Source organism: Microbacterium sp. CGR2, assembly GCF_003626735.1.
Taxonomy (GTDB): Bacteria; Actinomycetota; Actinomycetes; order Actinomycetales; family Microbacteriaceae; genus Microbacterium.
Map to the genome: position 1 here is coordinate 2717545 of NZ_RBHX01000001.1, position 54336 is coordinate 2771880.

The 54336-nt window shown below is 64.7% G+C and carries 68 protein-coding genes and 1 pseudogene (2 of these 69 cut by a window edge); 57 read left to right on the forward strand and 12 right to left on the reverse strand.

Going from position 1 to position 54336, the window contains the following annotated elements; translation table 11 throughout:
* The 9 genes from rpsB to D7252_RS13610 form a co-directional block, all read left to right on the forward strand.
* On the forward strand, nucleotides 1–49 hold the end of the coding sequence (gene rpsB, locus D7252_RS13570) for a 30S ribosomal protein S2 (RefSeq protein ID WP_120775869.1). 938 nt of this gene lie to the left of the window's left edge; 49 of the gene's 987 nt are visible here — the last part of the coding sequence; the start codon falls outside the window, past its left edge; it ends in the stop codon at nucleotides 47–49.
* A gap of 50 nt (nucleotides 50–99) precedes the next feature.
* Nucleotides 100–927: a translation elongation factor Ts gene (tsf, locus tag D7252_RS13575; protein ID WP_120775870.1), complete on the forward strand. Its 828-nt coding sequence runs from the start codon at nucleotides 100–102 to the stop codon at nucleotides 925–927.
* 90 nt (nucleotides 928–1017) lie between these two features.
* Nucleotides 1018–1734, forward strand: a complete 717-nt coding sequence (gene pyrH / locus D7252_RS13580) for a UMP kinase (protein WP_120775871.1) — start codon at nucleotides 1018–1020, stop codon at nucleotides 1732–1734.
* Nucleotides 1735–1802: 68 nt separating this feature from the next.
* A complete protein-coding gene (gene frr, locus D7252_RS13585; RefSeq protein ID WP_120775872.1) occupies nucleotides 1803–2357 on the forward strand; it encodes a ribosome recycling factor in 555 nt (184 codons plus the stop codon).
* 5 nt (nucleotides 2358–2362) lie between these two features.
* Nucleotides 2363–3505, forward strand: coding sequence for a phosphatidate cytidylyltransferase (locus tag D7252_RS13590; RefSeq protein ID WP_183055297.1), 1143 nt, complete (start codon nucleotides 2363–2365; stop codon nucleotides 3503–3505).
* Nucleotides 3505–4092 carry a DivIVA domain-containing protein gene (locus D7252_RS13595; protein WP_120775873.1) on the forward strand — a complete coding sequence of 196 codons (588 nt, stop codon included), beginning with the start codon at nucleotides 3505–3507 and terminating at the stop codon, nucleotides 4090–4092. The genes D7252_RS13590 and D7252_RS13595 overlap by 1 nt, the downstream gene beginning before the upstream one ends.
* Nucleotides 4093–4140: 48 nt before the next feature.
* On the forward strand, nucleotides 4141–4860 hold the full coding sequence (locus tag D7252_RS13600; protein ID WP_259461102.1) for a lytic transglycosylase domain-containing protein: 720 nt from the start codon (nucleotides 4141–4143) through the stop codon (nucleotides 4858–4860).
* A 9-nt stretch (nucleotides 4861–4869) separates the two neighbouring features.
* Nucleotides 4870–5157 carry a hypothetical protein gene (locus tag D7252_RS20420; RefSeq protein ID WP_120775874.1) on the forward strand — a complete coding sequence of 96 codons (288 nt, stop codon included), beginning with the start codon at nucleotides 4870–4872 and terminating at the stop codon, nucleotides 5155–5157.
* Nucleotides 5158–5159: 2 nt separating this feature from the next.
* Nucleotides 5160–5876, forward strand: coding sequence for an alpha/beta hydrolase (locus D7252_RS13610; RefSeq protein ID WP_120775875.1), 717 nt, complete (start codon nucleotides 5160–5162; stop codon nucleotides 5874–5876).
* 15 nt (nucleotides 5877–5891) lie between these two features.
* Here D7252_RS13610 and D7252_RS13615 read toward each other — a convergent pair whose 3' ends face one another.
* Nucleotides 5892–6953 (reverse strand): AI-2E family transporter, encoded by a 1062-nt coding sequence (locus D7252_RS13615; RefSeq protein WP_120775876.1) that lies wholly within the window; start codon nucleotides 6951–6953, stop codon nucleotides 5892–5894.
* Between the two features lie 177 nt (nucleotides 6954–7130).
* Between D7252_RS13615 and D7252_RS13620 the strand changes: the two genes are divergently transcribed.
* Both D7252_RS13620 and D7252_RS13625 read left to right on the forward strand, forming a co-directional pair.
* Nucleotides 7131–9059: a glycosyl transferase gene (locus tag D7252_RS13620; protein ID WP_120775877.1), complete on the forward strand. Its 1929-nt coding sequence runs from the start codon at nucleotides 7131–7133 to the stop codon at nucleotides 9057–9059.
* 5 nt (nucleotides 9060–9064) lie between these two features.
* The gene (locus tag D7252_RS13625) at nucleotides 9065–9979 is read left to right on the forward strand and encodes a tetratricopeptide repeat protein (protein WP_251051405.1); all 915 of its coding nucleotides are present in this window, start codon (nucleotides 9065–9067) and stop codon (nucleotides 9977–9979) included.
* A 46-nt stretch (nucleotides 9980–10025) separates the two neighbouring features.
* On the opposite strand, the gene glgB is transcribed toward D7252_RS13625, so the two are convergent.
* The 3 genes from glgB to glgX all read right to left on the reverse strand — a co-directional run bounded on the left by glgB (nucleotide 10026) and on the right by glgX (nucleotide 16440).
* Nucleotides 10026–12233: a 1,4-alpha-glucan branching protein GlgB gene (gene glgB, locus D7252_RS13630; RefSeq protein WP_183055298.1), complete on the reverse strand. Its 2208-nt coding sequence runs from the start codon at nucleotides 12231–12233 to the stop codon at nucleotides 10026–10028.
* Nucleotides 12230–14245 carry an alpha-1,4-glucan--maltose-1-phosphate maltosyltransferase gene (locus tag D7252_RS13635; RefSeq protein ID WP_120775879.1) on the reverse strand — a complete coding sequence of 672 codons (2016 nt, stop codon included), beginning with the start codon at nucleotides 14243–14245 and terminating at the stop codon, nucleotides 12230–12232. The genes glgB and D7252_RS13635 overlap by 4 nt, the downstream gene beginning before the upstream one ends.
* 122 nt (nucleotides 14246–14367) lie before the next feature.
* A complete protein-coding gene (gene glgX / locus D7252_RS13640; protein WP_120775880.1) occupies nucleotides 14368–16440 on the reverse strand; it encodes a glycogen debranching protein GlgX in 2073 nt (690 codons plus the stop codon).
* 100 nt (nucleotides 16441–16540) lie between these two features.
* Between glgX and D7252_RS13645 the strand changes: the two genes are divergently transcribed.
* From D7252_RS13645 to D7252_RS13660, 4 genes are read left to right on the forward strand one after another with little or no spacing between them, the layout of a single operon-like run.
* The gene (locus D7252_RS13645) at nucleotides 16541–17716 is read left to right on the forward strand and encodes a cysteine desulfurase family protein (RefSeq protein WP_120775881.1); all 1176 of its coding nucleotides are present in this window, start codon (nucleotides 16541–16543) and stop codon (nucleotides 17714–17716) included.
* A gap of 9 nt (nucleotides 17717–17725) precedes the next feature.
* Entirely contained in the window at nucleotides 17726–18823 is a 1098-nt protein-coding gene (gene mnmA, locus D7252_RS13650; RefSeq protein ID WP_120775882.1) for a tRNA 2-thiouridine(34) synthase MnmA, read from the forward strand.
* A gap of 39 nt (nucleotides 18824–18862) precedes the next feature.
* The gene (gene ligA, locus D7252_RS13655; RefSeq protein WP_120775883.1) at nucleotides 18863–21178 is read left to right on the forward strand and encodes an NAD-dependent DNA ligase LigA; all 2316 of its coding nucleotides are present in this window, start codon (nucleotides 18863–18865) and stop codon (nucleotides 21176–21178) included.
* A complete protein-coding gene (locus D7252_RS13660) occupies nucleotides 21175–21642 on the forward strand; it encodes a hypothetical protein (RefSeq protein WP_120775884.1) in 468 nt (155 codons plus the stop codon). Before ligA ends, D7252_RS13660 begins: the two co-directional genes overlap by 4 nt.
* 45 nt (nucleotides 21643–21687) lie before the next feature.
* On the opposite strand, the gene D7252_RS13665 is transcribed toward D7252_RS13660, so the two are convergent.
* Nucleotides 21688–23499, reverse strand: coding sequence for a DEAD/DEAH box helicase (locus tag D7252_RS13665; protein WP_120775885.1), 1812 nt, complete (start codon nucleotides 23497–23499; stop codon nucleotides 21688–21690).
* A 65-nt stretch (nucleotides 23500–23564) separates the two neighbouring features.
* Nucleotides 23565–25265, reverse strand: coding sequence for a long-chain-fatty-acid--CoA ligase (locus D7252_RS13670; RefSeq protein WP_120775886.1), 1701 nt, complete (start codon nucleotides 25263–25265; stop codon nucleotides 23565–23567).
* A 66-nt stretch (nucleotides 25266–25331) separates the two neighbouring features.
* Between D7252_RS13670 and gatC the strand changes: the two genes are divergently transcribed.
* Genes gatC through D7252_RS13700 form a run of 6 tightly spaced genes read left to right on the forward strand, consistent with a single transcriptional unit; the run spans nucleotide 25332 to nucleotide 30884 of the window.
* Nucleotides 25332–25631: an Asp-tRNA(Asn)/Glu-tRNA(Gln) amidotransferase subunit GatC gene (gatC, locus tag D7252_RS13675; protein WP_120775887.1), complete on the forward strand. Its 300-nt coding sequence runs from the start codon at nucleotides 25332–25334 to the stop codon at nucleotides 25629–25631.
* Nucleotides 25628–27145 carry an Asp-tRNA(Asn)/Glu-tRNA(Gln) amidotransferase subunit GatA gene (gatA, locus tag D7252_RS13680; protein WP_120775888.1) on the forward strand — a complete coding sequence of 506 codons (1518 nt, stop codon included), beginning with the start codon at nucleotides 25628–25630 and terminating at the stop codon, nucleotides 27143–27145. Before gatC ends, gatA begins: the two co-directional genes overlap by 4 nt.
* Nucleotides 27145–28659, forward strand: a complete 1515-nt coding sequence (gatB, locus tag D7252_RS13685; protein ID WP_120775889.1) for an Asp-tRNA(Asn)/Glu-tRNA(Gln) amidotransferase subunit GatB — start codon at nucleotides 27145–27147, stop codon at nucleotides 28657–28659. The genes gatA and gatB overlap by 1 nt, the downstream gene beginning before the upstream one ends.
* A gap of 47 nt (nucleotides 28660–28706) precedes the next feature.
* Complete coding sequence (gene dinB / locus D7252_RS13690) at nucleotides 28707–29963, forward strand: DNA polymerase IV (protein ID WP_120775890.1); 1257 nt, start codon at nucleotides 28707–28709, stop codon at nucleotides 29961–29963.
* Nucleotides 29964–30001: 38 nt separating this feature from the next.
* Nucleotides 30002–30319, forward strand: coding sequence for a hypothetical protein (locus D7252_RS13695; protein ID WP_120775891.1), 318 nt, complete (start codon nucleotides 30002–30004; stop codon nucleotides 30317–30319).
* The gene (locus D7252_RS13700) at nucleotides 30303–30884 is read left to right on the forward strand and encodes a hypothetical protein (protein ID WP_120775892.1); all 582 of its coding nucleotides are present in this window, start codon (nucleotides 30303–30305) and stop codon (nucleotides 30882–30884) included. The genes D7252_RS13695 and D7252_RS13700 overlap by 17 nt, the downstream gene beginning before the upstream one ends.
* 10 nt (nucleotides 30885–30894) lie before the next feature.
* Here D7252_RS13700 and D7252_RS13705 read toward each other — a convergent pair whose 3' ends face one another.
* From D7252_RS13705 to D7252_RS13730, 6 genes are all read right to left on the reverse strand, one after another.
* A complete protein-coding gene (locus D7252_RS13705; RefSeq protein WP_259461103.1) occupies nucleotides 30895–31392 on the reverse strand; it encodes a DUF2017 domain-containing protein in 498 nt (165 codons plus the stop codon).
* Nucleotides 31389–31682 (reverse strand): ATP-dependent Clp protease adapter ClpS, encoded by a 294-nt coding sequence (gene clpS, locus D7252_RS13710; protein WP_120775893.1) that lies wholly within the window; start codon nucleotides 31680–31682, stop codon nucleotides 31389–31391. Before clpS ends, D7252_RS13705 begins: the two co-directional genes overlap by 4 nt.
* The gene (locus tag D7252_RS13715) at nucleotides 31679–32026 is read right to left on the reverse strand and encodes a metallopeptidase family protein (protein WP_120775894.1); all 348 of its coding nucleotides are present in this window, start codon (nucleotides 32024–32026) and stop codon (nucleotides 31679–31681) included. Before D7252_RS13715 ends, clpS begins: the two co-directional genes overlap by 4 nt.
* A gap of 54 nt (nucleotides 32027–32080) precedes the next feature.
* Nucleotides 32081–32713, reverse strand: a complete 633-nt coding sequence (locus D7252_RS13720; protein ID WP_120775895.1) for a LysE family transporter — start codon at nucleotides 32711–32713, stop codon at nucleotides 32081–32083.
* A 236-nt stretch (nucleotides 32714–32949) separates the two neighbouring features.
* Nucleotides 32950–33366 (reverse strand): ImmA/IrrE family metallo-endopeptidase, encoded by a 417-nt coding sequence (locus tag D7252_RS13725; protein ID WP_120775896.1) that lies wholly within the window; start codon nucleotides 33364–33366, stop codon nucleotides 32950–32952.
* Nucleotides 33344–33838: a hypothetical protein gene (locus D7252_RS13730; protein WP_120775897.1), complete on the reverse strand. Its 495-nt coding sequence runs from the start codon at nucleotides 33836–33838 to the stop codon at nucleotides 33344–33346. The genes D7252_RS13725 and D7252_RS13730 overlap by 23 nt, the downstream gene beginning before the upstream one ends.
* Nucleotides 33839–33915: 77 nt before the next feature.
* Between D7252_RS13730 and D7252_RS13735 the strand changes: the two genes are divergently transcribed.
* From D7252_RS13735 to D7252_RS13910, 36 genes and pseudogenes are all read left to right on the forward strand, one after another.
* Complete coding sequence (locus tag D7252_RS13735) at nucleotides 33916–34257, forward strand: helix-turn-helix transcriptional regulator (RefSeq protein ID WP_120775898.1); 342 nt, start codon at nucleotides 33916–33918, stop codon at nucleotides 34255–34257.
* Nucleotides 34254–35048: a phage antirepressor KilAC domain-containing protein gene (locus D7252_RS13740; protein WP_215110951.1), complete on the forward strand. Its 795-nt coding sequence runs from the start codon at nucleotides 34254–34256 to the stop codon at nucleotides 35046–35048. Before D7252_RS13735 ends, D7252_RS13740 begins: the two co-directional genes overlap by 4 nt.
* Nucleotides 35049–35365: 317 nt before the next feature.
* Nucleotides 35366–35644, forward strand: coding sequence for a hypothetical protein (locus D7252_RS13750; protein WP_120775900.1), 279 nt, complete (start codon nucleotides 35366–35368; stop codon nucleotides 35642–35644).
* On the forward strand, nucleotides 35641–35856 hold the full coding sequence (locus tag D7252_RS13755) for a hypothetical protein (protein ID WP_120775901.1): 216 nt from the start codon (nucleotides 35641–35643) through the stop codon (nucleotides 35854–35856). The genes D7252_RS13750 and D7252_RS13755 overlap by 4 nt, the downstream gene beginning before the upstream one ends.
* 122 nt (nucleotides 35857–35978) lie before the next feature.
* Nucleotides 35979–36218 (forward strand): hypothetical protein, encoded by a 240-nt coding sequence (locus D7252_RS13760; RefSeq protein ID WP_120775902.1) that lies wholly within the window; start codon nucleotides 35979–35981, stop codon nucleotides 36216–36218.
* Nucleotides 36219–36703: 485 nt separating this feature from the next.
* Nucleotides 36704–36901 carry an HNH endonuclease gene (locus D7252_RS20585; protein ID WP_120776979.1) on the forward strand — a complete coding sequence of 66 codons (198 nt, stop codon included), beginning with the start codon at nucleotides 36704–36706 and terminating at the stop codon, nucleotides 36899–36901.
* A gap of 135 nt (nucleotides 36902–37036) precedes the next feature.
* Entirely contained in the window at nucleotides 37037–37339 is a 303-nt protein-coding gene (locus D7252_RS13770) for a hypothetical protein (RefSeq protein ID WP_120775903.1), read from the forward strand.
* On the forward strand, nucleotides 37336–37614 hold the full coding sequence (locus D7252_RS20425) for a hypothetical protein (protein WP_251050731.1): 279 nt from the start codon (nucleotides 37336–37338) through the stop codon (nucleotides 37612–37614). The genes D7252_RS13770 and D7252_RS20425 overlap by 4 nt, the downstream gene beginning before the upstream one ends.
* Before the next feature lie 134 nt (nucleotides 37615–37748).
* Nucleotides 37749–38234 carry a hypothetical protein gene (locus D7252_RS13780; protein ID WP_120775904.1) on the forward strand — a complete coding sequence of 162 codons (486 nt, stop codon included), beginning with the start codon at nucleotides 37749–37751 and terminating at the stop codon, nucleotides 38232–38234.
* 185 nt (nucleotides 38235–38419) lie between these two features.
* On the forward strand, nucleotides 38420–38569 hold the full coding sequence (locus tag D7252_RS20105; RefSeq protein ID WP_183055301.1) for a hypothetical protein: 150 nt from the start codon (nucleotides 38420–38422) through the stop codon (nucleotides 38567–38569).
* Entirely contained in the window at nucleotides 38569–38889 is a 321-nt protein-coding gene (locus D7252_RS20590) for an NUMOD4 domain-containing protein (protein WP_120775905.1), read from the forward strand. Before D7252_RS20105 ends, D7252_RS20590 begins: the two co-directional genes overlap by 1 nt.
* Nucleotides 38886–39806, forward strand: a complete 921-nt coding sequence (locus D7252_RS13790; protein WP_120775906.1) for a PD-(D/E)XK nuclease-like domain-containing protein — start codon at nucleotides 38886–38888, stop codon at nucleotides 39804–39806. Before D7252_RS20590 ends, D7252_RS13790 begins: the two co-directional genes overlap by 4 nt.
* A gap of 28 nt (nucleotides 39807–39834) precedes the next feature.
* A pseudogene (locus tag D7252_RS20595) lies at nucleotides 39835–40023 on the forward strand (hypothetical protein); the annotation flags it as partial.
* 54 nt (nucleotides 40024–40077) lie between these two features.
* Nucleotides 40078–40329, forward strand: a complete 252-nt coding sequence (locus tag D7252_RS20110) for a hypothetical protein (protein WP_183055302.1) — start codon at nucleotides 40078–40080, stop codon at nucleotides 40327–40329.
* The gene (locus tag D7252_RS13800; RefSeq protein WP_120775908.1) at nucleotides 40326–40931 is read left to right on the forward strand and encodes a hypothetical protein; all 606 of its coding nucleotides are present in this window, start codon (nucleotides 40326–40328) and stop codon (nucleotides 40929–40931) included. The genes D7252_RS20110 and D7252_RS13800 overlap by 4 nt, the downstream gene beginning before the upstream one ends.
* 402 nt (nucleotides 40932–41333) lie before the next feature.
* The gene (locus D7252_RS13805; protein ID WP_147406740.1) at nucleotides 41334–42068 is read left to right on the forward strand and encodes a hypothetical protein; all 735 of its coding nucleotides are present in this window, start codon (nucleotides 41334–41336) and stop codon (nucleotides 42066–42068) included.
* Complete coding sequence (locus D7252_RS13810) at nucleotides 42065–42385, forward strand: hypothetical protein (RefSeq protein ID WP_120775910.1); 321 nt, start codon at nucleotides 42065–42067, stop codon at nucleotides 42383–42385. The genes D7252_RS13805 and D7252_RS13810 overlap by 4 nt, the downstream gene beginning before the upstream one ends.
* A gap of 213 nt (nucleotides 42386–42598) precedes the next feature.
* The gene (locus D7252_RS13815; protein ID WP_147406741.1) at nucleotides 42599–42799 is read left to right on the forward strand and encodes a hypothetical protein; all 201 of its coding nucleotides are present in this window, start codon (nucleotides 42599–42601) and stop codon (nucleotides 42797–42799) included.
* Nucleotides 42796–43152, forward strand: a complete 357-nt coding sequence (locus tag D7252_RS13820; RefSeq protein ID WP_120775912.1) for a hypothetical protein — start codon at nucleotides 42796–42798, stop codon at nucleotides 43150–43152. The genes D7252_RS13815 and D7252_RS13820 overlap by 4 nt, the downstream gene beginning before the upstream one ends.
* Nucleotides 43149–43331: a hypothetical protein gene (locus D7252_RS13825; RefSeq protein WP_120775913.1), complete on the forward strand. Its 183-nt coding sequence runs from the start codon at nucleotides 43149–43151 to the stop codon at nucleotides 43329–43331. Before D7252_RS13820 ends, D7252_RS13825 begins: the two co-directional genes overlap by 4 nt.
* A complete protein-coding gene (locus D7252_RS13830; protein WP_120775914.1) occupies nucleotides 43328–44425 on the forward strand; it encodes a hypothetical protein in 1098 nt (365 codons plus the stop codon). The genes D7252_RS13825 and D7252_RS13830 overlap by 4 nt, the downstream gene beginning before the upstream one ends.
* A complete protein-coding gene (locus tag D7252_RS13835; protein WP_120775915.1) occupies nucleotides 44422–45192 on the forward strand; it encodes a DNA N-6-adenine-methyltransferase in 771 nt (256 codons plus the stop codon). The genes D7252_RS13830 and D7252_RS13835 overlap by 4 nt, the downstream gene beginning before the upstream one ends.
* Nucleotides 45189–45512: a hypothetical protein gene (locus tag D7252_RS13840; RefSeq protein WP_120775916.1), complete on the forward strand. Its 324-nt coding sequence runs from the start codon at nucleotides 45189–45191 to the stop codon at nucleotides 45510–45512. The genes D7252_RS13835 and D7252_RS13840 overlap by 4 nt, the downstream gene beginning before the upstream one ends.
* Nucleotides 45509–45868: a hypothetical protein gene (locus D7252_RS13845; protein WP_120775917.1), complete on the forward strand. Its 360-nt coding sequence runs from the start codon at nucleotides 45509–45511 to the stop codon at nucleotides 45866–45868. Before D7252_RS13840 ends, D7252_RS13845 begins: the two co-directional genes overlap by 4 nt.
* Nucleotides 45861–46250, forward strand: coding sequence for an NUMOD4 motif-containing HNH endonuclease (locus D7252_RS13850; RefSeq protein WP_120775918.1), 390 nt, complete (start codon nucleotides 45861–45863; stop codon nucleotides 46248–46250). Before D7252_RS13845 ends, D7252_RS13850 begins: the two co-directional genes overlap by 8 nt.
* Nucleotides 46247–46615 carry a hypothetical protein gene (locus D7252_RS13855; protein ID WP_120775919.1) on the forward strand — a complete coding sequence of 123 codons (369 nt, stop codon included), beginning with the start codon at nucleotides 46247–46249 and terminating at the stop codon, nucleotides 46613–46615. The genes D7252_RS13850 and D7252_RS13855 overlap by 4 nt, the downstream gene beginning before the upstream one ends.
* The gene (locus D7252_RS13860) at nucleotides 46608–47240 is read left to right on the forward strand and encodes a hypothetical protein (protein ID WP_120775920.1); all 633 of its coding nucleotides are present in this window, start codon (nucleotides 46608–46610) and stop codon (nucleotides 47238–47240) included. Before D7252_RS13855 ends, D7252_RS13860 begins: the two co-directional genes overlap by 8 nt.
* Before the next feature lie 482 nt (nucleotides 47241–47722).
* The gene (locus tag D7252_RS13865; RefSeq protein ID WP_147406742.1) at nucleotides 47723–47929 is read left to right on the forward strand and encodes a hypothetical protein; all 207 of its coding nucleotides are present in this window, start codon (nucleotides 47723–47725) and stop codon (nucleotides 47927–47929) included.
* 40 nt (nucleotides 47930–47969) lie between these two features.
* The gene (locus D7252_RS13870) at nucleotides 47970–48173 is read left to right on the forward strand and encodes a hypothetical protein (protein WP_120775922.1); all 204 of its coding nucleotides are present in this window, start codon (nucleotides 47970–47972) and stop codon (nucleotides 48171–48173) included.
* A gap of 150 nt (nucleotides 48174–48323) precedes the next feature.
* Nucleotides 48324–48506, forward strand: a complete 183-nt coding sequence (locus tag D7252_RS13875) for a hypothetical protein (RefSeq protein WP_147406743.1) — start codon at nucleotides 48324–48326, stop codon at nucleotides 48504–48506.
* Nucleotides 48507–49124: 618 nt separating this feature from the next.
* Nucleotides 49125–49436, forward strand: a complete 312-nt coding sequence (locus D7252_RS13885; RefSeq protein WP_147406744.1) for a hypothetical protein — start codon at nucleotides 49125–49127, stop codon at nucleotides 49434–49436.
* Nucleotides 49436–51079 (forward strand): hypothetical protein, encoded by a 1644-nt coding sequence (locus tag D7252_RS13890; protein ID WP_120775925.1) that lies wholly within the window; start codon nucleotides 49436–49438, stop codon nucleotides 51077–51079. The genes D7252_RS13885 and D7252_RS13890 overlap by 1 nt, the downstream gene beginning before the upstream one ends.
* 15 nt (nucleotides 51080–51094) lie before the next feature.
* Nucleotides 51095–52606, forward strand: a complete 1512-nt coding sequence (locus D7252_RS13895; protein WP_120775926.1) for a phage portal protein — start codon at nucleotides 51095–51097, stop codon at nucleotides 52604–52606.
* Between the two features lie 67 nt (nucleotides 52607–52673).
* Nucleotides 52674–53459, forward strand: a complete 786-nt coding sequence (locus tag D7252_RS13900) for a hypothetical protein (protein WP_120775927.1) — start codon at nucleotides 52674–52676, stop codon at nucleotides 53457–53459.
* Between the two features lie 68 nt (nucleotides 53460–53527).
* Entirely contained in the window at nucleotides 53528–54127 is a 600-nt protein-coding gene (locus D7252_RS13905; RefSeq protein WP_120775928.1) for a hypothetical protein, read from the forward strand.
* Between the two features lie 48 nt (nucleotides 54128–54175).
* Nucleotides 54176–54336: the start of a major capsid protein gene (locus tag D7252_RS13910; protein ID WP_120775929.1), read on the forward strand. It continues 796 nt past the right edge of the window; 161 of the gene's 957 nt are visible here — the first part of the coding sequence; it begins with the start codon at nucleotides 54176–54178; its stop codon lies beyond the right edge, outside the window.

The window sequence follows — 54336 nt, forward strand, 5'->3', positions numbered from 1 at the left end:
CGCCGCTGAGTCGGCTGAGGCTCCGGCCGCCGACGCCGCCGCCAAGTAATCCCGCGAAGACAACGCCCACCCACATCACGAAGCAAGGAGCCACCACACATGGCCAACTTCACCATCGCCGACCTCAAGGCCCTGCGTGAGCAGCTCGGCACGGGAATGGTCGACACCAAGAAGGCGCTCGAGGAGGCTGACGGCGACGTCCAGAAGGCCACCGAGATCCTGCGCCTCAAGGGTGCGAAGGGTAACGCCAAGCGTGCCGATCGCTCCACCAGCGAGGGACTGATCGTCGCTCGCGAGAGCGAAGGCGCGGTGACGCTCATCGAACTCGCATGCGAGACCGACTTCGTCGCCAAGAACGACCGCTTCATCACGCTGGCCGAAAAGGTCGCCGATGCTGTCGCCGCCGTGAAGGCCGATTCGGTTGAGGCTGCTCTCGCGGCCCAGGCCGGTGAGCAGACCGTCGAACAGCTCGTCTCGGAAGAGGCCGCCATCATCGGCGAGAAGGTCGAACTTCGTCGCGTTCGCACCATCACCGGTGACAAGGTCGAGGTGTACCTGCACCGCACGAGCAAGGACCTGCCCCCGCAGATCGGCGTCGTGGTCGCCTACTCGGGCGACGATGCCGAGACCGCTCGCAGCATCGCGCAGCACATCTCGTTCGCCAACCCGTCGTACTTGTCTCGGGAAGACGTCCCGGCCGACGCCGTCGAGAAGGAGCGCGAGATCGTCACCGAGATCTCACGCAACGAAGGCAAGCCGGAGGCGGCTCTGCCCAAGATCGTCGAGGGGCGTGTGTCCGCGTTCATCAAGCAGGTCGCCCTGCTCGAGCAGGACTACGCCAAGGACAACAAGCTCTCTGTCGCCCAGGTGGCGAAGGACGCCGGTATCACCGTGACGGACTTCGCACGCTTCAAGGTCGGCGCGTAGCACCGTCGAAGGGGTTCGGATCATCGAGATCCGAACCCCTTCTTCATGCCCACGAGGCACTATCTTGAATCGGGACGAGAGGATCATTCCATGACCGAACGCACAGGACGCCGTCGCGTTCTCCTCAAGCTCTCCGGAGAAGCCTTCGGAGCCGGCCAACTGGGTGTCAACCCGGACGTGGTCGGCCAGATCGCACGAGACATCGCGGCTGCTGTCGATCGCGTCGAGGTGGCCGTCGTCGTCGGCGGTGGCAACTTCTTCCGCGGTGCGGAACTCAGCCAGCGCGGAATGGACCGCGGTCGTGCGGACTACATGGGCATGCTGGGCACCGTGATGAATGCGCTCGCCCTGCAGGACTTCCTGGAGCAGGCGGGTGCCGCCACTCGGGTGCAGTCTGCGATCGCCATGACACAGGTGGCGGAGCCGTACATCCCACGGCGGGCCGAGCGTCACATGGAGAAGGGACGCGTCGTCATCTTCGGTGCGGGCGCGGGACTCCCGTACTTCTCCACCGACACGGTGGCCGCTCAGCGCGCGCTCGAGATCGGTGCGCAAGAGGTTCTCGTCGCCAAGAACGGCGTGGACGCCATCTACACAGCCGACCCGAACAAGCACGCCGATGCCGAGCGCATCGAGCGCGTGACCTACCGTGACGCGCTTCAGCAGGGGCTGAAGGTCGTCGATTCGACCGCATTCAGCCTGTGCATGGACAACAACATGGACATGCGGGTGTTCGGGATGGAGCCGTCGGGCAACGTCACGCGTGCGCTGCTGGGCGAGCCGATCGGAACACTCGTCACCGCCTGAGCGTGTGCGCGGGCGGCCGACTGTTCGCCCGATAGAATTTCCAGAACACCCCGACGATAGGAGTCACCGTGATCGCGGATGTCCTCGCTGAAACCACTTCTCGCATGTCGAGGGCGGTCGACGCCGCCAAGGAAGACTTCTCCACGGTCCGCACCGGCCGTGCGAACCCGCAGATGTTCCAGAAGCTGCTCGTCGACTACTACGGAACGCCGACGCCGCTGGGCCAGCTCGCCTCGCTGGCGAACCAGGAGGCGCGCACGCTCATCATCACGCCTTACGACAAGTCGGCGCTGCGTGCGATCGAGCAGGCTGTCCGCGACATGCCCAATCTCGGTGCGAACCCGACGAATGACGGCAACCTCGTGCGGGTGACGATGCCGGAGCTCACCGCTGAGCGGCGCAAGGAGTACGTCAAGCTCGCCAAGACCAAGGCGGAGGACGCCAAGGTGCATGTTCGCGGCATCCGCCGCAAGGCGAAGGATGAGCTGGACGCGCTCAAGAGCGAGCTCGGCGAAGACGAGATCACGCGCGCTGAGAAGGAACTCGACGGTCTGACGCGTCAGCATGTGGACCTCATCGACGACGCTCTCAAGCGCAAAGAGGCCGAACTCCTCGAGGTGTAGTCCGAATGTCTGATGACAGCCGAGATGCCGAGGAAGGTACGCCGTTGACGCGCCGTGAGGCGCGCGACGTGTCGGCCCCTGACGACCGCATCCCGCTCGTGGATGCGGCTTTCCCGGCTTTCGACGCGGCGAGCATCCCGCCTCGGCCCCCCGTCCCGGCCGCAGGACCGGGCGCCGTGAGCGCCGGAGTGCTCGACACAGGTGACCACAGCGCGATCCGCGAGCAGTGGCGGGTGCGCCGAGACGAGCTCAACACCCACGTCTCGTACGCAAGGGACCAGCTCGACCAGGCGAACGAGCGCATCAAGCAACGGACAGGCCGAGATCTGATCCTCGCCATCCTGATCGGACTCGCGTTCGGCGCAGCGCTGTTGGGCTCCCTGATCTTCATCAAGGCGCTTTTCGTTCCCTTCGCTCTCGCGGCGGCCCTCCTCGTGGTGTACGAGCTGTCGCGTGCCCTGCGCGCGGCAGGACGACGCATCGACGTCGTCCCGCAACTGATCGCAGCGACCTTTCTGGTTCTCCCGGCGTACTTCGCGGAAGCCTGGTTGAGCTGGGTGATGCTCTTCGTGGCCGTCGCCTTCGTCATCGTCTGGCGACTCGTCGCGCAGATGATCGTCCAGGATGGCCGCACCTACGGCGAGGTTCTCGCGGATGCGGTCATCGGCGGATTCGTGCAGGTCTACGTCCCGTTCCTCGCGGGGGTCGCGTTGATCCTGCTCGAGCAGGACGGCGGCGAGTGGTGGGTCCTGAGTTTCATAGCCATCGCCGTGGCCGCTGACACCGGCGCGTATGCAGCCGGGCTGACCTTCGGAAAGCACCCGATGGCACCCCGGATCAGTCCCAAGAAGACGTGGGAAGGCTTCGCCGGCGCCGTGATCGCTTCGCTGGCTGCCGGCGTGCTCCTCGCCATCTTCCTGCTGGACCTTCCGTGGTGGGCGGGTCTGATCTTCGGAGTGGCGATTCTCCTCACCGCGACGCTCGGTGACCTCGGCGAGTCGATGCTCAAGCGCGATCTGGGGATCAAGGACATGAGCTCCTGGTTGCCCGGACACGGTGGGCTGCTCGACCGGCTCGACAGCATCCTTCCCTCGACCGTCCCCGCTCTGGGACTGTACTTCCTTCTCTCTCCCTGGGCGGTTCTCTGATGACTGACGGCCGTAGCGACGCACCGGCTCCTCCGGATGACGAGAGCCCACCGGCGTTCGCACTGACGACAGGTCGGGAGATGGGGTATCACCGAACCGCCGTCGACTCTTTCTTGGCGTCAGCGCGACTCGCCTTCGAGACCGGCGCGGATGAGCTCGACGCCGCTGACGTGCGGACCGCCTCTTTCCCGCTGGTCAAGGGCGGGTACGTCGTCGCCGCGGTCGACGCCGCTCTCGGACGTGTCGAAGACGCATTCGCCGCCCGGGCGCGCGAACGCGTGGTGAAAGCAGAGGGCGCAGGCGTGTGGGTCGAACAGGCTCGCGCGGAAGCCCAACTGATCCTGGATCACCTTGCTCGCCCTTCGCGTCACCGTTTCGCCCGCACCGGCCTGCTCACGTTCGGTTACCGAGTCGACGAGGTCGATCATGTCGCGTCGCGCATCGTCCGATACCTCCGAGATGGGGACGCACTGTCGGCTGAGCAATTACGCTCGGCAGCCTTCCGGATGCAGCGCGGAGGCTACCGCGAAGAGCAGGTAGACGCCCTCCTCGATGCCACCATCGATGTGATCCTTGCCGTTCGCTGAGCTTCCTGATGGTCGTTCTCGGCTCCTTTGCGTAGACTGTTGCTCATCGTGAACTCCCGAAACGACATGACTCCCGAACGCAACGGCTCCTCGCTGTCCTCTGCAGCGACGGTCCCATCGGCGAGCAAGGGGGCGCCCCGCTGGTCGCGTCGCCGCGGCGTTGCCAGCGTGATCAGTGCTCTGGCCGTCGTCGGATTCGCCGGCGCGATGGTCGCGCCGACCGGCGTGGCGATGGCGGAACCGGTGGCGGTGGAGACGCCGGATTCGGCATACTCCGTCGCTCTCGCGGACACCCAGAATCTCACCGTGACGGTCGAAGGTGCTGCCATCGCCCCCGTCGAGCGGGGGAATTTCGAGGTGTACGTCAAACCGAAGCCCAAGCCCAAGCCCAAGCCGAAGCCCGCGCCCGAACCCGCCGAAAGCGGATCGGAATCGGAGCCCGAATCCGACGGAGGCTCCTCCGGAGGCGGACCCCCGCCGTACACCGGTGGGGGAGCGCCAGCGGAATGGATGGCGGCGGCGGGCATCGCACAGAGCGACTGGCAGTACGTCGATTACGTCGTCTCGCGCGAGAGCGGATGGAATCCCAACGCGACCAACTCGTCGTCCGGCGCCTGCGGACTGGTTCAGGCGCTGCCCTGCAGCAAGGTTCCGGGCAATGGTTACAATCCGGTCGACAACCTGCGGTGGGCGAACGGGTACGCGACGGGTCGATACGGCAGCTGGGCGGGCGCGTACAACTTCTGGATCAACAACCACTGGTGGTGAGCAGGCGATATGCCACGCTCCCGCAGACGCCCTCAGGCGCGCCCTTCGCCGGAAGAATCGTTCGAGCGCCTTCTCGCCGGGTGGAAGCGATCTGAAGTCCGTCGCGGACACGAATGGACCGTACAGCCGGTCTCGGCAGGTCAGGCTCAGAAGGAGTACATCTGCCCGGGGTGCGGGCGGGGGATCGATGCGGGTACAGCTCACCTCGTCGCGTGGCGCGCCGATGGGGTTCTGGGCGACGCGGCCGATCTCGCAGCGCGCCGACACTGGCACACACACTGTTGGAGGATGGCGTGAGCATGGAGATCCGCGGACCCATGGAGCTTCAGGCGCAGCGGTCGGAGATCGAGCTGCCGACCGAAGACGGCCTGACACTGGTGGGTGAGCTCGCCGTGCCGGAATCCACGGATCCGGTCGCGACACTCGTGACTCTGCATCCGCTGCCCACGGCGGGCGGCTTCATGGACTCGCACATCATCCGCAAGGCGGCAGCGCGTCTGCCGGCGTTGGCGCAGCTCGCTGTGCTTCGTTTCAACACGCGCGGTACGACGTCGCCGCGCGGCACCAGCGAGGGTGCCTTCGATGGCGGAGGCGCAGAACGGTTCGATGTCGCCGCCGCCATGGCATTCGTCCGGGAGCGCGGACTGCCCCGTCCCTGGCTCGTCGGCTGGTCGTTCGGGACAGAGCTCGCGCTCAAGTACGGACGAGAGCACGACATCGAAGGCGTCATCCTCCTCTCACCGCCCTTGCACCGGGCGACGGACGCCGAGGTGGCCGCGTGGGCGGGTAGCGAGGTTCCGGTCATCGTGCTGGTGCCGGAGCTCGACGACTACCTCCGTCCCGCAGAGGCCCGAGAGCGATTCGCGTCGATCCCGCACGCACGACTGATCGCCGTCGACGGTGGCAAGCACCTCTGGGTGGGCGAGACGCAGACGCGGCGCGTGCTCACCGAGATCGTGGCCGCGGTGAACCCGGCGAGTCTGCCCCTTGCCACCCATTGGCCACCCGCGTCCTGATCAGGGCGGCTGCGCTCACATGTCGTTCATGCGCGGAATGAGGACCTGCCGGTAGATGATCAGGATGCTCGCCGCCACGGGGATGGCGATCAGAGCTCCGAGCAGTCCCAGCAGGCTGCCTCCGGCGAGGGCAGCCACGACCACGACGGCTCCGGGCACGGAGACCGCGCGGCTCATGATGCGTGGCGAGATGATGTAGGCCTCGATCTGCATGTAGATCAGGTAATAGATCCCGGCGGCGATCGCTGTGGCCGGCGAGCCGAGCCCGGGGATGAGACACGCCAGAACGATGATGGTCGACCCGGTCAGGGTGCCGACGAGCGGGATCAGCGAGAAGAAGAAGGCGACCACGGCCAGCACGGCGGGGAACGGCGCCTGGATGATCGAGAGGTAGATCGCGCTGAGCACGCCGTTGATCACGCCTTGTGAGACCTGCCCCATGACGTAGTAGCCCACGGAGTCGGTGATCTGCTCCGAGAGGTCGACGAACCGCTCGCGCTTGGATGCCGGAGCGAGCTGGTAGACGGACCGTTTCAGGGACGGGGTGGACGCGGTGAGATAGATGGTCAGGATGAGCACGATGAACGCGCCGAACACGCCGCTGAGCACGGCGCCGCTGGCGACGAGCACTCCTTGACCGATCGATCCGCCGATTTCGGTGAGGTTGGTGTTCAGCCAGTCCTCGACGTAGCTGAACACATCGTCGACGCGGAGGTTGGGGAAAGCACTCTTCATCCACTCCTTCAGGTCGTCGATCGCCGTGCCGCGCTGGACGATCGCCGATATCTGCGCGATCAGCTGTGAGATCTGGTCCACGAGCACCGGCAGGATGATGAGCACGATGCCGACGAAAACCGCGAGGACTCCGAGGATCGTCGTGAGCACGGCGAGCCAGCGGGGGAGGCCTCGTCGCTCGAGCAGCGACACCAACGGGTCGAGTCCGAGGCTCAGGAAGAGCGCAGTGCCCAGGTAGAGGAGCACTGTCGACAGCGTCTGGACGCTCCCGATCAGCAGAACCCCCAGTCCCACGCCGAGCGTCGCCAGCAAGGCGGTGCGGAAGGGATTGTGGATCTTCATTAACAGCTCCTCGAACAGATGCAGTCAGATTATCGAGCGGCCGCGACACCGCGTCGACGACGTGCCGATCGGCCCTGCACCGGATGTGCTCGTGGGCAACACACAGAAGGGTTCGCTAGTCTGGAATGTCGAGTGTTGCGTCTCGGATGAAGCCCGGGCTGCGTGAGGAGACTATTCGTGCGTTTCGTATGGGCCGTTGTGGCCTTCGTGCTGGCCGCGGGGCTGATCGGGGCAGGGATCGCTCAGCGCACCATCTTCCTGGGACCGGAGTCGCAGCAGACCAGGGTCGATATCGAAGAGCCGGCACCTTTCGTGCTGCTCGACGGTGAGGTGCTCCAGACCAATCCCGGCGCACAGACTCTGCTCATCCGAGGCGAGGGCGAGATCTACGCCAGCTACGGCCGCACGCCCGACATGGAGGCGTGGCTCGCCGATTCGGAATACAACCACGTGACCGCGGACGGCGACGACTCCTTCGACGTCGAGCATGTCCCGGCCGCGGACGCCGCCGACGGTGGCGAGGGCGACGCCGAGGCCGAAGCGCCGGCCGGCCGCAACCCCGCCGGGTCCGACCTGTGGCTGGATTCCTTCAGCGAGGAGAACCTCCTCATCTCGGACAACATGCAGCTGCCTGAAGGCACCAGCGTGCTGATCGCGTACGACGGAACGCAGGACGCGCCCGACGACATCGTCGTCTCGTGGCCGCTCGACCAGAGCACGCCGTGGGCTGGCCCGCTCATGGCCGCGGGTGGCCTGATGCTGCTCCTCGGACTGATCCTCTACTTCCTCGGCATCCGGCATCAGCGACGCGGTCGTGGTCCGCGTCGCAAGGGCCCCGGACCGTTGCCCGTCACCGAGCCCATCGATGTCGCCGCACTTCCGCCGTCGGAGCGCGAGGCCCTCGAGGCGTCGGGCTCGACGTCTCCGAAGAGCGATGCGCGGGACGCGGAGATCCAAGAGGGGGAGATCGTGGATGAAGGCGCGGAACCGGGATCCAATGAACCCGACGCGAAGACACAGATGCAAGCCGAGCGCCCGGCTCGGCGGCGGCGCCTCCTGGCCATCCCCGCTCTCGCGCTGACCGCCGTCCTGGCGGCAGGCTGCTCTTCGGAGTCGTGGCCGCAGCTGGGGGCTTCCTCGCCCACGCCCTCACCCAGCCCGACGGTGATCGCACCGGACAACCAGAAGCCGCCCGCCGTCACCGAGGCGCAGGCGACGCGCATCCTGCAGTCGATCTCGGCGACGCTCGTCGACGCGGACGCGGCACTCGATCTCGACCTGGCGAAGACGCGCCTCGACGGATCGGCACTCGCTGCGCGCACGACCGACTACGCGCTGCGGGCGAAGATCAAGGACGCGACGCCGCCTTCCGCGATCCCCACCGACGATGTCGAGGTCGTGCTTCCGGAGGCGACGGATCGCTGGCCACGCACGGTCCTCATGCTCTCCAAGAGCACGGATGACGACACCGTGCCGCCGGTCATCCTCACGATGACACAGCAGGACCCGTGGTCGAACTACAAGGTCACCAACATGGCCGAGATGTCGGCGGATGCGGTGTTCCCCGAGGTCGCAGCGGCTTGGCTCGGCACATCGCTGGTCCCCTCAGATTCGGCCTTCCTTCGAGTTCCGCCCGCCGACCTCGCCGCGGCGTTCGCCGATGTGGTCGACACGGGCGAGAAGAGCGCCTCGTACGAACTCTTCGACGAGCTGTCCCTGAACCTCGCCGCCTCCATCAACGAAAGCCGGCAGGCGGTCGTGCAGAACCTCGCCGACAACAACGCGGCGAAGACGTCCAAGGCCGCGTTCGACATGGCGCCGACCACCGCCGACCCGGTGTCCATGACCACTCTCGACAGCGGAGCGATCGTCGCGGTGTCGCTGACCGACGCCGAGACGGTGACGCCGACCTCCGCCGACGCGGTGATCCGTTTCGGCGACAACGCCCAGGCCAAGGCCCTCACGGGTGCATCCGAGTCCGCGAAGGGCGTCGAGACCACCTACGAATTCCAGCTGTTCTTCGCGGTCCCCGCGCAGGGCTCGACGGAACAGATCAAGCTTCTGGCAGTCCGCCAGGACCTCCTCTCCGTGAAGGTGATCAAGTGAGTGAAATGTCCCCCGCCGCTTTGCGCGGAGCCGTCGACCTGTCCAGCCTGCGCAATCGTCCGGCCGCCCCGACCGCCGGCGCGACGGCGCCGAGCATGGCCGATGTGGTCGTGGACGCCACCGACGAGACATTCGGACAGATTCTCGAGATATCTCGCACGGTGCCCGTGGTCGTCGATCTCTGGGCCGAATGGTGTGGCCCGTGCAAGCAGCTCAGTCCCATCATCGAGAAGGTGACGCGAGAGCTCGGTGGCCGGGTGCTGCTCGCGAAAGTCGACGTCGATGCGAACCCGCAACTTGCGCAGAGCTTCCGCGCGCAGTCCATCCCCATAGTGGTCGCTCTGATCGCCGGACAGCCGGTGCCCATGTTCACCGGGGCCGTCCCCGAGCAGCAAGTTCGCGAGGTCTTCACTCAGCTGCTGCAAGTGGCCGCTCAGAACGGCGTCACCGGCACGCTTCCGGTCGGTGAGGCGGCGGAGCCGACCGAGGTGGCAGAAGAGCCGCCGCTTCCTCCGCTGCATGCGGAGGCTTTCGCGGCGATCGAGATCGGCGACTACGCTGCCGCCATCACCGCCTATGAGAAGGCCCTCGCGGAGAATCCGCGAGATGAGGATGCGATCGCAGGGTTGGGGCAGGTCAAGCTTCTGGACCGCGTCCAGGGACTCGATCTGCATCAAGCCCGTGCCGCCGCTGCGAACGATCCGCTCGACGTCCAGGCGCAGTTCGATGTCGCCGATCTCGACCTCGCCGGGGGTCACGTCGATGACGCCTTCGGTCGTCTGCTCGGTCTTTTCGCGCAGCTTCCTTCAGATCAGCGCACGCCGGTCCGTGAGCGACTGGTCGAGCTGTTCGGGCTCATCGGCGCGTCGGACCCGCGTGTGGTGTCTGCGCGGAACCGACTGTCGTCGTTGCTCTTCTGACGGTCGCTGCGCACGGACAGATCCTCGCACGCGCGTGGGCGCTTGCTCAGCCGCGTGAGATCGTCGGCACGTGCGGGTCAGCCTGGTACCGCAGCCAGAGAGTCGAGAGCGCCGGCAGAGTGACGGTTGCCAGCGCTGCCTCACCTTCCGCCTCCGGGTGAGCGACGACGATGCCGAGGTTGCCCGAGCCGCGGCCGCCGTAATCTGCAGCGTCCGTGTTGAGGATCTCCTGCCACACGCCTTCACGGGGAAGCGTCAGCCGGTAGCCGGTTCGCTCGACACCGGCGAAGTTGCTGATGACGACGATCCGACCACCGTGGGCATCACGTCGTTCGAACGCGATCACGGACGGGTCCCAGGTGGGAGCCCCCAGACGGCTGAACGATGAGCCGTCGTTGTCCCGCTCCCACAGGGGCGACTGCGCGCGGTAGACGTGATTGAGGACTCCGACGAAGCCCTGCAGCTGGGCGTGGGAGGGCTGGTCGAGAAGCCACCAGTCGAGTTCGCGTCCTTCGGACCACTCGGCCAGCTGACCGAACTCCTGGCCCATGAAGAGAAGCTTCTTGCCCGGATGCCCCCACATATATGCCAGGTAGGCGCGGACGTTGGCGAGCTTGTGCCAGTGGTCGCCCGGCATCTTCGCCAAGAGGCTGCCTTTACCGTGCACGACCTCGTCGTGACTGATCGGCAGCAGGTAGTTCTCGCCGAACGCGTACACGAAGGAGAACGTCATCTCGCCTTCGTGGTGGGACCGGTGCAGGGGGTCGCGCTGGATGTACTGCAACGAGTCGTTCATCCAGCCCATGTTCCACTTGAACCCGAAGCCCAACCCGGCATGCGCGGTCGGCGCGGTGACCCCCGGGAAGCTCGTGGACTCTTCGGCGATCATGAGGATGCCGGGATGCAACCGATAAGCGGTGGCATTGACCTCCTGCAGGAAGCGGATGGCTTCGAGGTTCTCCCTGCCACCGTGGATGTTTGGCTCCCACTCGCCTTCGTTGCGGGAGTAGTCCAGGTAGAGCATGGATGCGACGGCATCGACCCGCAGGCCATCGACGTGGAACTCCTCGAGCCAGTAGAGGGCATTCGCCACCAGGAATCCGCGGACCTCAGGACGCCCGTAGTCGAAGATCAGCGTGCCCCAGTCCTGGTGCTCGCCGCGCCGGGGATCGGGATGCTCGTACAAGGCTTGCCCGTCGAACCGCGCGAGGGCGAAAGCGTCCTTCGGAAAGTGCCCTGGCACCCAGTCCATGATCACCCCGATGCCGGCCTGGTGCAGGCGATCGATCAGATATCTCAGATCGTCGGGACTCCCGAATCGGCTCGTCGGTGCGTAGTATCCGCTGATCTGATAGCCCCAGGAGCCGCCGAACGGATGCTCGGCCAGCGGCATGAATTCGACGTGAGTGAATCCTGCGCTCGTGACGTGTTCGATCAGCGGGTCCGCGATTTCGCGGTAACCCAGTCCACTCCGCCAGGAGCCGAGGTGGATCTCGTAGACCGAGAGCGGCTGAGCCACGGCATGGGTGGCCGCGCGGCGCGTCATCCACGCCCCGTCCGTCCAGGTGTACGAGGAGGCTGTGACGACAGACGCCGTGTCCGGCGGCACCTCTGCTGCGAGCGCCATCGGATCCGCTTTCAGGATCCATGCGCCGTCGCGGGTGCGGATCTGATACTTGTATCGAGTGCCCGGAGCCAGATCGGGGATGAAGAGCTCCCAGACGCCGCTGACACCCATGGAGCGCATGGCATGTGGTTCGCCGCTCCAGCCATTGTGGTCTCCGACGACACGCACGGCAGTGGCGTTCGGCGCCCAGACGGCGAAAGCGACGCCCTTCTCGCCGTCGAGGGTGCGCGGGTGCGCTCCGAGCACCTGCCACAGCCGTTCGTGTCGGCCTTCGGCCATCAGATGCAGGTCGAGGTCACCGAGCGTCGGAGAATGGCGATACGGATCCCCGGTGACCGCTTCGTCGTCGGAACCGTAAGCCGTCGCGATCCGGTACGGAATCGGCGGACCGGCGTGACGTGCCTCCCAGATGCCGTGGGCGGCGTGGTTCAGAGACAGACGACTGCCATCGTTGAAGACTGCGGCAACGGAGCGGGCGAGTGGCCGACGGACACGGATGATCGTGGAAGTGCGCCCCGCCGGATCCTTCGACGGGTGTGCACCGAGCAGGGCGTGCGGATCGTGGTGGGAGGCCTCGGACACCGCTTCCCATTCGGCGGACGCGCTCATGTTCTCCAGGCCGCTCATGCGCCCTCCCTCACCTTCAGGATGTGCACCGGCTCGGCGAAAGCGTCGAGCCGGACGTAGTTGTGGTCGGTCCACGTCCAGACCGCGCCGGTCAGGAGGTCTTCCACTTCGAAGGGCTCGCCGAGCGGGACCCCCCAGAGGGTGGTGTCGAGGTGGACTGTGGTCTCGCGCACAGAGTGCGGATCGACGTTCGCCACGACGATGATCGTATCCGGACGTCCCGTTCCCGTGAACTCGGCGTCGAGGTGCTTGCTGTAGACGAGCACGGCTTCGTCGTCGCTCCAGTGCGCGCAGAAGTTGCGGAGCTGCCGAAGGGCCGGATGGGCGTCGCGGATCTGGTTGAGGCGCCGGAGCAGCGGCGCGAGGGAGTCTCCCCGTTCCTCCGCCCCTGCCCAGTCTCGGAACTTGTACTCGTACTTCTCGTTGTCGATGTTCTCCTCCGACCCGGGACGAGCCACGTTCTCGAACAACTCGTAGCCGGCGTAGACGCCGTATATCGGGGCGGCTGTCGCAGCGATGCACGCGCGGATCCGGTATGCGGCGCGACCACCGAACTGGAGGTATTCCGTGAGGATGTCGTGCGTGTTGACGAACAGGTTGGGTCGCATGTAGTCGCTGGTCTCGTGCGACACCGAGGTGAGGAACTCCTCGAGCTCCGCCTTGGTGTTGCGCCAGGTGAAGTAGCTGTAGCTCTGCTGGAAGCCCACGGCTGCCAGCGCGCGCATGACGGCGGGCCGGGTGAAGGCCTCGGCCAGGAAGAGCACGTCGGGGTCCGCGGCGTTCACGGTCGCGATGAGCCACTCCCAGAACTGCAGGGGCTTCGTATGCGGGTTGTCGACGCGGAAGATCTTCACGCCCTGCGCGACCCAGTGCTGGACTATGCGCAGCATCTCCGCGTAGATCCCCGCAGGGTCGTTGTCGAAGTTCAGAGGATAGATGTCCTGGTACTTCTTCGGCGGGTTCTCCGCGTAGGCGATGGTGCCGTCAGGGAGGGTCGTGAACCACTCGGGGTGGGCCGTGACCCACGGGTGGTCGGGGGATGCCTGGAGAGCGAGGTCCAGGCACACCTCGAGTCCTTCTTTGCGTGCGGCGCGCACGAAGGTCCGGAAGTCCTGCGCCGTGCCCAGGTCGGGGTGGATCGCGTCATGTCCGCCCTCGGCCGAGCCGATCGCGTACGGCGAGCCGGGGTCGGTGGGTTCGGCGACGAGAGTGTTGTTGCGCCCTTTGCGGTTGGTCGTGCCGATCGGGTGGATGGGCACGAGGTAGATCACGTCGAAGCCCATCGCTGCGACGGCGGGGAGGCGTTTTGCCGCCGTGCGGAAAGTACCGCTCTTCACGCTCCCGTCCTTCAGCCGGCGGGCTCCCTCCGACCGCGGGAAGAACTCGTACCAGGCTCCGACTCCCGCAGCGACGCGGTCGACGAGGATCGTCTGCGTCTGTGCTTCAGAGCGCAGGGTCATGAGCGGGCGTTGGGCGAAGATCTGCTCGAGCGTGGGGTCGGTGGAGAGTGCGATCGTCGTCGCCGCATCACCGTCCCGCAGGGACTCCGCATCCGACTGCAGACGCTTCCGCTCGGCAGCGGGGCGGTCTTTCTCAGCCGCCGCGCGCGACAGCAGCTCGGCACCGAGGGCGGCCATCACGGGCACGTCGACGCCGGCCGCGACCTTCAGCTCTGCCGCGTGCGCCCAGGTGGCGAAGTCGTCGGAGAACGCCTCGAACCGGTAGCTCCACTTCCCCTGCATGTCGAGCGCGATCTCGGCGGACCAGGTGTCGGTGCCATCTTTGCGAGGAAGCAGACGGTGCAGGCTCTCCTGACCATCGGGGGATGTCAGGCGCAGATGGACGCCGATGATGTCGTGTCCTTCTCGGAACGACACCACGCTGAAGGGCACAACCTCGCCGACGAACGCCTTGGGGGTGAACCCGCCGGGAACCGAGGGTGACCCGTTCACGAGGGGGATACGACCCGTGCGGGTATCGCTGACGGCAGCGACCGCCCCGAGGGGGCGCATCGGGATCTGAGCGGGGCTCCGAAGAGCCGAGGACCGGGTACCACTACGTGCAGCCACCCCCTGAATGTACCGCCCGGAGTGGTGCGCGGGAAGCGAGCCGACGGGTGCGTCGGAGACTGCGTTCATTCCACGCGGAACAGTCGCATCGACGTTCCGGGGATCGGCAGCACCTCTCCCGGAGCGAACACTTCGTGGTCCGCGGAAGGCCGATCCTGCGCGCTCGACCACAGTGAGACGAATCGGCTCGCGCCCTCGATCTCCTCGGGCAGCCGCACGTCGATGGGGGACTCGGTGCCGTGGACGATCAGCAGGATGCGGTTGGGTGCCTCCTGATCCGGTGTGGAGGCGGCCGAGTACTGGAGCGTGCGATTACGAGGGTCTGCCCATTGCACGCTCTCCATCGTCTGACCGTGCTGGTCGTACCAGTCCATCACCGACGCATTGGGGATGTGCTCACCGAGGCGGGCGTAACGGCTGGGTCGCAGTGCCGGATTCTCATTCCGCAGACGGATCAGTCGACTCACATGCGCGCGGAGGTCTTCCTGCCACTGCTCGTGATCCCACCGCAGCCACGTCAGCGCCGAGTCCTGGGCGTACGCGTTGTTGTTGCCCCGCTGCGTGCGCCCCACTTCGTCCCCGGCCGTGAGCATGGGGATCCCCGCGGAGAGCAGAAGGGTTCCGAGGAGATTGCGCATCGCTTTGCGTCGGGCGCCCAGGATGGCCGGGTCATCCGTCGGACCTTCCACGCCATGGTTGAAGGCACGGTTCGTGTCGGCGCCGTCGCGGTTGTGCTCGCCGTTGGCTTCGTTGTGCTTCACGTCGTAGGAGACGAGGTCATGCAGCGTGAATCCGTCGTGGGCGGTGACGAAGTTCACGCTGGCAAGCGGTCCGCGGCCCTCGCTGAACGTGTTCGACGAGCCCGCGAGACGCGTGGCGAATCCGCCGACTCCGACGGGAGCGGACGCACGCCGGGCGTAGTCGATGTCGCTCAGCCAGAAGTTGCGAACACGATCGCGGTAGCGGTCGTTCCACTCGTGCCATCCCGCCGGGAAGTTCCCCGTCTGCCAGCCACCCAGTCCGACGTCCCACGGCTCTGCGATGAGCTTGGTCTCCGCGAGAACGGGATCATCGGCGATGGCGGCGAGAAGGGGATGCTCCGGGGTGAACGTGTGCGTCCCATCGCGAGCGATCGCGGTGGCCAGATCGAAACGGAACCCGTCGATCTGCATCTCCTGCGCCCAGTACCGCAGCGAGTCGAGCACCAGACGGGCGCCGACGTCGGTGGACGTGTTCAGCGTGTTCCCGCACCCGGTGGTGTCGATGTAGACCCCGGCATCGTCCTGACGGTAGTAGCTCGCGTTGTCGATGCCTCGCAGGCTCGATCGGGGGCCGCCGAACCCCTCTTCCGCGGTGTGGTTGTAGACGACGTCGAGAATGACTTCGAGCCCTGCCTCGTGCAGCAGGCGCACCATGCCCTTGAACTCTGCCAGCACGGCCTCCGGACCGGCTTTGCGTGCGCTTTCCGTGGCATAGGCCGTGTGCGGCGTGAAGAAGTTCAGGGTGTTGTATCCCCAGTAGTTCGTAAGCCCCCTCTCGAGCAGGCGCGGTTCCGGGACGAACGCCTGCACCGGAAGCAGCTCGATCGAGGTGATGCCGAGCGAGTGGAAGTGCGCGATCATCGCGGGATGCGCGAGACCGGCGTAGGTGCCGTGCAGCGCTGGTGGCACGTCGGGGTGCCGTTTGGTGAGCCCCTTGAGGTGCCCCTCGTAGATGACGGTCCTGTCGAGTGGGATACGGGGTTTCCGCGATTCTCCCCAGTCGAACCCGTCGATGATGACGACCGATCTCCACTCTTCATAGCCGTCGCCCTGGGCGAGACCGCGCGCGTAGGGATCGAGGAGCAGAGTCTCCGGATTGAAGGTGTTGCCCGGTCCGTGCGGGCCACCTGAGCGGAGCGCGTATCGGACGCCTGGCTGCAGCAGAGGGGTCGTCACTTCCCAGATCCCGCCGGGCAGGCGCTCGAGCGGCACTTCGTCGGTGACCCAGTCGAGATCTGTCGCATCGAACACGACGAGTTCGATCGATGAGGCGTTGCGCGACCACACTCTCAGCGTCCCGACACCGTCATGCAGTCGCACGCCGAGGTGGTCCAGCGCGGAACCGCCGGGCGCGGTGAAAGCGGGCGTCTCGGGCATGAGTACACCCTAGAGTGCCGGGCCGCCGTCTCATGACTGCGAGTACTCCGTCTCACGTCGGCGCCGCCTCGCCGGGGTGATTTCGCGAGACAATCGAGGGATGAGGCACTATCTCGACCACGCCGCGACCACGCCGTTGCGGCGCGAAGCCCGCGACGCCTGGTTGACGGCCAGCGAGACCGTCGGCAATGCGTCCTCGACACACAACGCCGGTCAGGATGCGCGTCGAGTTCTGGAGGAGTCCCGCGAGAGGGTCGCGGCGGTGCTCGGCTCCGATCCCATCGAGGTCGTCTTCACCTCCGGCGGCACCGAGTCGATCAACCTCGCCCTGCAGGGGATGTGGGGGGCGCGCCGCGATGGGACGGACGCCATCGTGCTGCCGGATGCCGAACACCACGCGACCATGGACACGGTCGCCGCTCTGGTCGAAGAGGGCGCGGTGGTGAGGCCTGTGCGCGTGAACAGCCTCGCGGGAATCGATCCCGAGCACTTCGCTGCTCGGCTCCAGGGTGCCGCGTTGGCGACTGCGTTGTTCGCCAACAACGAGGCGGGCACCGTCAATGACGTCACAGCGCTCACCGGTGCCGCCGCGGCGGCGGGTGTGCCGTTGCACATCGACGCGGTGGCTGCCCTCGGACACGTTCCGCTGTCCTTCCGCACCCTGCGCTCGGACGCCGCTGCCGGCGTCGGCCTCGTCGCGATGAGCTTCGCCGGTCACAAGATAGGAGCGCCCGTCGGAGTCGGCGTGCTGATCGCCGCGCGCACCGTGCACCTGAAGCCACTCCTGCGCGGAGGTGCGCAACAACGCGGCCTGCGCGCTGGGACGCAGGATGTCGCCGGGGCGGTGGCTTTCGCCACGGCATTGGAGCTGGCAGAGGCGGAGCGGGTCGTGGAAGCTGCCCGTCTGTCCGCGCTGCGCGATCGCCTCGTCGACGGCATCCGATCGGCTGTGCCGGCTGCCGAGCTGCTGGGTGACCCGAACCGTCGCCTTCCCGGCAACGCCCACGTTCTCTTCCCTGGCGCGGTGGGAGAGAGCCTGCTGTTCCTGCTCGACGTCGCGGGAATCGCGGCCTCGACGGGATCAGCGTGTCAGGCGGGGGTCGCAGAGCCGTCGCATGTGGTGACCGCCATGGGTCGGAGCGAGCGCGACGCACGGAGCGTGCTGCGGTTCTCGTTCGGCCGCACCTCGACGGATGACGATGTCGATGCGGTGCTCGCCGTGATCGCCGACGTCTATGCGCGGGCATCCGGTCCCCGCACAGCCGCACGCTCGTAGACTGTTCACATGCGGATACTTGCGGCCATGAGTGGGGGAGTGGACTCCGCCGTCGCGGCAGCACGAGCCGTGGAGGCGGGCCATGATGTCGTCGGCGTCCACCTGGCGCTCTCGCGTGCCGGCGGAACCCTGCGTACGGGCAGTCGCGGATGCTGCACGATCGAGGACGCCCTCGATGCCCGCCGCGCCGCCGATCTCCTCGGCATCCCCTTCTACGTCTGGGACTTCTCCGAGCGCTTCCGCGATGACGTGATCGACGACTTCATCGCCGAGTACCAGGCCGGACGTACCCCGAATCCCTGCATGCGGTGCAACGAGAAGATCAAGTTCGCCGCGCTGCTGGAGCGCGCGATCGAGCTCGGCTTCGACGCGGTCTGCACGGGCCACTACGCAACTCTCGTCGACGGTGAGCAGGGTCTCGAGCTCCACCGCGCGTCGGACAACGCGAAGGATCAGTCCTACGTGCTGGGCGTGCTCACCGCCGATCAGCTCGCGCACACGTACTTCCCTCTCGGCGACACACCCTCGAAGGCGCTCGTTCGCGCTGAGGCAGAGGCCCGCGGCCTGAGCGTGGCTCAGAAGCCGGACAGTCACGACATCTGCTTCATCCCCGACGGCGATACCCGGGGGTGGCTCGCCGAGAAGGTCGGCACCGCCACCGGTGAGATCGTCGATCGAGAGGGAGCGGTGGTGGGCTCGCACGAGGGTGCGCACAGCTTCACCGTCGGCCAGCGTCGCGGGCTGAAACTGGGCGTTCCTGCAGCAGACGGCAAGCCAAGATTCGTCCTCGAGGTACGCCCGGTGTCCAACACGGTCGTGGTGGGTCCGAAGGAAGCGCTGGCGATCGCGGAGATCTCCGGCGAGCGGTTCAGCTGGGCGGGCGCGGCCCCGACGGATGCGTCTTTCGAATGTCACGTGCAGATCCGTGCGCACGCCGACCCTGTTGCTGCTCGCGCCGAAGTTTCGACCGATGGCGTACGCGTCGTTCCCGAGGTGCCACTCGACGGTGTCGCACCGGGGCAGACGGCCGTGCTCTACGTGGGAACCCGGGTGCTCGGACAGTTCACGATCGACGCGACCGTTTCTGCCGTTCCTGTCGGGGCATAACCGGCACCGGATGTCGGCGCCCGCTTCTAGACTGGCGGGGTGCCGGAGAACATCTCGCTGGAAGACGCCCGAACGGAAGCGAACGAGCTGACCACTCGCATCCTCGAGGCGAAAGACGCCTACTACGGGCGCGACACGTCCGTCGTGGACGACGCCACCTACGACGGATGGATGCGCCGTCTGGACGAACTCGAGCGCCTGCATCCCGAACTCCAGGGTCAGGACTCGCCCACGCAGATGGTGGGTGCTGCCGAGGCGACAACCCTCGCGACGATCGAGCACGCCGAGCGGATGCTGAGCCTCGACAACGTCTTCTCCCTCGACGAGTTGCGGGAATGGGGCGCGAAGACGCAGTCCTCCGCCGGTCGGCCGGTGGCGTGGCTCACCGAGTTGAAGATCGACGGGCTGGCGATCAACCTCCGCTATGAGAACGGCGTCCTCACCTCTGCTGCGACCCGCGGCGACGGCAGGGTCGGTGAGATCGTGACGGAGAACGCGCTTCGGCTGCCGGAGATCCCGGAGCGACTGAGCGGCGAAGGGCACCCGGCTATCGTCGAGGTGCGCGGAGAGGTGTTCATTCCCGTCGCCGCGTTCGAGCGTCTCAATGCCGCGCAGGCCTCCTTCCGCGACCGTGCCTACGCCGATGCGCTCTCCCGTTGGGAGGCGAGGGGCGGCGCGAAGAAGCCCTTCGACGAAGAGAAGGCGCGCACGGCGGCCGCTCGTCGATTCCCGGCGTTCGCGAATCCCCGCAACGCGGCCAGTGGAGGTCTTCGCCAGCAGATCGACAAGAAGGATGGGTTGGAACTCGAGGCAGGTCTCCTGCGCATCGAATCGCTGGCTCTGTACGTGCACGGCGTGGGGGCCTGGGCGAATCCGCCCGTCGCGGCGCAGAGCGAGGTGTACGAACTCCTGGCGGGGTGGGGTCTGCCCACGAGCCCTCACACCAAGGTGTGCGACACGATCAACGACGTGGTGGCATTCGTCCAGCACTTCGGTGAGCACCGCCACGATGTCGAACACGAACTCGACGGCATCGTGGTGAAGGTCGACGAACTGGAACTCCATGACGAACTCGGGGCCACCAGTCGCGCGCCGCGCTGGGCGATCGCCTTCAAGTACCCGCCGGAAGAGGTTCAGACGAAGCTCCTCGACATCGTCGTCTCGGTCGGGCGCACCGGCCGAGCCACTCCTTTCGCCGTGATGGCGCCGGCTCAGGTGGCCGGCTCTGTCGTGCGTCAGGCGACCCTGCACAACAAAGACGTGGTGAAGGCGAAAGGCGTGCTCATCGGCGACACGGTCGTGCTGCGCAAGGCCGGCGACGTCATCCCCGAAGTGCTCGGACCCGTGGTCGAGAAGCGCGACGGTACGGAGCGCGAGTTCGTCATGCCCGCGGAGTGTCCCGAGTGCGGTACTCCGCTGCGCGCGATGAAAGAGGGCGACATCGACCTCCGATGCCCGAACGCGCGTTCCTGCCCTGCGCAGGTGCGCGGTCGCGTCGAACACATCGGATCGCGTGGTGCACTCGATGTCGAGGCGCTCGGCGAGGTCACGGCGGCGGCACTGACGCAGCCGACGACTCCCGCCGTGCCTCCCCTGGAGACCGAGGCAGGTCTGTTCGCTCTGACGCTCGAGCAGCTCGTCCCGATCGAACTGGTCGTACGCGATGCGGAGACGGGACTCCCCAAGGAAGACGACGACGGACTGGTGAAGACGCGAGCGCCGTTCCGGCGCAATCCGACCGCAGCGGAGAAGAAGTCCGGCGCCGAGGGCCCCCAGCCGTCCTCACAGGCGCTGACCCTGATTGCCGAATTGGAGAAGGCTAAGAAGAAGGAGCTGTGGCGTCTTCTCGTCTCGCTGAACATTCGGCATGTCGGGCCGGTCGCTGCTCGAGCGCTCGCGCAGTGGTTCGGCTCCCTCGAAGCGATCCGCACGGCGTCGAGAGAGGAACTGGCGTCGGTGGAAGGAGTCGGCGGGATCATCGCCGATTCCCTGATCGCGTGGTTCGAAGTCGACTGGCACCAAGAGATCGTGAGGCAGTGGGCGGCGGCAGGGGTGCAGTGGGCCACTCCCGGCCACCCGGGACCCGGTGCCGCAACGGACGAGGGGGGAGTGCTCGAAGGTCTCACGGTGGTCGCGACCGGTTCACTCGACGGCTACACTCGCGACGGTGCTCAGGAAGCCATCATCAAGGCGGGCGGCAAGGCCGCGTCGAGCGTTTCCAAGAAGACCGACTTCGTCGCCGCAGGGCCCGGAGCGGGCTCCAAACTGGGCAAGGCCGAAGAATTGGGAATCCGCATCCTCGACGCGGCACAGTTCCACATCCTCGTCACCGAGGGGCCAGACGCTGTCGCATGAAGCGCTACGGACCGCTGATCATCGTCCCGGATGCGCTTGCTGTCGGTGACCCCGGCCGTCACCATCTGAGGTTGACGCCCGACGCCGTTCTCATCCGCGAGGGCGCCGAGAACCGTGGAATCCTGCAATGGTCGACCGTCGAGAAGATCACCCTCGACGTACCCATGACGCGATTCCGGCTGCCCGGTCTGGTCAGCACGATCGTGCTCGGTGCTCTGGCGGCTTCGATGCTTTCCGATCCCGGAGTCGATCCCGACGACGGAGCCGTCACACTGACCGTGGACGGCGAGCCGAGAACACTGCCGCTGAGTCGTCATCACGTCGGCGGGTATTGGGCGCCGACGGTCGCCGGCGCCCACCGACTGCTCGCGTTCCTGATTGCCGAACCGGAGCATCGGGCGCTTCTCGCGCACCCGGATCAGCTGATCGACATCGCCGCACGGCTCGCTCACCAAGCTGCGTAGCGGAGAGGTCCGCGGGACGCACTCGACGAGCGAGCCGTAGGACGGTCAGCTCTTGTGGCGCGGCTTCCGGAAGGGCTTTTCCTCGCGGTCGCTCCGCGCCGGCCTGTCGTCGCGACGCTCGAAACGCTCGCCGGCGTCACGGCCGCCCTCGCGGGGACCGCTACGGCGGGCACCCGGTCCGCGATCGGGCTTGATCTCGATCAGACGCCCCGAGATGCGCGTGTCGCGCAGCTTCTCGAGAACCGTGGGATTCAGATTCGAGGGCAGCTCGACCGTCGAGAAATCGGGGCGGATGTTGATCACACCGAAGTCGTCGCGTCCCAGTCCGCCCTCATTCGCGAGGGCCCCCACGATCTGACGCGGCTCGACCTTGTGTCGACGACCGACCTCGATGCGGTATGCGGTGTAATCGCCTCGGCTGCGGCGCTCCGTGCGAGGCTCGCGCGCGTCTCGCGCTGTGCGCTCCCGCGGCGGGCGGTTGTCGGCCTCGACTGCTTTGGAGACGTGGTCGTTGGCGGGATCGAGCAGCAGCGGCTTGTCACCCTGCGCGACGACGGCCAGAGCGGCAGCCACATCCCCCTCGGGAACGTCATGGTGGCGGACGTAGTGCGCGACGATGTCACGGAAAGCCTCGATACGGCCGGTCTCCGATAGCGCGGTGGTGATCGCGTCGTCGAACCGTGTCAGGCGGGTCGTGTTCACATCCTCGGTGCTGGGAAGCTGCATCTGCGTCGGCTGCTGACGGGTCGCCTTCTCGATGTGCTTGAGCAGATAGCGCTCACGAGGGGTGATGAAGCTGATGGCATCACCCGTGCGTCCGGCACGTCCCGTGCGTCCGATGCGGTGAACATAGGACTCGGTGTCGGTGGGGATGTCGAAATTGATGACGTGGCTGATGCGCTCGACGTCGAGTCCGCGAGCTGCGACATCGGTGGCGACCAGGATGTCGAGCTTTCCGTCCTTCAGCTGGTTCACGCTGCGTTCGCGCTGCACCTGTGCCACGTCGCCGTTGATGGCCGTTGCCGAGTACCCGCGCGCACGCAGCTTCTCGGCCAGCGTCTCGGTCTCGTTCTTCGTGCGGACGAACACGATCATGCCGTCGAAGTTCTCCACCTCGAGGATGCGCGTGAGCGCGTCGACTTTCTGCGCGTAGGACACCACGAGGTAACGCTGCGTGATGTTGGTGCCCGTCGCGGTCTTCGACTTGATGCTGATCTCTTCCGGCTCGCGCAGGTACTTCTGCGCGAGGCGGCGGATCTGGGGCGGCATGGTCGCCGAGAACAACGCGACCTGCTTCTCTGCAGGCGTCTGCGCGAGGATCTGCTCCACGTCCTCGGCGAAGCCCATCTTCAACATCTCGTCCGCCTCGTCGAGCACGAGGTACTGCAGCTGCGACAGATCGAGAGTGCCCTTGGCCAGGTGGTCCATGATGCGCCCGGGCGTGCCGACGATCACGTGGACTCCGCGACGCAGGGCGGAAAGCTGCACGCCATAACCCTGACCGCCGTAGACGGGGAGGACATGCACGCCCTTCATCTTCGAGGCGTACGACTCGAAGGCTTCGCACACCTGCAGGGCGAGCTCGCGGGTCGGGGCCAGCACGAGAGCCTGCGGAGACTTCTGCGAGACGTCGAGCCGCTCGAGCACGGGGAGCGCGAAGGCTGCCGTCTTACCGGTTCCGGTCTGCGCCATGCCCACGACATCGCGGCCCGAGAGCAGCGTCGGAATGGTGGCGGCCTGGATGGGAGAGGGCGTCTCATATCCCAGATCCTTGATGGCTTTGAGGACGGGCCCGGTGATGCCGAGCTCCTCGAATCCGGGGGTCGCGGGAGATTCCTCGGGGGCGTCGGTCAGCACTGCGTCTTCAGGGGTCACTACCCAAGGGTAGCGCCCCGACGGCATTCGCGCCTGTGAGGGCGCCCTCACGCGCCGCTGGTGAGTGCGACCAGCTTCTCCTTCACCTGCCGGCGGAGAACCTTGCCGATGAGGGACTTGGGCAATTCATCCACCACGAAGATCCGCCGGGGCACTTTGTAGGGGGTGAGGATGCTCCGGACGAAATCCCGGATCGCTTCGACGTCGACGTCGGCCCTGCCGTCGATCACGACGGCCGCGACGACCTCCTCGCCGGAGTGTTCGCTTGCCAGTCCGACAACAGCGGCATCGCTCACATGGGGGTGTTGACGCAGCGCGTTCTCCACCTCGGTCGGCGCGACGTTGAAGCCGCCGGTGATGATCAGCTCCTTGATGCGGTCGACGATGCGGACGAACCCGGCGTCGTCGATCGTGACGATGTCGCCGGTCCGGAACCAGCCGTCCACGAACACCGCCTCTGTCTCTTCCGGCTTTCCGTAGTACCCCGAGAAGACCTGGGGCCCGCGCACCAGCAGCTCTCCCGCAGACCCCGCCGGAACGTCGACCTGCGGATTCTCCGGATCCACGACACGGCATTCCGTGCCGGGCAGCGGAAGACCGACGGTCCCGGGGACCCTGTTGTCGGCGACGGGGTTCGCCATCAGCACGGGGGAGCATTCGCTCAGTCCGTAACCCTCGACGAGGTAACCGCGGGTCGCTTCCTCGAACGGAACGACCAACTCGTGCGGGAGCGCCATCGCGCCGGAGATCGCGACTTCGATTCCCTCCAGGGACACGCCTCTCTCCTTCGCCGCCGTGAAGAGACGGTCCGCGATGGGCGGGACGAGGGGCAGGAACGTGGCGGGGTGCTTCTTCACGACGTCGAGCACGAGGTCGGGATCGAACTTCGGGAACAACACCAGCCGCGCCCCGATCGACATCGCGAAGGTGAGGCAGAGTGTGAGTCCGTAGGCGTGGAACATCGGCAGTACGGCGTACACGACGCAGCCATCGCCTCGCTGGATCGACGGCGTCCAGGCCTGAGCCTGCGCGGCATTCGCGAGCAGGTTCCGGTGTGAGAGGGAGGCGCCCTTCGGGTTGCCGGTGGTCCCCGACGTGTACTGGATGATCGCCAGGTCGTCCGTCGTGGGCTTCGGGTGCGACGCGGCCAGGGCGGGCGTGGATACGACAGCGTCCCAGCTGACGGTGCCGCGCACCTTCGCAGTGAGGGCGGCTCGTGATTCCCGCGCCTTGGCCACGGGCAAGCGCAGCGCGACACGTGTCAGAACAGGCATCGCCCGGGTCACGTCGACCGAGATCAGACTCGTCACAGCGAGATCGGCGGGGAACTCCTGAACGGTCGCCGCCACCTTGTTCCACACGATCGCATGCTTCGCGCCGTGGTCCTCGAACTGTTTGCGCAGTTCGCGCGGGGTGTACAGCGGGTTGTGCTCCACGACGACGGCACCGAGGCGCAGCACGGCGTAGAACGCGATGATGTGCTGCGGGCAGTTCGGGAGGACGATCGCGACCCGGTCTCCGGCACGCACCCCGAGGTCGCGCAGGCCTGCAGCTGCGCGATCGATCGCCGCCTGCAGTTGCGCGTAGGTCGTCTCACGTCCGAAGAACTGCAGTGCGGGAGCGTCCGGGTAGTCCCGGGCGGATGCGGCGACGATGTCGATCAGCGAGCCGTCGACCGGAGCGAGATCGTCCGGAACCCCTTCGGCGTAGCTGGCGACCCATGGGCGAGGGGGCAGGAACGTGCTCACGAGCCCAGCATAGGGCGGCGGCCTGCCCCGGCAAGGAGCGTCGGACGCGCCAACTAGAATGGTGGCGTGTCTGAAATCACCCCCGATCTCGTGCGCCATCTCGGCGTGCTCGCGCGTATCCAGCTTGATGACGACGAGGTGACCCGGCTCACCGGGCAGCTCGACGCCATCGTCGACAACATCGCGAAGGTGTCGGAGGTCGCGACCGACGATGTCGTCGCGACCAGCCACCCGATCCCGCTGAGCAATGTGTTCCGACCCGACACCGTCGGGGAGACGCTCACACATGAGCAGGTGTTGCAGAACGCCCCGGACGCCGCCGATGGCCGCTTCCGCGTCACCGCGATCCTGGGAGAAGAACAGTGAGCGACATCATTCGCCTGACCGCCGCGGACCTCGCCGAGAAGCTCGCCACGCGTGAGATCTCGAGTGTCGAGGCGACCCAGGCCCATCTCGATCGGATCGCGCTCGTCGACGGCGACGTGCACGCATTCCTGCACGTCAACGCACATGCCCTGGACGCGGCGGCGGCGGTCGATGCCCAGCGCGCTGCGGGTGACCAGGTCGGGCCGGTCGCAGGCGTGCCCCTCGCGATCAAGGACGTCCTGGTGACGACCGATCAGCCCACCACCAGCGGGTCGCGGATCCTCGAGGGCTACCGTTCCCCCTACGACGCGACGGTCGTCGCACGGTCCCGTGCGGCGGGGCTCATCCCGCTGGGCAAGACCAACATGGACGAGTTCGCGATGGGCTCCTCCACCGAGCACTCGGCGTACGGACCGACCCGCAACCCCTGGGATCTCGACCGTATTCCCGGTGGTTCCGGCGGTGGTTCGGCCGCCGCGGTCGCCGCCTTCGAAGCGCCGCTCGCACTCGGCTCCGACACCGGAGGGTCCATCCGTCAGCCCGCGCACGTCACCGGCACGGTCGGCGTGAAGCCCACCTATGGCGGCGTGAGCCGTTACGGAGCGATCGCTCTCGCGTCGAGCCTCGATCAGGTCGGCCCGGTCGCGCGGACGGTGCTCGACGCGGGCCTGCTGCACGACGCGATCGGGGGTCACGATCCCAAGGATTCCACCTCGTTGCGCGAGGAGTGGCCGTCGTTCGCCGATGCCGCCCGCGAAGGCGCTCGGGGAGACGTGCTGAAGGGCCTCAAGGTCGGAGTCATCCGAGAGCTCCCCGACAGCGGCTTCCAGCCAGGGGTCGCAGCGTCGTTCCGCAGCGCTCTGGCGATGATGGAGGCGCAGGGAGCCGAGATCGTGGAGATCGCGGCACCGCACTTCGAATACGGCGTCGCCGCGTACTACCTGATCCTCCCGGCGGAAGCTTCCAGCAACCTCGCGAAGTTCGACTCGGTGCGGTTCGGCATGCGCGTCACCCCGAGCGGCAACCCGACGGTGGAAGACGTCATGTCGGCCACCAGGGACGCGGGTTTCGGCGACGAGGTGAAGCGGCGCATCATCCTGGGCACCTACGCGCTCTCGGCGGGTTATTACGACGCCTACTACGGCAGCGCGCAGAAGGTCAGGACGCTCATCCAGCAGGACTTTGCCACCGCCTTCGCGGATGTCGACGTCATCGCCACGCCTTCGGCCCCCACCACGGCGTTCAAGCTCGGCGAGAAGGTCGATGACCCGCTGCAGATGTATCTGAACGACGTCACCACGATCCCCGCGAACCTCGCCGGTGTCCCGGGGATCTCGATCCCGAGCGGTCTTTCCGACGACGATGGTCTGCCCGTCGGCATCCAGTTCCTGGCGCCCGTGCGCGAAGACGCTCGTCTGTACAAGGTCGGAGCCGCGCTGGAGACGGTGCTGGTCGACTCTTGGGGAGCGCCGCTCCTCACCCGTGCACCGCAGCTCGCAGGAGGAACCCGCTGATGGCCGCCGCCAAGCTCATGGACTACGACAAGGCCCTCGAACTCTACGAGCCGGTTCTCGGCTTCGAGGTCCACGTCGAGCTCAACACCAACACCAAGATGTTCTCCGACGCGCCCAACCCGGCCAACGAGGCGTATCACGCGGCTGCGCCGAACACGCTCATCGCCCCGGTCGACCTCGGGCTTCCCGGGGCGCTTCCGGTCGTGAACGAGACGGCGATCCGCTCGTCGATCAGTCTCGGTCTCGCGCTGGGATGCTCGATCGCCGAGTCGAGCCGGTTCGCCCGGAAGAACTACTTCTACCCCGACCTGGGCAAGAATTTCCAGATCTCCCAGTACGACGAGCCGATCGCGTACGAAGGGTCCGTGGACGTCGAGCTCGAGGACGGCACGGTCGTGACGATTCCCATCGAGCGCGCACACATGGAAGAAGACGCCGGCAAGCTCACCCACATGGGTGGTGCGACCGGACGCATCCAGGGCGCGGAGTACTCGCTGGTCGACTACAACCGCGCGGGTGTTCCCCTGGTCGAGATCGTCACCAAGGTGATCTTCGGCACCGAGCACCGCGCGCCCGAAGTCGCCAAGGCATATGTCTCCGCGATCCGCGACATCGTTCGCGGACTGGGGATCTCGGAGGCGCGCCTGGAGCGCGGCAATCTGCGGTGCGACGCCAACATCTCGCTGCGTCCGCGCGGCGACGAGAAGCTCGGGACGCGAACGGAGACCAAGAACGTCAACTCGATGCGCTCGGTGGAGCGCGCCGTCAAGTACGAGATCCAACGTCAGGCGCAGATTCTCGCCGACGGCGGCACCATCACGCAGGAGACGCGGCACTGGCACGAAGACACCGGCACCACGTCTCCGGGGCGTCCGAAGTCGGATGCCGATGACTACCGGTACTTCCCGGAACCCGATCTGCTTCCGGTGCAGCCGGCGGCGGAGCTGATCGAGGAGCTCCGCGCTGCGCTCCCTGAGCAGCCGGTCGCGCGCCGTCGTCGTCTGATGACGGAATGGGGCTTCACCGATCTCGAGTTCCAGGATGTGCGAAACGGCGGCCTCCTGGATGCCGTCGAGGCGACGATCGCGGCGGGCGCCACGCCGGCCACTGCACGCAAGTGGTGGACAGGCGAGATCACCCGCCTCGCGAACGCGCAGGAGAGAGATGCGGCAGATCTGATCGCCCCGGAGAACGTCGTCGCCCTGCAGCGCCTGGTCGACGCGGGAACGCTCACTGACAAGCTGGCTCGCCAGGTTCTGGAAGGCGTCATCGCGGGGGAGGGCACGCCGCAGGAGGTCATCGACGCGCGGGGCCTCGCGGTCGTATCCGACGACGGCGCACTGATCTCGGCGATCGATGATGCGCTGGCATCCCAGCCTGACGTGCTCGCCAAGATCAAAGACGGCAAGGTGCAAGCTGCCGGAGCCGTGATCGGCGCGGTGATGAAGGCGATGAAGGGCCAAGCCGACGCGGCCCGTGTCCGTGAACTCATTCTCGAGCGCGCCGCTCAGTAGCGCGCGTCCCCGGGCCTGTCACCCCAGGCCCGGGGGAGAATGGTCACATGGGACGCGGTGACGGCAGTGGGCGGATCACCTCCGCCGCGAACGCCGACGACACCGGCACGCGTATCCTGCACGTCGACATGGACGCCTTCTACGCGGCCGTTGCGGTGCTCGACGATCCGAGCTTGCGCGGACTACCACTGATCATCGGCGCTCCGGACGGACGTTCTGTCGTGTCCAGTGCGTCGTACGAGGCGCGTCGATATGGCGTGCACGCCGCCATGCCCGTCGCTCAAGCCCTCCGCCTCTGCCCCGCCGCGCGTGTGGTGGCGCCGCAGTTTTCGCGCTACCAGGAGGTTTCGCGGAAGGTGATGGCGATCTTCGAGTCGTTCACGCCGCTGGTCGAGCCCCTCTCGGTCGACGAAGCCTTCCTCGATGTCCAGGGGGTCCGGCGGCTCTGGGGCAGTCCTGCACGGATCGCCGAGCTGATCCGCACCAGGGTGCTCGACGAGGTGGGGATCACGTGCAGTGTCGGCGTCGCGGCGACGAAGCATGTCGCGAAGATCGCGTCGACCATCGCCAAGCCGGATGGGATGCTCGTGGTCGCGGCGAGTGACGCCCTCGACTTCCTCGCGCCGCGACCCGTGCGAGCGATGTGGGGCGTCGGCCCGAAGGCCGCGGAGTCTCTGGAGGCCCGCGGTATCCGGACGGTGGCGGACATCAGAGAATCCTCGCAGGAGTCGCTCGACAGGGCTGTGGGTCCTGCTCTCGGCGCACGACTCGCGCAGTTGGCCCGAGGAGAAGACCCGCGATCGGTCGACACCGAGCGCGTCGAGAAGAGCATCGGGCACGAGGAGACCTTCGACCAGGACGTCCTCGATCGTGCGTTCCTCCGCGCAGAGCTGCTGCGGCTCTCCGACCGGGTCGCTGCGCGACTGCGGCGCGCGGACTGGGAGACGGCCACCATTGCGATCAAGGTCCGGTTCGACGACTTCCGCACCATCAATCGTTCGCAGACCCTGAGTGAACCGACCGCGGTCGGCCAACGGATCGGTGAGGCCGCGCAGGCGCTGTTCGACCAGATCGAACGGCGGGATCCGGTGCGTCTCGTCGGTGTCCGCGCCGAGAAGCTGCGACCGGCGGGCGGCGGGGGATTCGGGCTCTGGGATGACGACGAGCATTGGCGGAAGGTCGAGGGGGCGATGGACGAAGCAGTGGCGCGGTTCGGTTCTGCCACGATCAGTCGCGCCCGTCACATCGGTCGCGGCGAGGGCCGGGGCGCCGCGCAGCATCCGAAGGCCCACGGGACCGATTGAACGCACACGGCGCGTGTCCGGTCGACTAGCGTGGAGGCATGCCGAACATTGCACTGGAACTCGGAAAGCAGGTCGCGTCCTTCGGCGTGAAGAGCGCGTATGGAGAGCCGCAGGACGTCGACGGCGTGAGCATCACCCCGGTGTCTTTCACGTATTCCGGCTTCGGTGGCGGAAGTGGTGAAGGCGCAGAGGGCGGTGGCGGTGGCGGCGTGTCCATCCCGGTCGGCGTGTACGTCCGCCGCGAGGAAGGCCTCCGTTTCGAGCCCAACATCGTCACGCTGCTCGCTGTGGCAGTGCCTTTCATCTGGGTCGCCGGACGCGCGCTGACCCGCACCATCCGTGCCCTCAAGAAGTGATGACCCGGTCGCGACGGTTCTCGAGCGCGCCGCGGAGCTGATCGCGCGCGATGTTCGCGCTGTCTCGGCCGCGAACCCGGTCGTGTTGATCGACGGACGAAGCGGTGCAGGCAAGACATCGCTCGCCGGACTTCTGGCTGCTCGCTGGCCGCTGGCGGGGCGCGTGCAGTTGATCGCGCTCGATTCCCTCTACCCCGGCTGGGATGGGCTGGACGGCGGGGTTGAACGGGCGCTGGAGTGGATACTTCGCCCGCACGGCCGAGGGAAGATCGGCACCTGGCGTCGATGGGACTGGGAGCGCCAGACGGACGCCGAGAGTCACGCCGTCGATCCCTCTCTGGGAGTCATTCTCGAGGGCAGTGGCATCCTCACCCCGGCGACGGCCGCACTCGCGGATGTGCGGGTGTGGGTCGAATCCACGGAACCGGCCCGCAAGGCGCGTGCGCTGGCTCGGGACGGTGACACCTATCGCCCGCATTGGGATCGGTGGGCCGCGCAGGAAGAGGCACACGTACGGCGTGACGTTCCCGCGGCCCTTGCTACCAGGACGATCGAGGTGCCCTAGCCGCTTGCGGTCACGGTCGTGCGTCGAAGTGGTCCGCCGCCTGGATCAGGACTTCGAGACGATAGCCGAGCCAATCGTAGACGTCACGCCGGCCGTCGTCCGCCTCATCATCTTCGGACGCGATTCCGAGCCTTTCGGCGATCACGAGCCGGATTGCGGTGAGTGTGCGGAGCCAGGCGTCGAGGTCGTCGATGGCGATGGCCAGATCGCGCGACGCCAGCGCCTCGTCTTCGGTCAGCGCCTCGGCGTCCGCGTCGAAGGGTGCCAGCGCCTGACGCACCGTCGCGGCATCGCCGAGCCGGCGGTCGAGAAGATCGTCGCGAGTGCTGTCGGCGAACGATGCCGCAGCGGAAAGGTCGTCGGGATATGCGCTCGGAGTCAGTCGCCGGACAGCGGGGTCGGCGGCGTCTCTGCCCTTGACGAGGTCGAGGAAGTCCTCCACGATCTGGGCAAGGTGAATCCCCTCGATGAGTGCCATCGGAAGAACCACGATGCGCTCGCTGTTCACGGCGCCCTCCGCACGGTCGCCCAGAGTCCGTAGTCATGCATCGCCTGTGCGTGCACCTCCATCGTCTCGCGAGGCCCGGTGGCGACCACGGCGTGTCCGTCGTGATGCACGGACAGCATCAGCGCCGTCGCGTGGTCCAGAGAGTAGCCGAAGTACGTGCGGAACACCCGGACGACGTAGCTCATCAGGTTCACGGGGTCGTTCCATACCACCACCTGCCAAGGCTCCATCGGAGCTGCGCTCAGATCCGTCCCCTCGACGGTCTGTGGATCAGCGATCGGTCGGCTCATGCCCAGCCCATCTCGTGGAGTTGGCTGTCGTCGAGGCCGTAGTAGTGCGCGATCTCGTGCACGAGCGTCGTGTGGATCTCGTCCTGCAGCTCATGCTCGGAGGCGCACAGCGCAAGATGGGGCTCGCGGTAGACGACGATGCGATCGGGAAGTTCGCCCATGCCGTACTGCGTCCGCTCGGTGAGCGCCAGCCCGTCGTAGAGGCCGAGGAGATCGAGGCTGCCGTCCTCGGGACGGTCTTCGACCACGAAGACGACATTCTCGAGCCCCGCGACCATCTCATCGGGCAGTTCGTCGAGCTCGTCGATCACGAGAGCCTCGAAGGCTGCGGCATCCATGTCCATCGCCCCCAAGCATACGGGCGGGTGGGCTGGCGCTTGATCAGTACGCGAAGCCGATCAGTGCATGAAGACGAGCAGCGCTGCGACGGCGATGAAGAGAGTGCCGAACACGGCGTTGAGGGTCCGCTGGCCACGCGCTGACCTCGTCAGACGCCGGAAGGGACGCGCGGCCGTGGCGAAGAAGCCCCACATGACCAGGACGTCGACCACGATGACGGTGGCGACCAAGGTCAGGTATTGAGGAACGGGTGCTTCATCGAGACGGATGAACTGGGGGATGAACGCGAGGAAGAAGACGATGGCCTTCGGATTCAGGAGATTGACCCAGAAGCCGCGTCGGATCATCGACCAGCGCCCCTCTCGCGACTGCGCCGACGCGATGTCATCGTCGACGAGGACCACGATCGGTTTCGTCAGGATCAGACGGATGCCGAGGAACACCAGATAGGCGGCGCCGGCGTAGCGGATGCCGTTGAAGAGGACCTCTGATCGCGAGACGAGAAGGCCCAGACCCGCCGCGACGATGGCGACGTGGACCACGAGCGCGATCTGTTGCCCGATGATGCCCCAGATCGAGCGGCGCCACCCCTCGTTGAGCGCGTTCGACATGGTGTTGATCGCGCCGGCTCCTGGCGTGAAGCTGATGACGACCGAGGCGGTCAAGAGAGAGAACCAGACCGCGAGCGACACCACGTCAGTCTAGACGCGAGAGGCGCCGACCCGAGACGCAGAAGAGGCCTGAACCGCACGGTTCAGGCCTCTTCTCACTGGGGTGAGTAACGGGACTCGAAACTGTTACTTCCCGCACCCCTGAATGCCTGTTCTGCCGCAGAATCACGCGGATGTTGCGTACTCCCCGTCTGGGGTGTCCGTAAATACAGTCTACGCGGAAATTCAGGGATCGCAATGGGGCATTGTAGGCACGCCTACGCGAGTAAGCCGCGATGCAACCACTGCCCAACCCCCATGCGTGCCCGCGTGTACGTGACTCGCCCGAGACGCTGTAGGCAGTAAGTCCGATAGTCGAGAATGACCTCCGGCGTCACTCCCATCTCCTCTGCGATCCACTCGGCATGGCTGTTGATCTGCTCGAGCTCGGCATACAGATCCGGTGCGACAAGCAGTGTTGCAGCGTATGCATCCGCCTGACGTTCGTTAGGGGGGTGATCCCCGCAAGCGTGTCCGTAGTGATGATGGCCGAGTTCATGAGCGATCACCGCCCGGCGCTCATCTGGTGTGCAGATCAGGTTGAAGTAGATCCGCTGCTCGTCAGCGGCGTAGTACCCGAGGTCGCCCTCCGGCATATCGATGGCGTGGACTTCAAGCCCCGCTCTTGCCGCCATCGTCAGTAGATCCTTCATCTTCCCCCTCGAACGCCCGGCGAGCCTTGGGTACGCCCCGTTTCGCCACCTTGCGAGTCGGGATGCGCTGGTCCTCGGTTGCCTGCTGTGTGTAGTCATCGTCTGTGATGCCACCGACATTGAACGTCTGAACGGGGATGGGTTGACCGGACGATAGCCGCCGCGCGTTGGCTACAAGCTCGTATGGGCTGATCCCCATCAGTTCGGTTGCGATGTAGTGCACGTCGTTGGTCGTGAGGATCTTCTCACCCTTGAAGATGTCGGCCCACCACGTGAGCCCCCGCTGGCCGGCAGAGATCCTGGAGACGCCACGGATGGACAGGCCGGATGCCTGACGCACGTGATCAATGTAGGCGGTGATGCTCATCGCGAAGGGTGTGTGCTCGGTGTGCTTGTCGGGGTTCAGGGCGCGAGATTTCGCGGTTCCCTTCCCGACTGTTGGCTGCTTGGGCATGTGAGAAGCGTACTCAATTACGAACGGATTTGTATCAAAGACTTGCGCTGTTCGTAAACACGAACAATGATGGAGTCATGCCAGCCAACACCGACACCTACTCCGTCTCGATCGCGAACGCGGTCAGGGCCGAGATGGAAAGACGTAAGAAGAAGTTCTACGAACTCTGCGAGCCGCTGAATCTCAGCTGGCCCACGGTCTCGGGCAGACTCAACGGTCACAAGCCCTTCACCCTCGACGAGATCGAGGCAGCCGCAGTCTTCCTGGGCATCACGGTCGAGGATCTGCACAGGTCCGCGAGACTCGGCGATGAAGCCACTGACCGCGATACCAGCACTCTTGAGGCGTCGAGAATCACTCCGCCTCAGCAGGATGCATGGGCTCAGCCCTCCCGCGCAAAGGCGAGGAGAGCGTCATGAACGCCCTCGCCCTGAGTGCACGGCTGGACGATCTCAAGATCGTCACTCTGACGGACGGTGAAGTCTGGTCAGCCCGTGACCTGATGTCGTTCGCCGGCTATGACCGTTGGGAACGATTTTCTGGTGCGATCAACCGCGCCATCGAGTCCGTGAACACTTCCGGACTCGATGCCTCAGACCATTTTCGCGGCACCGCGAAAATGGTCCCCATTGGCTCCGGCTCGCGCAGAGAGATCGAGGATGTTGAACTCACCCGCTACGGGTGTTACATCCTCTTCCAAAACTCAGACGCTCGTAAGCCGGAGATTGCGGCACTGCAGCAGTACTTCGCGGTGCAGACCCGCAAGCAGGAAATCTCGACGCCATCGTTCGACCCGACCTCGCTCGAGGGGGCGACGCAGATCATCCAGGCGGCTCAGACAGCCCTGGCAGCTCTCGCGGTCGCACAGCCGAAAGCAGACGCTTGGGATGAGCTTGCATCGGCCGAGGGTGACTATGCGGTTGCTGATGCGGCGAACATCCTCAAGCGTGCCGGTGTCGATACTGGCCCTCAGCGCCTGTTTGAAGCTCTCGCGTTCATTCGGTGGATCTACCGCGGTGAGGGCAAGAGGTGGAGGCCGTACGCGTCTGCACTCGACGCCGGCTATCTGACTGAGCGCGCGATGCCTCCCCGTCTGAACTCGGATGGCGTACTCGTTCCGACTGCGCCTCAGGTTCGTGTCACCGCTCGTGGTCTTGAGCGTCTGCGTGTGCGTCTCGGGAAGCTCGTCGCATTGGATGTGGCGTCATGAACGCCGCACACATGACTGACCCGTTCGAGTTGAACATGCCCCCGGTGATTGACCCGGAGGAGTCGGCTGACATTCTCGCCCAGCCCGTGTTTGTTCCGTGGCATTCGATGCGGAGGTCTGACCATGAGTCCTGACACCATCCCGCTCTGGTTCGCGGTCCCAGCGATCGTCGTCCTGTGGATCGCATGGCCGGTGTACGAGTTCGTGATGTCTCGTCGGTATTGGGCGGCTCGTGATGCGTCTGACCCGGTTGCGGTGACTGCTTCTGGAACTCGGCGCGATCACTACCCGCGTGCATGCAAGACGGAGGCAGTGCGATGAGCGACGTCCAGGCACGTTTCGAAGCTGCCAAGAACCGCGACGTGAAGCGCATGACCAAGTCTGAGTTGACCGAGCTTGCCACCAAGCTCCACCTTGCCGCTCGGCACCTGGAGAACGCTGCTCACTACGAGTCGGTGTCGACGAAGCACCCGGTTGCGCTGAAGCAGGAAGAGATCGCCGAGACGCTGCTCGATGACGCGATCCTCTACTTCGCCACGATCCGCTCTCGAGTTGTTCCAGGGCCGATGATGCTCGCGGATGGGAGTGTTCGATGACTCAGTTCGCTTCCACCCTGTACCCGCAGACGAACCCGACGAATCCGATCCTGCTTGAGTTCCGCGAAACCCGCCAGCTCCGCGGCGTCGACCCGAACGTGGCCCTAAATCTGTACCTCTCGTACGTCGACCGGGGTATGTGGAGTTGGTCAGATGATCATCGAGATCATGCCCGCCGTGTTCTGACTCGTCTGGCGACTCTGTCCGGCTGATCACCGTCAACTGATCCGGCTCCATCGGCTCGCTGCTGATCTAACCGTCGATTGCCGTACCCGAAAACCTGTCGTATCCGTGCCTCGGCGCGGGCGACGTAAAGCCGAAAGAGGTAACTGTCGTGCCTGAAATCACTGAGACGTTCCTGAAGAACCTGGCCATCGAGCAGGGCCATTCGGTTCGGCAGGCGAAGCAGTACGCCCGACACATCGTCACTGCGCCGTGGTTCCCGGTCGTGGTTGAGACGTACACGATGCCAAGCGCCATCACGTACAAAGACCCGACTGGCGAGACCGCAGTGCACAACGTTCTCACTGCCGCACTCATGAGGAATGTGGCGCTGGAAGTGAGCGCGTCATGACCAAGCCGCGAGAAGGAGGGGACGTGAGCTGTTCAGTCGAAACCTGCGAGCGCCCTGCCCGTAAGCGGAGCCTTTGTAACTCTCATTTCAGCCGGTTCAGGAGAACAGGCGATGTGCAGGCGGATGTGCCTATCGCATCGCGGAGGGACAGCGAGTTTCAACGTCTCGATGACGGCACCTACGTCTGCCAAGAGTGTTCCCGTGCGCTCCCTCTTGACGAGTTCCAAACCCGAAAGGACACGCCGTCGGGAAGGCGGAAGGTGTGCCGAGACTGCCGCCGTGAGCACGGCCGCGAGTGGCGAGCCAAGAATCCCGCCAAGGGGAGCGAGTATGCCCGCCGGCATGCGGCGCTGCATCCGGACAGCAACCGAAACCGCTACTTGCGGCGGAAGGAGGCTATCGAAGGCCTTCCGAAGGACGAGGGGATTAGTCGTGATTCGCTGCGTGAGCTCGATGGTGATCGGTGTTGCTACTGCGGAGTTTTGATGACCTTCCCCGATGCCGCATCTGGGAACGGTTGGTCAAGCGACCTGGCAACTCTGGAGCACGTCATTCCTGTCAGCGTCGGAGGCTCGCACACCTGGAACAACTGCGCTCTAGCCTGCGCAGGCTGCAACGCGTCCAAAGGGGCAAAGATCGACGACTCGTGGCGCATTCGCCAGGGCCATCGGTTGAGGCGTTGACGGACTTGTCATCTGCCGTGACTCCCAGTGACCCCAGGGGCCGGTGTGAGACCTCACTCCACCGGCCCCACTCTCAAACCGCATGGCCCAGGCGAACCGTCTGGGCCTTTTCTCGTACCCCGAACGGAGAAACCTGTGGACGAGTACACGCCGACCGATATGGAAGTCGAAGTTCGCTTCATCACTGGGGCAGGACATAACTCGCACCCCGGAAGCCGCAAGGAGCAGTACGACCGGTGGCTGGCTGCGCATGACGCTCAAGTCAGAGCTGCGGCCATCTCGGAGGCGCTTTCGTCTGAGGCTTACCCGTTGGAGCTCTTGGAATTTCGCAGCGCCTGGGAGGCCGCAGACATGGCGGGCCGGGTTGGATATCGCGTGCGCGATGGCCTTGCCGCCGTGTTCGCAACGCGGGCGAAACGACTTGGACAGCAGTCGTGACCGCCCCCGTCTCGCGCAGAACGGTCGTGTTGGGTGCCGCATGGTCGGTCCCTGTGATCGCAGCCGCCATCGCAACACCACTCGCCGCAGCATCCACCACACCGCGTATCCCGATCGCTTGCGTATACCTGCAGAACAACGGTCACGCCGGCGATAAGAGAAACGACTGGTGGCAGGTGACGTACAACGACGGCACGACTCAGATCCTCGACAACGGGACCGTGCAATCCGACCGCGAGTTGAAGGCGTTGTGCGGGAAGAAGGTGCACTCGTGAGCGCCGAGCTCGATGCCGAGTACGAGGCAATCATCACGTCCGGCCAGGCCGCTATCGATGGCACACGACCCGCACCGTTGGGCCGTTGATCGACCCGACCCTCACTCAATCAACGACGAAACGAAGGATTTGACATGACCGATCGCAGGACGAAGCGCCGTTATGCGCATGAGCTGTACCCGCACGAAGAGGGAACGATCCGACCCCTGGAGGTCGAGGTTCCCTATCTCTACGCACGTGCCCTCGGTCTGGAGATCAGCGGCACGTCATGGTTCACGGTGGAGCCGCGATCGACAGCAGGCGACCGCGTCGACCGGATGATCGGTGCCCGTCATGTCGCCCTACTTGCCGATGCGCTCGCACAGGATCTCGTCGGTCAGGAGGCGTGGGAGTGGGCCGAGTCCATGCTCTCGGACGAGTCGGGCGAGATCGTCTATGAGCGCGCCGTGCAGCACGGAGTCGATCCGATGATCATCAAGCCCTACCCGTGCGGGGACGAACCGGGACACCACGATCACTACTCGGAACCGGACAGCAGGGGGTCGCGATTCGTTGATCGCATCGAAGGCCGCGAGTCGGAGTGCGACGAGTGCACCGAACCGATACCCGCCGATGACTGATCGCGACTGGAAAGAGTACGCCGAACAGTGGGACGAACACGAACCCCCAACCGGCGTCATCCCCTGCATCCGGTGCGCAACCGTCGACCCGATGATGCCACCACACAACCAATCCACCCGGTGCAAACATCTGCCCCGGGAAGTCACGCACTGCACGTGCGAATCCTGCTACGGGAGATCAAGAGATGACCTCGATCACTGAGCTCGAACACAGATTGCAGCTCGCACAGGAAGAGAAAGCCGCCGCCGAGATGCACTACCGGTACGTGGAAGCGAAGGAAGCGGCAGCACTCCAGGAACTCACCAAGGTCCGCATCGAACAAGGAGAGTGCTGATGAACGCAACGGAGCGGTGGCAGGCCGTCGAAGGCTACGAGGGCTGCTACGAGATTAGCGACGTAGGACGTGTTCGATCACTCGAACGGCTAGTCGCCGGCCCCCGAGATGGGACGCGGCTGGTTCGGAGCAGAATTCTTCGTTCAGAGCGAATTCAAGGTGGGTACCACCGAGTCGACCTATGCAGGGACGGGGTCACCAAACACCACATGATTCATCAGATGGTGGCGATTGCCTTTGTGCCCGGAAGTGGTCCGAATTTGATGGTGCTCCACAACGATGGAGATAGCCAAAACAACCACATGGAAGTGACCGCATGAGCGACTATCAGGGTCTCGTGCACGGCCTCGAGGAGCAGCGGTATCACCGCCAGCCCGGGTTGAGCAGCACTGGGGCGAAGAAGATCCTCAAGTCTCCGGCCCACTACCACCACTACGTCACGCACCCGGAAGAACCGAGGGATGCGTTCGATCTCGGTTCAGCCGTGCACGCCAAGGTGTTGGGTGTCGGTGCCGACATCGCCGTCTACCCGGATGGGAACGGGCCGGAGCGGTTCGAGTACGACGGCGCCGAACTCGACAACGTACTCGCATCGAACGGTGCGATCTCCACGAAGGCCGCGAAAGCGTTCGAAGCGGATGCCCGGTCGAAGGGACTGATCCCGGTCAAGCGGGTCACTGCCCGAGTGGTGAACCTGATGGCCGAATCGGTGCTGTCCAATGGGACCGCTCGAGCGCTGTTCGAAGGCGGGCAGCCGGAGGTTTCGATGTTCGCAACCGATCCCGCAACCGGCGTCCCGATGCGTGGGCGACTCGACTACCTCAGCAAGAGGATTGCCGACCTCAAGACCACGGCCGGGGATGCGTCAGAGTCTGGTTTCGCCCGCCAGGCATTCACCCTCGGATACGAGATCCAGTTTGGCTGGTACTCGCACATCTACGAGCTGATCACCGGAGAACGCCCGCCGTGGTTGTTCGTCGTCGTGGAGGCGTCAGCGCCGTATCTCGCCAACGTTCATGTGTTTAGCGAGGACGGACAGCGCATCGGGTCTCGGAAGGCTCAGGCGGCTCGTGAGCTGTACGCGCGGTGTCTCGAGTCCGGTTTGTGGCCTGGATATCCCAACCGAAGCGGCGGCGCGATCGGAATCCTCGACGTGCCGATGTACGCAATCTACGAATACCAGGAGAGGTTCAGTGATGACGGACTCGAACTCGTACAGCCGAGAACGTATAGCTGACGCCATCGGCAACCGGCGATGGCCGACGATGAAGCGGTCTCTACTGTTTCACGATCGAACCCCAGATGAGTGCTGGCCGTGGCAGGGGTGGGTCGACCGCTTCGGATACGGGCGCGCCTATCCCGATGGTGCACGCGCAAATTCGTCGGGAGCACACCGCGTCGTGTGGATACTCCTGAATGGACCACTGGACAGCAGCATCCAGATTGATCACCGATGCCACGACTACACGAAGTGTTCACTCGCTCGCGATTGCCCGCATCGAAGGTGTGTGAACCCGCATCATTTGGAGCCGGTCACCGCGCTCGAGAACGGCCTGAGAAGCAATAGCCCGGTATCGAACAACGCCCGAAAGACGCACTGCATCCGCGGGCACGAGTTCAACGCCGAGAACACACTCCCGCACGGCAATGGCTACGGCCGCAAGTGCCGCGTGTGCGAAGCCATCCGGTCGCGAACTCGCCGAGCGGAACTGGGTATCAAGCCGCGCATCGCGCGCAGACGAATCGAGATTCCAGAATGACCGACATCGACATCCCAGAGGACACTAGGAAGTCTCGCCTCCCGAAACCGCAGGCTACTGTCATCGCGGACGAGATCGTCAGGGCGGCGGAACGGTTCGCAGCGTTCCGTGAGCAGTATCCGAACGGGTACGTGGAAGCGTCCATCGATCGTGTCATCGAGCACCCGGACGGGAACGTCACCTATGTGATGAACGCCGCCGCCTACCTCGTGCGGCCCAGCATCGGGACGGTGTCAAGACCGGATGCGACCGCATGGGCGCAGGGGTCAACGAAGGACGAGAATGCGATCATCGCCGGCTCGCCCCTGGAATCGGCTGACACGATCGCCAGGTCGCGGGCGCTCCGCAACCTTGGCATCCTCGACGGATCCGAACCGCGAACCGTGAAAATCCGGGAGCCGCAGTCCGATGAAGATATCGGGCATGACGTCTGCATGGCCCGCAACCGATCACAAATCGTTCAAGGCGAACTCGGAAAGCTGATGAGCGATCGGGGATTCAAATGGTCGCAGGCCACCGTCTCCGCTGTGGAGAACGGGGAACGACAGTTGCGACTCATCGAAGCGCAACACCTTGCCGAGATCATCGGGTTCAGGACGTGAACAAACGCAAGGGGTCCAACCACCCCACCGTGAAGGACAAGACGGCCGTCATCCAGAGGGATGACGGCCTTTGTGTTCTCAACCTCGCACGATGCACCGGGCAGGCAGAGACAACCGACCACCGCGCCAACCGTCAAGCCGGCGGGTCTCGAGTCCTGAACGACCCCGCGAACCTGTTGGGCGCATGCGTCCGCTGCAACGGTGACAAGGCCGACGCGTCCGGGGCTGTTCGGGAAGACCTCGAACGACGGGGAATCAACATCCTCCCCGCGTCCACCCACGCGAAAACACTCGAGCGGGCCAAGTCCACACCGGTCCAATACCCGGACGGGCGTTGGTACCAGCTCATTGACGAGAACACCAGAGAGGAGGCACAGCATGCCGAGAGATCAGCGACTGTTCATGACGTTCCCGATCGACTTCTGGAAGCACGAGAAGGTGCGTCGGCTGTCTGATGCTGCCTTCCGTGCGTTCGTCGAAATGAACGGTCATTCCAGAGAGCGCGAGACGGATGGCGTGATCGAAGTAGAGGACGCAGAGTTCATCTGGGATGCAAGTGCATTGCAAGAGCTATGCAAATCTCACCCAACGCGCCCGCTGCTCTACATGGACACCGAAACGTACATCTTGAGGGACTACGCGGAGCATCAGTTCACGAAGGCCGACCGCGACGACCTCTCCGAGAAGCGAAGGAAAGCCGCAGAAAAACGGTGGAGTAATGCAAGTGCAGAGCAAGTGCAAAGCAAACCGATGCAATCCGATGCAGAGATAGGGATAGGGAAAGAGATAAACCCTTCTTCTACGAAGAAGGGTGATGCCGCTAAACGTGGCACACGCATCCCCGAACCGTTCATCGTGACCGCAGCGATGAGATCCGAGCTCGCTTCCGAATGTCCCACGCTCGACATCGACCAGACGACGAAGCAGTTCGTTGACTACTGGCGCGCCGCATCGGGCAGGACGGCGACGAAGAAGGACTGGGTTGCCGCGTGGCGGTTCTGGATGCGGAAGGACTACACCGACCGCGGACATCGAAGACTCACACCAACCGAACGCGCGAAACAGACCGCCGCTGCAGGCCGTGAGGTTGCGGGCAGGCAAGTCACCTCACTTGATCCAAAGGAAATCACAGTATGAACACCGACGAGTTGACGATGCTGCTCGCCCGCATCCAGGTGCTCGACAACCGGCAGGTTGACCAGTTGACGATCGAAGCATGGTCGCCGCTGCTCGCACACGTCCCGTACCCGGATGCTGTCGAAGCGGTCAACGGTCACTTCTCCGAGTCGACCGACTATCTGCTGCCAGCGCACATCACCGCGAGAGTCCGGGCGAAACGTCGCGCCGAACTCCCATCGACGATGAGCGAGGAAGCGCCCCCGTCATGTGCGGACGGCGCACATCGCTGGCTTGACGACGGCACGTGCCTCTACTGCACCGACCGCCGCAACTAACCGCACCAATCATCCACAGGCCACTGTCCCGAACATCTCGGGTAGTGGCCTTTCCCATTGACGGAGGAAGAGACATGACCGAGTTTGATCCGACCCACCGGACGTTCTACGCAAATGACGGCACGCGAACATGTGCGGCTTGCATGGCTTGCGCCTGCCACATGCCCGAGACCGTCGCCGCACCATGCGCTGCTGTGCAACATCGCGATCCCGATGCCTGAATCATGGTCGACGGCGGATGACTGGTTCACCGAGTTCATCACCAACCTCGAAGCATCACCCAGACGCCGCAACAAACTCTGGCGCGAACGAATCGAAGTTCCCGTGAAGGTTGCACTCGCCCGCGCCTACACCGACAAGACCGAACAGCTACGGCGATACCTGGCTGCCGAACGAGAGAAGGACATCGCATGAGCGAACACAAGAAGCAGATCACGGAGGAGCGTGAAGCCCTGATCCGAGCAGTGCAGTCCGTGACGTGGAACGCATCGAACTACCCACGCAACGCTCAGCCGCACATCCTTGGGCAGGACGTAGTGCCGCTCACCATGAGGGTGGTCGAATCGGTGTCCGCGGCCGGGTTCCGAATGCTTCCCGGCGGGGAACCTTCTGATGAGCAGGTGGAGAACCTCGCAATCTGGATGTGGGAAAACATCTCACAGACGCTCGACACTCCTCGCCCCTGGTCGTGGGTCCTCCCTACGATCCAGGACGCACACCGAGAAAAAGCTCGCGCCGCTCTGCGTGCTGCTGGAGGTGTCCGATGAGCGTCTGGCGCGAGAGGCGACAGGCACGGAGGATCGAGCGCCTACGCGATCAGTGCAACGACTACTGGGACTGGCTCTGGTACGCCCGCCTCAGCATCAGACCCTCGCAGATCCGCAAGGCTGAGGAGCGTCTGGTCAAGCTGAGCCTTCGTCTTGATGTCGCCGAGGGTGTGCGATGAACGCCGACATCATCACCGACACCACGTTCCCGCACGGAACCACTCAGGGTTTCGAGCAGGGTTGCACGACCGGGCACTGCCCATCCGACGTCTCATGCAAGACCGTCTTCACTCGTTTCCATGGTGACTACGCGTTCTGGAAGCAGATCAACGCCGGCAAGACGCCCATGGAGTACGTCGCCGAGGAACGCAAACAGGCACAGGAGACCGCAGACGCCGATCTGAGAGCCAAACGTGACGCGCGTGCCTCCCAGTCCACTGAGACGCGAGAAGCAGCACGAGAACGCCACAACGCCAACCGACGTGCACAACGAGCAGCCAACCTCATCCCACGCGAATCACTCATCCCACGCCACCAACTCCGCGAACTCCTCAGCCAAGGACTCACAGACTTCCGTCGCACCTCAGTACCGGAGCCAAGCGGCGAGTGTCCTCAGCCGTGCGTCCATCTCTCACAGGAGGACGCCCGCGAAGGGCGCACATGCGCGATCCATCCATGCACGTGCCGGGACGCCGATCTGAAATCCGATGACAGAAGGCAGGTCATGGCGCTCAAGGCTGAAATCACGACGTTGAAAGCGATCATCACTGCCGATCGCTATGCGCTCCCCCGTCGCACCTCAGTACCGGAGCCAAGCGGCGAGGTGGCACAGGTGCTCGGCTGGATCGACAAGACGCTCGCTCTGCCGATGTACCAGACGCCCGCCCTGACCGACTATGACGATGCGGTCGTGACGACGCTGAAGACCGTTCGGAAGATGCTGAACGGCACCACGCGCCCGGATGCATCATGGCGAACCGCGGAGCCGCAGAGCGAACCGTCCGACGCGCTCAACCTCGACTACCTCGAGCGGGTCGCCAAGGCCGCAACACCCGGACCCTGGACAGACTTCAATGAGGATGGGGAAGCCTACTCGCGGCCTCCGGCGACTGGCGCGTTCCTCGTGGAGTACGGGGCTGATGTCGAGCAGAAGATGCGTGACATCCGCTACATCGCCGCCGTGGACCCGCAGACCGTCCTCGCGTTGATCGCAGCCGCGCGACAGCGCCCCGCGCCGATTGACGCGATAGTCGGAGAGGGGAAGAACGCATGACGCTCACAGGCTTCAAGGCGAAGAACCATCCGCAGCAGACGGGTGCACGTGGGGCACTGGATGAGGTCGACGACCGCGGCACCGAACCGGAATTCGTGCGTGGTCTCGAAAATCGCTTCGGTGAGCCGTTCACGCTTGACGTCGCCGCGGCTGCTCACAACACGAAGTGCGACCGGTACTTCACCCGGGCAGACGATGGACTGCAGCAGTCATGGTCTGGGGAGCGTGTGTGGTGTAACCCGCCCTACTCCAACCTCGGCGACTGGCTCGCGAAGGCATGGGCGGAGTGGCCGTCGACGCGCGGCATCGTCATGCTTCTGCCCGCGAACCGTGTCGAGCAGAAGTGGTGGCAGGAGCACGTCGAACCGCAGCGCGACAAGCCTGGCTCACCGCTACGGGTGGAGTTCCTGCCGGGACGCATGCGCTTCATACGACCGAACGCTGTCATCGGACCCAAGGGTGACCGACCGCCGTTCGGATGCGCTCTGCTCATCTGGGAAGACCCCACAGCGAAGGAGGGCCAGGAAGAGCAGATCATCGACCGGATCGCGGTGGCTATCGCGAAGGCCGCTGATGCCGACTACTGGACGGACGAGATCGCCGACTGGGAAAACTCCGAGGGGTGGGAACGTGAAGCGCACCCCGACAGCTATCCGTTGATGGCGTACGAGGATCGTGAGGCCTTCCGCAAGCAAGCCCGTGCCGCCCTCTCTGCCCTCGTCCCCACCACCCCACCCGAGAACCGAGACCAGGGAGAGAACCGATGAGCGAAGAGCAGGCGATCAAGAACGACTTGCTTGAATTCTTGAGCAAGGACGAGGCTTGGCATGCGATTCGCGGGATGGACGCGCCTGGACTTGCCACCGAACTCGAAGCCGCTGGCTTCCGTCGCCTTGTGGGGATAGAGCCGAGCGAAGACGCGACGGGACACGGCGACCTCATCGCGTGGCACATCGAGCAGGTCGAGTCACTGCGGCCGTTCATCCGCTCATCCGCACACCTCAAGGCCGCGATGATGCACGCCGCCACGGTGCGGGCTCTCCGTGCCCCCGCCACCCCACCCGAGAACCGAGAGGAACAGCGATGAAGAACCTGACCGAGATCAAACGCTGGGCGACGCTGAGGTGTGAGCGATGCGGGCACCGGTTCCGCTGGAGTCGTGACGCCCGCCACTCGTTCGGCAACCGCGACGGCAAGGTCTACCACCGTCCCTGCCTAGAAGCCGTCATGTGGCAGTCGAAGGCCGACGAGCGTCTGGTGATCCTCGACCTCGTGACCGACATCGCGGGCCTGAACCACCTCACCATCGAGGGCGTGATCGAGAACCGCACCGAGCGCATGAGTGACGCCCGCACGACGCTGAGCAACCGGTCGTGGCGAGTGTTCCGCGACCTCGGTAAGTATCGGGCCGAGAACCGAGAGGAGCAGAACCGCCATGAGTGAGCGATGGAAAGCGATTCCCGGGTATGAGGGCCGCTACGAAGCCAGCGACATGGGCCGTATCCGGTCGCTCGACCGCATCGCGACCTTGGTCGACGGGCGGACGCGGAAGCAACGTGGACGCATCCTGCGCCCGACCAAGCGTCGGTACTGGTGCGTGTGCCTGTCCGAGGTGCGCCCGCGGAAGTTCGCTACGGTCCATAGCCTCGTGCTGGCCGCGTTCGTCGGGCCGAGACCCGAGGGCATGGTCGGACGACACCTTGATGACAATCGCGACGACAACGGTCTCGCGAACCTCGCCTACGGCACCCAGAGCGACAACATGCTCGACTCGGTGCGCAATGGCACGCACGGATCACTCAAGCAAGGGAGGGACGCAGCATGAGCACGATGGAGGACGCAGAGGCAGCGTGGCCCAGGTACCGCGACACACATCCGGCCAACAACACTCCGGAGCAACGGCACGCGTTCATCGCTGGCTACTTCGCGGCACGGGTCGTAGCCGAGGAACCGGAATGGGAGTACGGCTGGGTCGCGCGTTTCAACGCGAGCGGCTCGATCTACGAGGAACTCGAATGGGGTTCGCGCGAGCAGGCAGAGCAGTCGATCCGTGAGCGTATGGAGTGGGAGGTGGATCAGGACGAAGATCTACGCCTCGTCTACGAGCTCGTGAAGCGCGTGCCTGCGGTCAAGCCTGGCCCGTGGGTACCGGTGAACCAGGAACATGATCAGGAGGAAACCGATGAGTGAGCTACTAGACGCAGTCGATGACCTCACCCTCCCGAAACCGGTGAAGGTGCAGACCGACGACGGACACACATGGGCAACCGAAGACGCGCTACTCGTGCAACTCGAGGAAGCGATCCACTCGACAACCGGAAGATCGGGAGGAAGATCCGCATCGCACACCAGGATGATCCTCGATGCAGACGCACTCATGCAGTTCCACCGCATCACATCCACGATCGGCGACTGGTGCCGCATGGCCGGTGCTGCGGTGACACGTGACCCGGTGCACGATCTGCGCGCATGGTACGCCGCCATCCTCACCTCACCAGACAGCACCGAGTTCTACCTACACGAACTGACCGGTTGGGCATCACTCATCCGCGGGAAGCTCACACCAAGGTCGACGCTCGAATGGCTGAAGCCCTGCCCCGAGTGCAACGCGGACGAGTATGTGAACGAAGAAGGCGACACGGTCAGGCACCCTGTCGTCATCGACTACGACCCCGACACCCCGTTCGCATCCGTTCGCTGGACATGCCGAGCATGCGGTGAATCGCGTGCGGGAGAGTTCGCGCAACGAGCCCTCGCCTATGACGGCGAGACTCGCGGAGAAGATGTGAATGACAACGGTGTAGTTTTGCCGTAGTATCGACCTCGCAGGGCACAAGTGTCGAAACTTCCGCCCCATCCTTTGCCCCCGTCGTCATCCGTGACTGGCGGGGCTTTTTGCACTCCCGTCCAGCTCAGTGTGTGACAACCTGGCGAGCGGCGGTGAGACGCCGGATAACAACGGCACACAGCGAACCCCGGTCGGTTCGCAACAACTTGAACACGTGCTCGTGTCCCGGAGACGCATACGGGAGCATTCCAGGCTGATGGTTGTCAGCACTCCCACCGATGCTCGCGCGGGCAGACGTGGTGACAGCAGTTCGATCCTGCTTCCTGGAGCAATGTGCGTGGCGTGTGCTGGAATACCGGCGCGGTCCTGCAGGCCACCATGCACAGAAGACCACGCCAGGTAGAGCCGGACTACATCGCCGGACGAAGGTAAGAGCCCAATGCTTGGGGCCGCGTGGCAACCTTTTCAACCCTTCCTTCAATCCCACCCTCAACATCGAGGAGGCGATCGTGCATGTCATGGAAGTCGCCGAAGACACATGCATCGCGTGCGACAACAACCCCGCTGCACCCGCGAAGGTCCGGGCGTTCATCTACGCGAAGTATCAGTCGGGCGTGACCGCATCCTTCTGTGCCCACCACGGACATGAACACATGGCCGCGCTACTCGAAAAGGGCGCCGAGATACTCGATCTGTCCCACCTCGCACACGGATAACCGATATGGCTATCAAGTCCAAAACATGCGGAGAACGGTTATGAGAATCGCTATCGGCATCGTCGCTGGCATCACCTCGACCATGCTCGCCTACATCCTCTTCCAGCCCGCGATCGACCGGCACCAGCTGCGACGCTTCGTCCGCTGGATGTTCATGCGCGTCGAGGTAGCCACACACCCCGACTGCAAACCCAAGTACCGGACATGCCACGACGGCGTCTGGACAGAAGGGCCATGGAGGTAACCGTGGGCGCATCTGAGAAGCATGCAGCCACGTACCATCCGCTGCACCTCGCGAACGTTTGCCGAGAGTGCGACACAGACCACGCCACACCTGAAGCCGCACGGCAATGCGAGACCAACGACCAGCACTACTCAACGGAGAGTGGACACGATGTCTGACGTTCGCGAAGTGAATGACCTGCTCACCTCCCACACCTGCGAGATCCGCGGCGACACTTACCCCTCCATGCGAGCAGCGTGGATGTGCGAAGAGCGCGACGTCACCGAAGCTCGAGAGGCCAAGCGCCCCGTGCGTCACATCATGCGAGCCGTACGCGGCTGGGAAGACGAGTAGCCCCATGCGCGTCTGCTCGGCCCCTGGATGCCCAACACTGCTCGACGGCACAGGCCGCTGCCCCACCCATGCCAGGCAGACAGACAGACGGCGCGGTACACGACAAGCCAGAGGCTACGACCGCACGCACGACCGACTCAGAAGCGAGTGGGAACCCAAGGTCGCAGCAGGCAGCATCACATGCTGGCGATGCGGACAGATCATTCAACCCGAAACTCCATGGGATCTTGGGCACGACGACGAAGACCGCACACAACATCGTGGTCCTGAACACGCATACACCTGCAACAGGTCAGCAGCAGGACGACGATCACACCAACGATGACCCCGACACCTCGAAAGGGGTGGGGGAATACCCTTCCGCAGCCACACGAACCGGGACCGCCGGGGATGGCAAAAAAGCTGCGTACGGGTTTGAGGGTCGTTCTGCCGCCCGTTTGGCGCAATGCCAGCGGGTTCCTGCCTGATGAGGCGCAATGCCTCGGAGAGTAGCTAGCCATGCCTGGTCCTGCCCCGAAAGATCCTGCTTCTCGGCGCCGTCGTAACGTGTCGGTGGGGAAGACTGTTCTGCCTTCTGGTGGTCGCGTTGGTGTGACGCCTGAGTGGCCGATCGTTGAGGTGGATGAGCCGACTGTGTGGGCGTCTCTGTGGCGGATGCCTCAGGCTGCGGCATGGGAGCGGGATCACATGCACATGGTGCTCGCGGACTACGCGATCCTGCGAGCTCGCTTGTATGGCGAGGACGTCCCGTCTGCGTCTCTGCTTGCGGAGAAGCGGAATCAGGAGACGGTGCTGGGCTTGAACCCGAAGGCGATGCGTTCCCTGTTGTGGGAGGTTGCTGACGCCGATGATGTGGGCGAGAAGCGCACGACGGCTCCTGAGAAGTCTCGAACTGCCTCGAAGCGCACGCAGCTGAAGATTGTCGGCTGATGCCTTGGCGCGGTCCTGAGTACGAGGGCGAGTTTCCGTCTCTCGGTTGGGCTGTGGCGGAGTGGATCGAAGCGCACTGTGTTGTGCCCGACCGAGAGGATGCCGGCGAGGCGTTCATCTTGTCGGATGAGCAACTGCGGTTCCTGGTGCATCACTACCGACTGAAGCCGACCGCGACGGAGGCTCGCTGGCAGACAGCGTGGCAATACACGCGGTCGCTGTTGGTGAAGCCGCAGAAGTGGGGCAAGGCGCCGATTACGTCAGCGATGATCTGCGCTGAAGCCGTGGGCGATGTTCTCTTCGCCGGCTGGGACGCTGATGGTGAGCCTGTCGCTCGTCCATGGCCCACTCCGATCATCCAGGTGACGGCGTATAGCGAGGATCAGACGGACAACATCTGGAAGGTGTTGCTGCCGATGATCCAGATGGGTCCGCTCGCGGACATCATTCCGGACACGGGTGAGACGCGGATCAACCTGCCTGGTCAGGGGTGGGTCGAGCCGGTCACGTCGAAGGCTCTGTCTCGCCTGGGTGCGCGTATCACGTTCGCGCCGCAGGATGAGACGGGCACGTGGGTGTCCCCAAATATGCGCTACCTGGCCGATACGCAGTACCGCGGCCTGTCGGGTACGGGTGGTCGGGCGATGCTCACCACGAACGCATGGGATCTGGCCGAGAACAGTGTGGCTCAGCAGATCGCAGAAGCGGGCGAGGCTACGGACTACGTTGACCACGTTCAGGCTCCATCGACCTTGTCGTACACGAATCGGCGGGATCGTCACAAGATTCACGAGGTCGTCTACGGCGATTCGGCGCTGAAGCTCAACCGCAAGGGCGAGCGAGTGTCGGGCTGGGTTGACCTTGAGCGCATCGAGATCGACGCCGGCAAGCTGGTTCAGAAAGACCCGAACCAGGCGGCTCGCTTCTACGGGAACCGCCCGTCGATGGGTTCGGGTCAGTGGATGCCGGATGGTGCGTGGACGTCAAAGCTCGAGGTTCGTGACCGTCCGAAGTCGGTGCCCGTGTGTGCCGGTTTCGATGGCTCTGACAAGGACGACTGGACGGGCATCAGGCTCGAAACGCTCGACCGCCACCAGTTCACTCCCGTCTACCACAACGACGAGAGGCGCACGATCTGGAACCCGGCTATCTGGCCTGGTCATCAGATTCCGCGCTCCGAGGTGATGGCTGCGTGGGATGACATCTTCGCGAACTATGACGTCGTGCGTGCGTACTTGGACCCGCCTTTGTGGGGGTCTGAGATCTCGCACCTTCAGGGGAAGTACGGCGACAAGGTTGTGATCGAGTGGCCCACGTATCGGCTGAACCCGATGCATGCAGCGCTCGAGTCTTTCAAGATCGACGTCACCAACCCGGATTCGGACTTCACCCACGACGACTGCCAGTTCACCGAGCAACACATTCGGAACGCAGTAGAGCGTGCGCGAGGCGTCGCGACTGACCCAAACGGGTTGCGCCGACAGACGTACATCCTCGGCAAGGCGAACGGCACCACTCAGAAGATCGACCTTGCAATGTCGTCAGTGCTCGCTCATGAAGCTGTCAGCGACGCCATCGCGGCCGGCGACCTCGGAAAGCGCAAGCAGCCCGAAATCTCAACCACCTTCTACGGATTCACATGAGACGGGAGCGCCTGCATGGACGTCAACGTCGCTATGGACCGCCTGCTGCGCGGGGAGCGTGCCCTCAAGGAGAAATCACGCATCCTCGCGAAGCGGGAGCGGTACGCACGCGGAGATCACGACCTCCCGTATGCCCCTGAGGGCATCAACGAGGAGTACGACGATCTGCGCAAGCAGGCTCCGGCGAACTACATCGGCATCGCGATGACAGCCCCAGTGCAGCGTCTGCGGGCGGATGGTATTCGGACGGGTCTCGGGAAGGACGCAGACAAGCGCATCTGGAACGCGTGGCAGTCCAACAAGATGGATCAACGGCAGGATCTGGCGTACGCGTCGATGCTGAAGCATGGTCGAGGCCTCGTTTCTGTGTGGCCGAACAAGGATGACAAGTCCAAGCCGATCATGCGGCCTGAGTCGCTCGAGCTGGTCCACATTGAGATGGACCCTGACGACCCCTTCACCCCTCTGTGGGCAGTGAAGGTGTACACCGTCCAGGAGTCTTCTCCGATGGCGGGCGTGATGTGGTTGCCGACCTCGATCATGGCGACGAAGACCATCGGCATCGTCTATGACAAAGAGTCGATGACTCGTTTCGAGCGCGGCGGATACACCGCAACGTCTGGGTGGGAGTACGTCAAGGAGGGCACCCATCCGATGCGGCGCGTTCCTTTCGCGCTGTACGACTTCCAGCTGGACGCGATGGGTCAGCCGTGGTCGTCCATGGATGCTCTGATCCCTCAGCAGGATGCGATCAACACGATCCGTTTCAACACGCTTCTCGCGATGCAGTTCTCCGCATTTCGTCAGCGCGTTGTCACCGGCTTCGACCCGCGCGCTACCGACAAGGACGGCAACTTCCTCTACCAGAAGAATGAGGATGGTACTCCGAAGGTGGATGCGCAGGGGCGGGCTATCCCGCTGCTGAATACACCCGGTCGAGTGGGCGTCGATCGCCTTCTGGCGTTCCCCGGTGGCGACACGAAGGTCTTCGACCTTGCGGAGTCCAATCTGAAGAACTACATCGAAGTGCTGTCGTCATTCCTGGTGCAGTTCTTCTCCACCGCTCAGATCCCACCCCAGTACCTGCTGTCACAGATGGCGAACCTGTCGGGCGATGCTCTGGCAGGTGCCGAGTCAACCCTCGCATCGCTGGTCAAGGAACTGCAGCTCGCTGCGGGGGAGGGTAACGAGTCTCTGGCCGAGCTCGCGTGGTACGCGATGGGTGAGACAACCGAGTTCACCCCTGAGGCTGAAACGGTGTGGGCGGACGCGGAAGCGCGTTCGTTCGCTCAGATCATCGACGCGATCGTGAAGCTCATCTCGCAGGGCTTCCCGCGCCGGGCCGCGTTCGAGATGATCCCCGGTGCGACGACAAGCAAGGTCGACCGATGGATGGATATGGCTGAAGACGAGGCGTTCGCGAACCGACTTCAGGCCGCAGCCCGCGCGTTTGAGGACGTGACCCCACCCGCTCCGGTGAACGATCAGACGGAGATCACGAATGACGCTCCCACGGTCGGCGGTTAGCCACTATCGACAGCAGCAACTCATCGCGGTGTCCACAGCGCAGGAAGTAGATGCCCTGTGGGGCCGGATGACTGACGACTTCGATGAATCGTGGTCGCGGATAGCGGCCGGCGTGTTCGATGCGACTGCCGCTGGTCAGTACGCAGCCGCCGTGTCGGGCGTCGCATACGTCGGTACGGTGCTGGCCGAGACGGGAGTTGAAGCTCCCGCCGTTGCCCGCGTGAGTCCAATCCGGTTCGCGGGCGGTTCAACGGATGGCGGGGAACTAGATTCCCTCCTTTCCGGGTCGGTAGTGAAAGCGAAGCAGGCAGTGGCGGAAGGTCTCGCGCCTGCTCTTGCACTCACTGCAGCTCGCGGATGGCTGCAGTCGGTGGTGATGGATACGGTGCGCGATGCTGACCGGCAAGCGGTAGGCGCGGGAATCACGGTGCGCCCGAAGGTGCAGGGCTGGGTGCGGATGCTGAATCCACCCTCCTGCAAGTTCTGCATCGTCCTCGGTGGACAGTTCTACCGGTGGAATCAGGGCTTCCAATCTCACCCTCACTGCGATTGCAGGCACATCCCATCCCAGGAATCCGACGCCAGCGACTTCACGATCAATCCACGCGCCTACTTCCGAACGCTCGACGACAAGACGCAGGACCGGCTGTTCGGAAAGAAAGACGCTCAAGCGATCCGCGACGGTGCCGACATCAACCAGGTGGTCAACATCCGGGGACGCGGTTTCAGCGGGAAGCAACTTCGCCGCGAACCGGACCTGATGACCGTCGATCACATCTACGACCAGGCCACAAGCCGGGAAGAGGCGATCGAACTACTGCGAATGAACGGCTTCATCTCGCGGTACCAGTAACACCCCGCACCGAAACGGCTGCGGGCAACAGGCACGCAACGTGCCACGAATCTCGCAAGGAGATCAGCATGCCCATCGAAGTTTCTGACGCTGACGCGGAATCCCTCGGAGTATCCGACAAGGGCGCTCTTGCCGCCTACCTCGAGAAGTTCGAGACGGATCGCACAAAGGCGCGCCAGGCTGTCATCGACCAGAAGGACGCCACGCTGCGGACCTTCACCGAGCTCGGCCTCACCCCGGAAGAGATCAAGGCACTGAAAGACAAGCCTGGCCCGACGTCCGAAAAGGACATCGAGAAGATCATCAACGATCGGGTCAAGGATGTCGAGACCGCTCAGACTGAGCGACTCAACGCGAAGGCCCGCGCGTCCGAGGTGCGCGCCCAGGCCGCAGAACTCGGCTTCATCAAGCCAGCTCAGGCTCTCGCCCTACTCGATGCGAAGAAGCTCGGGGAGATCCCAGTGAATGAGGACGGTGACGCCGACGAAGCGGCCGTCAAGAAACTGCTCGAGGAACTGAAGACGGATTCTCCGCACCTCCTCAAGCCCACCGACACCACTGCTCACCACCGTGACGCGGGGATCGGTGCCACAGGCTCCGGCAACCAGCCGGATGTTCGTCCTGGGGCTGACCGTTTGCGTCAGGCCTACGCGAACCCCACCAAGTAATGACGCTCGCCGTTCTGCGGTCGAGCTAAACCTGAAAGGACACAGCACATGGCTGTTACCCTCGCGCAGGCGGCTCTGCTCTCGCAGAACGACCTTCAGCGCGGTGTCATCGAGACTTTCGTGCAGGAGTCGGCGGTTCTTGACCGTCTGCCCCTCATGGAGATCCAGGGCAACGCGTACGCATACAACAAGGAAGCAACCCTCCCCGG

Excerpts from the sequence above, each read along its gene's own strand:
- D7252_RS13860 (WP_120775920.1), top strand. The coding sequence starts at position 46,608 with ATGAGTGAGCTACTAGACGCAGTCGATGACCTCACCCTCCCGAAACCG.
- D7252_RS13625 (WP_251051405.1), top strand. The coding sequence starts at position 9,065 with ATGTCCCCCGCCGCTTTGCGCGGAGCCGTCGACCTGTCCAGCCTGCGC.
- D7252_RS13870 (WP_120775922.1), top strand. The coding sequence starts at position 47,970 with ATGAGAATCGCTATCGGCATCGTCGCTGGCATCACCTCGACCATGCTC.
- D7252_RS13895 (WP_120775926.1), top strand. The coding sequence starts at position 51,095 with ATGGACGTCAACGTCGCTATGGACCGCCTGCTGCGCGGGGAGCGTGCC.
- D7252_RS13805 (WP_147406740.1), top strand. The coding sequence starts at position 41,334 with ATGACGTTCCCGATCGACTTCTGGAAGCACGAGAAGGTGCGTCGGCTG.
- D7252_RS13900 (WP_120775927.1), top strand. The coding sequence starts at position 52,674 with ATGACTGACGACTTCGATGAATCGTGGTCGCGGATAGCGGCCGGCGTG.
- D7252_RS13850 (WP_120775918.1), top strand. The coding sequence starts at position 45,861 with ATGAGTGAGCGATGGAAAGCGATTCCCGGGTATGAGGGCCGCTACGAA.
- D7252_RS13755 (WP_120775901.1), top strand. The coding sequence starts at position 35,641 with ATGACTCAGTTCGCTTCCACCCTGTACCCGCAGACGAACCCGACGAAT.
- D7252_RS13635 (WP_120775879.1), bottom strand. The coding sequence starts at position 14,245 with ATGCGCCCCCTCGGGGCGGTCGCTGCCGTCAGCGATACCCGCACGGGT.
- D7252_RS13890 (WP_120775925.1), top strand. The coding sequence starts at position 49,436 with ATGCCTTGGCGCGGTCCTGAGTACGAGGGCGAGTTTCCGTCTCTCGGT.
- D7252_RS13790 (WP_120775906.1), top strand. The coding sequence starts at position 38,886 with ATGAGCGACTATCAGGGTCTCGTGCACGGCCTCGAGGAGCAGCGGTAT.
- D7252_RS13835 (WP_120775915.1), top strand. The coding sequence starts at position 44,422 with ATGACGCTCACAGGCTTCAAGGCGAAGAACCATCCGCAGCAGACGGGT.
- D7252_RS13730 (WP_120775897.1), bottom strand. The coding sequence starts at position 33,838 with ATGCCCAAGCAGCCAACAGTCGGGAAGGGAACCGCGAAATCTCGCGCC.
- D7252_RS20590 (WP_120775905.1), top strand. The coding sequence starts at position 38,569 with ATGAACGCAACGGAGCGGTGGCAGGCCGTCGAAGGCTACGAGGGCTGC.
- D7252_RS13645 (WP_120775881.1), top strand. The coding sequence starts at position 16,541 with ATGAGGCACTATCTCGACCACGCCGCGACCACGCCGTTGCGGCGCGAA.
- D7252_RS13725 (WP_120775896.1), bottom strand. The coding sequence starts at position 33,366 with ATGGCGGCAAGAGCGGGGCTTGAAGTCCACGCCATCGATATGCCGGAG.
- D7252_RS13845 (WP_120775917.1), top strand. The coding sequence starts at position 45,509 with ATGAAGAACCTGACCGAGATCAAACGCTGGGCGACGCTGAGGTGTGAG.
- D7252_RS13780 (WP_120775904.1), top strand. The coding sequence starts at position 37,749 with ATGACCGATCGCAGGACGAAGCGCCGTTATGCGCATGAGCTGTACCCG.
- D7252_RS13695 (WP_120775891.1), top strand. The coding sequence starts at position 30,002 with ATGCCGAACATTGCACTGGAACTCGGAAAGCAGGTCGCGTCCTTCGGC.
- D7252_RS13820 (WP_120775912.1), top strand. The coding sequence starts at position 42,796 with ATGAGCGAACACAAGAAGCAGATCACGGAGGAGCGTGAAGCCCTGATC.
- D7252_RS13715 (WP_120775894.1), bottom strand. The coding sequence starts at position 32,026 with ATGGACATGGATGCCGCAGCCTTCGAGGCTCTCGTGATCGACGAGCTC.
- dinB (WP_120775890.1), top strand. The coding sequence starts at position 28,707 with ATGGGACGCGGTGACGGCAGTGGGCGGATCACCTCCGCCGCGAACGCC.
- D7252_RS13595 (WP_120775873.1), top strand. The coding sequence starts at position 3,505 with ATGACTGACGGCCGTAGCGACGCACCGGCTCCTCCGGATGACGAGAGC.
- D7252_RS13875 (WP_147406743.1), top strand. The coding sequence starts at position 48,324 with ATGTCTGACGTTCGCGAAGTGAATGACCTGCTCACCTCCCACACCTGC.
- clpS (WP_120775893.1), bottom strand. The coding sequence starts at position 31,682 with ATGAGCCGACCGATCGCTGATCCACAGACCGTCGAGGGGACGGATCTG.
- D7252_RS20585 (WP_120776979.1), top strand. The coding sequence starts at position 36,704 with ATGACCTTCCCCGATGCCGCATCTGGGAACGGTTGGTCAAGCGACCTG.
- mnmA (WP_120775882.1), top strand. The coding sequence starts at position 17,726 with ATGCGGATACTTGCGGCCATGAGTGGGGGAGTGGACTCCGCCGTCGCG.
- D7252_RS20420 (WP_120775874.1), top strand. The coding sequence starts at position 4,870 with ATGCCACGCTCCCGCAGACGCCCTCAGGCGCGCCCTTCGCCGGAAGAA.
- D7252_RS13615 (WP_120775876.1), bottom strand. The coding sequence starts at position 6,953 with ATGAAGATCCACAATCCCTTCCGCACCGCCTTGCTGGCGACGCTCGGC.
- D7252_RS13815 (WP_147406741.1), top strand. The coding sequence starts at position 42,599 with ATGCCTGAATCATGGTCGACGGCGGATGACTGGTTCACCGAGTTCATC.
- D7252_RS13905 (WP_120775928.1), top strand. The coding sequence starts at position 53,528 with ATGCCCATCGAAGTTTCTGACGCTGACGCGGAATCCCTCGGAGTATCC.
- tsf (WP_120775870.1), top strand. The coding sequence starts at position 100 with ATGGCCAACTTCACCATCGCCGACCTCAAGGCCCTGCGTGAGCAGCTC.
- D7252_RS13830 (WP_120775914.1), top strand. The coding sequence starts at position 43,328 with ATGAACGCCGACATCATCACCGACACCACGTTCCCGCACGGAACCACT.
- D7252_RS13740 (WP_215110951.1), top strand. The coding sequence starts at position 34,254 with ATGAACGCCCTCGCCCTGAGTGCACGGCTGGACGATCTCAAGATCGTC.
- pyrH (WP_120775871.1), top strand. The coding sequence starts at position 1,018 with ATGACCGAACGCACAGGACGCCGTCGCGTTCTCCTCAAGCTCTCCGGA.
- D7252_RS13735 (WP_120775898.1), top strand. The coding sequence starts at position 33,916 with ATGCCAGCCAACACCGACACCTACTCCGTCTCGATCGCGAACGCGGTC.
- glgX (WP_120775880.1), bottom strand. The coding sequence starts at position 16,440 with ATGCCCGAGACGCCCGCTTTCACCGCGCCCGGCGGTTCCGCGCTGGAC.
- D7252_RS13800 (WP_120775908.1), top strand. The coding sequence starts at position 40,326 with ATGACCGACATCGACATCCCAGAGGACACTAGGAAGTCTCGCCTCCCG.
- D7252_RS13610 (WP_120775875.1), top strand. The coding sequence starts at position 5,160 with ATGGAGATCCGCGGACCCATGGAGCTTCAGGCGCAGCGGTCGGAGATC.
- D7252_RS13825 (WP_120775913.1), top strand. The coding sequence starts at position 43,149 with ATGAGCGTCTGGCGCGAGAGGCGACAGGCACGGAGGATCGAGCGCCTA.
- D7252_RS13840 (WP_120775916.1), top strand. The coding sequence starts at position 45,189 with ATGAGCGAAGAGCAGGCGATCAAGAACGACTTGCTTGAATTCTTGAGC.
- glgB (WP_183055298.1), bottom strand. The coding sequence starts at position 12,233 with ATGAGCGGCCTGGAGAACATGAGCGCGTCCGCCGAATGGGAAGCGGTG.
- D7252_RS13660 (WP_120775884.1), top strand. The coding sequence starts at position 21,175 with ATGAAGCGCTACGGACCGCTGATCATCGTCCCGGATGCGCTTGCTGTC.
- D7252_RS13590 (WP_183055297.1), top strand. The coding sequence starts at position 2,363 with ATGTCTGATGACAGCCGAGATGCCGAGGAAGGTACGCCGTTGACGCGC.
- D7252_RS13855 (WP_120775919.1), top strand. The coding sequence starts at position 46,247 with ATGAGCACGATGGAGGACGCAGAGGCAGCGTGGCCCAGGTACCGCGAC.
- D7252_RS13750 (WP_120775900.1), top strand. The coding sequence starts at position 35,366 with ATGAGCGACGTCCAGGCACGTTTCGAAGCTGCCAAGAACCGCGACGTG.
- D7252_RS20105 (WP_183055301.1), top strand. The coding sequence starts at position 38,420 with ATGACCTCGATCACTGAGCTCGAACACAGATTGCAGCTCGCACAGGAA.
- D7252_RS13810 (WP_120775910.1), top strand. The coding sequence starts at position 42,065 with ATGAACACCGACGAGTTGACGATGCTGCTCGCCCGCATCCAGGTGCTC.
- gatB (WP_120775889.1), top strand. The coding sequence starts at position 27,145 with ATGGCCGCCGCCAAGCTCATGGACTACGACAAGGCCCTCGAACTCTAC.